The sequence below is a fragment of the Streptomyces sp. NPDC085866 genome, assembly GCF_044541035.1.
Lineage (GTDB): Bacteria > Actinomycetota > Actinomycetes > Streptomycetales > Streptomycetaceae > Streptomyces.
The window spans coordinates 705,731-761,680 of sequence record NZ_JBITSQ010000001.1; the positions used below are offsets into that span (position 1 = coordinate 705,731).

A 55,950-nucleotide genomic window follows, 5' to 3' on the forward strand; every position below is an offset into this window, starting at 1 on the left:
CGGTGCCGGAGATCTTGGCCACGCGTGGGGCCGCGTCCACGATGGTCAGCCAGTTCATCCGCTTGAAGGCGGGCTTGCGCGGGCCGTTGTAGGCCGCGAACGCCTCGAAGGTGGTGTTCGACTTCGGGTGGTGCGCGGTCTGCCGGTACGGCCCCGAGCCCACCGCGAGCCCCTTGATCGCGTCGTCCCAGGCGCCGGGCCGGGAGAACACGTGCTTGGGCATGATCTTGGCCAGCGTCAGCCGGGCGAGCCCGTCCGGGAAGGGGAACTTCAGGACCAGCTCGACGGTCTTCGCGTCGACCTTCCGGGCCTCCTGCAGCCAGCTGACGAAGAAGCCCTTGGCGAGGGTCTGGGTCTTCGGGTCCAGGATCCGGTCGAAGACGAAGACGACGTCGTCGGCGGTGACGGGTTTCCCGTCGTGGAAGGTCGCACCCGACCGCAGCGTGAACCGCCAGGTCGTGGCGTTCGGGTTCTTCGGCACCGCGGTGGCGAGCGCCGGGTACGGCACCCGGGAGATCGGGTCGGTGTCGAGCAGCCCCTCGTAGATGTGGTTGTTCGCGGCCATGGCGAACGCCGACGCCGTCTGCGTCGGATCCCAGCTGCCGTCGTTGCCGTACCCGATCACCGCGGTCAGCGTGCGGTCCTTGCCGCTGCCACCGCTCCCGGTGTCGTTCGTGGACTCGGGGCCGGAGGAGCAGCCCGCCAGCACCGGCGGAAGGGCGGCGGCCGCGCCGAGTGCCCCCGTGTACTTCAGGAACGACCGGCGGCGCGGTGCCGGCACGTCGTGGGTCACGTCGTCGCGCACGGTTCCTCCAGCGGGGTCGGGGGGAGGGGGAGGTACGACGTCCTACGTCCGATCGGTCAGCGTGACCATAAGAGCGGCTGTGGGGGCGGTCAAGAGATCGCACACGAATGGCGTAGCCGCCACAGGTCGCACCAATGGAGGGGTGAAATAGCGTCGGCAGGCGGTGAGTTGACGCAGCTCACCGGGTGGCGCGGAGCGCACTGCGCAGGACAGACTCCGGCCGAGTGTAGGCACGCTGGGCCACCAGTGGCATGCGAAGCGTGAAATTGCCGGGGGCAGGGGAGCCACCGGAGGTGGACGCGATGAAACTCCCCGTCGGCTCCTGTGCCGTCGACACCGGTACCGGACGCCTCGGCATCGTCATGGGGCACGAAGGGCCGTACGTCCAGCTGCGACCGTACGGCGGCGGGCGGGAGTGGGACGCGAGACCGGAAGCCGTCCGCCGGGCCACCCAGGCCGAGCGACTGAGCGCGGCGACGGCACATGCCAATGCGCGCAGCCGGGGCGAGGTGCCTTGAAGAGCCGCCCGCGGCCCTGGGGGGCTGCACGGGCGGGCAGAATGGAGCCATGAGTCTGTTCCGGGACGACGGCATCGTCCTGCGCACCCAGAAGCTCGGAGAAGCGGACCGCATCATCACGCTGCTCACGCGCGGTCACGGGCGGGTGCGTGCCGTGGCTCGCGGGGTGCGGCGGACCAAGTCGAAGTTCGGGGCCCGGCTGGAGCCGTTCTCCCACGTCGACGTGCAGTTCTTCGCGCGGGGCAGTGAACTGGTCGGGCGCGGGCTGCCGCTGTGCACGCAGAGCGAGACGATCGCTCCGTACGGTGGCGGGATCGTGACCGACTACGCGCGCTACACCGCCGGCACGGCCATGCTGGAGACCGCCGAGCGGTTCACGGACCACGAGGGCGAGCCGGCCGTACAGCAGTACCTGCTGCTGGTGGGCGCCCTGCGCACCCTCGCCCGGGGTGAGCACGCCCCGAACCTCGTCCTCGACGCCTTCCTGCTGCGCTCGCTGGCCGTCAACGGCTACGCGCCCAGCTTCGGCGACTGCGCCAAGTGCGGAATGCCCGGTCCCAACCGCTTCTTCTCGGTGGCCTCCGGCGGCTCCGTCTGCGTCGACTGCCGGGTGCCCGGCAGCGTCGTACCCTCGCCGCAGACCCTGGTACTCCTCGGCGCGCTGCTTACGGGAGACTGGGAGACGGCGGATGCGTGCGAGGCGCGCTACGTCCGGGAGGGCAGCGGGCTGGTGTCCGCCTACCTGCACTGGCATCTGGAGCGCGGACTGCGCTCCCTGCGGTACGTGGAACAGTGAGCAAGGGAGACGAGAAGCACATGGTCGTACGCGGGATCCTGGGCCGCCAGCGCCGCGAGTACAAGTCGCCGGAGCCGCACCCGTCCGGTGCCCGCGCGCCGAAGCTCCCGGGCGAGCTGGTACCGAACCACGTGGCGATCGTCATGGACGGCAACGGCCGCTGGGCCAAGGAGCGCGGGCTGCCCCGCACCGAGGGCCACAAGGTCGGCGCCGAGCGGGTGCTCGACGTGCTGCAGGGCTCCATCGAGATCGGCGTCCGCAACATCTCCCTGTACGCCTTCTCGACCGAGAACTGGAAGCGCTCGCCCGACGAGGTCCGCTTCCTGATGAACTTCAACCGCGACTTCATCCGCAAGACCCGCGACCAGCTGGACGAGCTGGGCATCCGGGTGCGCTGGGTGGGCCGTATGCCCAAGCTGTGGAAGTCGGTCGCCAAGGAACTGCAGGTCGCCCAGGAGCAGACCAAGGGCAACGACCTGCTCACGCTGTACTTCTGCATGAACTACGGCGGCCGTGCCGAGATCGCCGACGCCGCGAAGGCGCTGGCCGAGGACGTGAAGGCGGGCCGCCTCGACCCCTCCAAGGTCAACGAGAAGACCCTCCAGAAGTACATGTACTACCCGGACATGCCGGACGTGGACCTGTTCCTGCGCCCCAGCGGTGAGCAGCGCACCTCCAACTACCTGCTCTGGCAGAGCGCGTACGCCGAGATGGTCTTCCAGGACGTGCTGTGGCCCGACTTCGACCGGCGCGACCTGTGGCGGGCCTGCATGGAGTTCGCCTCCCGCGACCGCCGCTTCGGCGGGGCCGTCCCTAACGAGGAACTCCTCGCCATGGAAGCCGCGATGAAGGGTGACGCCACCTCCTAGCCACCGGTGGTTCATCCGGGCCGCCGAGGATGCGGGACTCATGAGACGTCTCACACCTGTCCTGGCCCTCGGCGCCCTGCTGCTCACCGCGCTGCCGGCCCACGCGTGCGACGGTCCCGCACACCGGGACTCCTACGGCACCAAGGCCCCCTACGCGCCCGGGCAGAACCCGCGCACCTACCAGCGGACCCCGGCCGGCTACACCCCCGTCTTCACCGAGAACGTCTCCCGGCACGGCTCCCGGTCCGCCACCGACAGCGAGGACGGCGACCTTGTCCTCGCCCTGTGGGACAAGGCGCAGGAGCAGGGACAACTCACCCGCAGTGGCGAGGAGTTCGGGCCGACGGTACGGGCCCTGCAGGCCGCCATGGCGCAGGTCGGCTACGGCAACCTCAGCGGACGCGGCAAGCAGGAGCTGAAGGACGCGGCCGTGCGCATGCGGCAGCGGCTGCCCGCCCTGTTCGGGAAGATCGCCGCGGACGGCGAGAAGATCGACGTGGTCAGCTCCGGCCAGGGCCGGGCCGTCGACAGCGGCACCGCCTTCACGGGCGCGCTCGCCGAGGCCGACCCGGCGCTGGGGCCGCTGATCGGGCCCACCCGCACCGACAAGGACCTGCTGTACTTCCACAAGGCGGCGGGCGGCGCGGCCTACCGCGACTACATCGCGCACGACCAGCGTCTCGCGGACACCCTGAAGTCGATCACCGACCAGCCCCGGACGCACGAGGTCGCCCGCAGTGTCCTGCGCAGGATCTTCAAGGACGACTTCGTCGACGGGATCGCCGACCAGGTCCCGGCCGCGCAGGCCGTCTACAACCTGTACGCCATCGCGCCCGCGATGAGCGAGGAGAGCCCCGACGGGCAGGGCTGGGGCATGGAGCGGTACATCTCCCGCTCCGACGCGGCCTGGTTCGGGTACCTGAGCGACGCCGAGGACTTCTACGAGAAGGGTCCCGGCTTCGCGGACAGCGACATCACCTACAAGATGGCCGACGTCCTCCTCGACGACTTCTTCAAGCAGGTGGAGGCCAAGCGGGACGGCACCAGCGACCTCGGCGCCGAACTGCGCTTCACCCACGCCGAGGAGATCATCCCGCTGGCCGCGCTGATGGGCCTGCCCGGCAGCACCGAGCCGGCGACGCCCGGGGAGCCGTACACCTACGCCGGCAACCCCTGGCGGGGTGCCTCCGTGTCTCCCCTGGGCGCCAACATCCAGTGGGACGTCTTCCGGAACGGCGACGACTACCTGGTCCGCATGCTCTACAACGAGAAGGAGACGGCCTTCAAGGCGGGCTGCCGTCCCATCGCCAAGGGCAGTGCCTTCTACGACCTGGACGAGTTGGAGCGCTGCTTCGGGCGGGACTGATCAACCTGCGCTGATCAACGCTTCGCGGCACACTCCGCACACGTACCGAAGATCTCCACGGTGTGCGCCACGTTGACGTAGCCGTGTTCCGCCGCGATGGCCTCGGCCCACTTCTCCACCGCGGGGCCCTCGACCTCGACCGCCTTGCCGCAGCCGCGGCAGACGAGGTGGTGGTGGTGTTCGCCGGAGGAGCAGCGGCGGTAGACGGACTCGCCGTCGGAGGTGCGCAGGACGTCGACCTCGCCCGCGTCGGCGAGGGACTGCAGGGTGCGGTAGACCGTGGTCAGGCCGACCGAGTCGCCCTTGTGCTTGAGCATGTCGTGCAGTTCCTGCGCGCTGCGGAACTCGTCGACCTCGTCGAGGGCCGCCGCCACGGCTGCGCGCTGCCGGGTGGAGCGGCCCTTCACGGGCGGTCCAGCGGTCGTCACCGTCGTCTCCTCACGTCTCGCGTCTGCCCGGGCCATTGTGCCAGCCCGGGCTGTGCGCGGTCAGACGCCGACCTCGTCGCCCGCCCCTCGCGTGGCCGGAATCGAGCACTCGGCGGGGTCGCCCGCGGGCTGTGCCGCGGCGGCCGCGCGGGCGCGTCGGCGGGCCAGTGGGGTGGCCAGGGCGGTGAGGACGACGAACGCTCCGATGGTCAGCAGGACGATCGTCGCACCGGGCGGAACGTCCTGGTAGAACGAGGTGACCGTGCCGCCGATCGACACGGTGACGCCGATGGCGACGGCGATCGCGAAGGTCGCGGCGAAGCTGCGGGTGAGCTGCTGCGCGGCGGCGACCGGTACGACCATGAGCGCGGAGACCAGGATCAGGCCGACCACCCGCATGGCGACGGTCACCGTGACCGCCGCCGTGACGGCGGTGAGCAGGTTCAGGGCGCGCACCGGCAGCCCGGTGACCCGCGCGAACTCCTCGTCCTGGCTGACCGCGAACAGCTGGCGGCGCAGTCCGAGGGTCACGGCGACCACGAACGCGGCGAGGATCAGGATCGCGGTCACGTCCGAGGGGGCGACCGTCGACAGCGAGCCGAACAGGTACGACATCAGGTTGGCATTGGAGCCGCCCGGAGCGATGTTCACGAACATCACGCCGCCGGCCATGCCGCCGTAGAAGAGCATCGCGAGCGCGATGTCGCCGCGGGTCCTGCCGTACCAGCGGATCAGTTCCATCAGCACCGAGCCGAGCGCGGAGACGGCCGTGGCCATCCACACCGGCGAGGCGTTCAGCAGGAAGCCGAGGCCGACGCCGGTCATCGCCACGTGCCCGATGCCGTCGCCCATCAGGGGCTGGCGGCGCTGGACGAGGTAGATGCCGATCGCGGGCGCGGTGATGCCGACCAGCACGGCCGCGATGAGCGCGCGCTGCATGAAGGCGTAGTCGAGGAGGTCCATCAGCTCAGCAGTCCCGTGCGGAGAGGTTCGGAGCCCGCGGGTGCGTGCGGGTGTACGTGGTCGTGGCCGGGCAGGGCGTGCTGGCCGACCGCCTGCGGGGGCGGGCCGTCGTGCAGCACACAGCCGTCGCGCAGGACGACCGCCCGGTCGATCAGGGGCTCCAGTGGGCCCAGTTCGTGCAGGACCAGCAGGACCGTCGTACCGGCCGCGACCTGCTCGCGGAGCGTGCGCGCGAGCACCTCCTGGCTGGCCAGGTCGACGCCCGCCATCGGCTCGTCCATGATCAGCAGCTGGGGCTCGGCGACCAGGGCGCGGGCGATCAGCACCCGCTGGTGCTGGCCGCCGGAGAGCGCGGTCGCCGAGTCCTTGGCACGGTCCGCCATGCCGACCAGCTCCAGGGCGCGCTGTACGGCCGCCCGGTCCGCCTTGCGGAAGACGCCGAAGCCGGTGCGGGCCAGGCGGCCCGAGGAGACGATCTCGGTCACCGTGGCCGGGACCCCGCCCGCGGCCGTGGTGCGCTGCGGTACGTACCCCACGCGCGCCCAGTCCCGGAAGCTGCGGCGCGGGGTGCCGAACAGCTCGATCGAGCCGCCGCTGACCGGCACCTGGCCGATGATGCTGCGCACCGCCGTCGACTTGCCGGAACCGTTCGCGCCGAGCAGCGCGACGACCTCACCGCTGCGCACGGTGAGATCGATGCCGCGCAGGACCGGGCGCGAGCCGAGTTCCGCGGTCACCCCGCGCATGGCTATGACGGGCTCGCCCATGGTGTCGTCCTCCGTGCCGGTCACTTGGCGCCCAGGGCCTGCCGGAGGGCCTTGAGGTTGGCCTCCTGGACCGAGAAGTAGTCGGTGCCCCGGGACTTCTTCGTGATGCCCTCGAGCGGGTCGAGGACGTCCGTCCTCAGGCCCGCGTCACCCGCGACGGTCTTCGCGGTCCTGTCGCTGACGAGCGTCTCGTAGAAGACGGTGGTGACGCCGTCGGCCTCGGCCATCGTCTCCAGGTCCTTCACGCGCGCGGCGCTGGGCTCCGACTCGGGGTCGAGGCCGTTGATGGCCTCCTCGGTGAGGCCGTAGCGCTCGGCGAGGTAGCCGAAGGCGGCGTGCGTGGTGATGAAGACCTTGGTCCTCGTGTTCGCGAGGCCGTCCTTGAACTGCGTGTTCAGGTCGTCCAGCTTCTTGACCAGGGCCGCGGTGTTCTTCCGGTAGTCGGCCGCGTGGTCCGGGTCGGCCTTCTCGAAGGCCTTGCCGACGCCCTCGGCGACCTGGGCGTAGCGCACCGGGTCGAGCCAGATGTGCGGGTCCTTGCCGCCGGACTCCTCGCCCTCGTGGGTGTCGTGCGCGGCCGCGTGGCCGCCGACCTCGTTGCCGTGCTCCTCCAGCGTGGTCAGGGAGGCCGCGTCGATCTTCGTCCGCACCGGGGACTGGGCCACCGCGTTGTCGACGGAGGGCTGGAGGTTCTTCAGGTAGAGGACCGCGTCGGACTCCTCGAGCCCGGCGATCTGCTGCGGGCTGATCTCCAGGTCGTGCGGCTCCTGGCCGGGGGTGGTCAGCGTGGTGACGTGGACGTGGCTGCCGCCGATCTGCTCGGCGAGGAAGCCCATCGGATAGAACGACGCGACGACGTCGAACTTGCTCGTGTTGCCCGCGGCGCTCGCGCCGGAGCAGGCGGACAGGGTGGCGAGGCCGAGGGCGGTGACCGCGGCCGTCGCCACCGCGGGTATGAGCTGTCGTCGTACGTTCATGACAGTCATTTTCAACAAACATGGAAACCGTTGTCAACAAGGCCTGCGGGGGGCCCGAGATGGGGGGCCGATTTGGCCGTGGGGGAGCCTGCGCCGGTAACCTGAATCATTCGCTGGAAGCATCTCGCTTCAACGCCCGTCGTCGTAATGAAGAGAGCACCGTGGCCGCCGACAAGATCGACACCATCGTCAGCCTGAGCAAGCGCCGTGGCTTCGTTTTCCCCTGCAGTGAGATCTATGGCGGACAGCGTGCCGCCTGGGACTACGGACCGCTGGGTGTCGAGCTCAAGGAGAACATCAAGCGCCAGTGGTGGCGCTACATGGTGACGTCGCGCGAGGACGTGGTCGGTATCGACTCGTCCGTCATCCTGGCCTCCGAGGTCTGGGTCGCCTCCGGCCACGTCGCCACCTTCACGGACCCGCTGACCGAGTGCACCTCGTGTCACAAGCGGTTCCGCGCCGACCACCTCGAGGAGGCTTACGAGGAGAAGAAGGGCCACGCCCCGGCGAACGGCCTGGCCGACATCAACTGCCCGAACTGTGGCAACAAGGGCCAGTTCACCGAGCCCAAGCAGTTCTCGGGTCTGCTCTCCACCCACCTCGGCCCGACCCAGGACTCCGGCTCCGTCGCCTACCTGCGTCCCGAGACCGCCCAGGGCATCTTCACCAACTTCGCTCAGGTGCACACCACTTCGCGCAAGAAGCCGCCGTTCGGCATCGCCCAGATGGGCAAGTCCTTCCGCAACGAGATCACGCCCGGCAACTTCATCTTCCGCACTCGCGAGTTCGAGCAGATGGAGATGGAGTTCTTCGTCAAGCCGGGCGAGGACGAGACGTGGCAGGAGTACTGGATGGAGCAGCGCTGGAACTGGTACACCGGCCTGGGCCTGCGCGAGGAGAACATGCGGTGGTACGAGCACCCGAAGGAGAAGCTCTCCCACTACTCCAAGCGCACCGCTGACATCGAGTACCGCTTCCAGTTCGGCGGCAGCGAGTGGGGCGAGCTGGAGGGTGTCGCCAACCGCACCGACTACGACCTCACCGCGCACTCCAAGGCCTCCGGCCAGGACCTCGTCTACTTCGACCAGGAGGCCGGCGAGCGCTGGACTCCGTACGTCATCGAGCCCGCGGCCGGTGTCGGCCGCACGATGCTGGCCTTCCTGCTCGACGCCTACGTCGAGGACGAGGCGCCGAACGCCAAGGGCAAGATGGAGAAGCGCACGGTGCTGCGCCTGGACCACCGCCTCGCGCCGGTGAAGGCCGCGGTGCTCCCGCTGTCCCGCAACCCCGAGCTGTCCCCGAAGGCCAAGAATCTCGCCCAGGCGCTGCGTCAGCACTGGAACATCGAGTTCGACGACGCGGGCGCCATCGGCCGCCGCTACCGTCGCCAGGACGAGATCGGTACGCCGTACTGCGTCACCGTCGACTTCGACACGCTCGAGGACAACGCGGTGACCGTGCGTGAGCGTGACTCGATGAAGCAGGAGCGCGTGTCGCTGGACCAGATCGAGGGTTACCTGGCCAGCCGCCTGATCGGCTGCTGACCCAGAGCTCGTCCCGGTGCCGGGCCCCTGTTCAAAGGGGCCCGGCACCGCGGTGTTTCAGAGGTCCAGGTCCACGAACAGCGCCGCGTGGTCCGATGCCTCGTCGGTCTTCGCCTTCACGCTCTCGAAGTGGTTCGCGTGCAGGAAGATGCCCCGCGTCTCCAGGCCCACGTTCTGCACCTTCCCCCACAGCGCGGGCGGCAGCATGACGTAGTCGAGCTTGTCGTGCGTCTCGCGGCAGGTGCCGTGGGTGCCGGGCTCACCCTGGTAGGAGGGGTGACTCATCACATCGCGCAGACCGGTGTCCAGCAGCACCCCGACCGGCTTGCTGTCCGGGAAGTCGTTGAGGTCCCCCGCGACCACCGCGTTCGGGGTGCGCTCCAGCGCGGCCCGGTAGATCTCCGCGACCCGCTCCGCCTGGGCCAGGCGCAGCTCCGGGTCGTCGCCGGACTTGCTCTTGAGGTGGTTGCCGAGGAGCACCAGGCTCGCCTGACCGAGCTGTATCTCGTACTCGGGGCAGTCGCGGCTGAACAGGGGCTTCGTCGGGTCCGTCGGATTCGGGTCGAAGAGGTGCGGCCGGACGGATGTGATCGGGAAGCGGCTGAGGATCCCGATGTCGATGCCCCGCGGGTCGTTGCCGTCGATCAGCAGATTGAACGGGTACGGCTGCCGGCCGAGGCCCAGGACGTGCTGGTTGAAGCGGTCCAGGGTGAGCCGGTCCTCGACCTCGGGTACCAGCAGGACATCGGCGTCGACTTCTCTGATCACCCGTCCGGTGTTGCTGACCGCAGTCATGTCCAGGTCGTCCTGCCCGAGTTCGGCCCAGCCGGCCCACGTCTTCCGGCCGTCGGCGAGGATCGGAAGCTCCGTCGGCTGTGCCCCCGGCGGAGGCGTGTCGAAGAGCCCGCTCTTCTTGCCGGGACGGTTCTGGTTGATGCGGATCAGCGGCGGGTTCTCGGGATCGTTGCTGTACGCCCGGTACTTCAGGATGAGCGCCGAGATCTTCTGCTTGTCCTCGTCGGTGTACGGCTCCTTGTCCAGGAGAGCGACCAACGCGTCGAACTCGTCCAGGACTTGCTTCCGCTGCGCCGCTTCCGAGAGACGGAAGACGGAGGGGCGGCGGAAGAGGTTCTCGGTGTTGAAGGTGCCGATACGGACGACCATCGCGGCCTCCTGGGGCGGCGCTGGAACACCGCACGGCCGACGGCAGGCGCCGCCTGGGGACTGCTCGTCGGCACTTCCCATTCTCCGGGCGGTGACGCACCGTGTCCAACGGAGCGGGTCTTCCGAATTGGTCCTCCATGAAGGCCCGGGATTGGCTCTGTCCGGGGATCACCCGGGTCACCAGGGTGGCCACATGAGCCTTGCCTTCCTGCTGACCACCCTGGTGGTCGTCGCCACCCCGGGTACCGGCGTCGTCTACACCCTCGCCGCCGCCCTCTCCCACGGCCGCCGCGCGAGTGTCGTCGCTGCCTTCGCCTGCACGCTCGGGATCGTCCCGCACGTTCTCGCCACCGTCACCGGGCTCGCCGCGCTGCTGAACGCGAGCGCCGCCGCCTTCCAGATCCTCAAGTACGCCGGTGTCGCCTACCTGTTGTACATGGCGTGGGCCACGCTGCGGGACAAGGAGGCGGTCACCGTGGAGCAGGACTCCGCACCCGGTTCGGCACCGCAGGTGATCGTCCGAGGTGTGCTGATCAACCTGCTCAACCCCAAGCTGACGATCTTCTTCTTCGCCTTCCTGCCCCAGTTCGTGAGCCTCGACGAGCCGCACGCCCTGCCGCGCATGCTGGGCCTGAGCGGTGTCTTCATGCTGTTGACCTTCGTCGTCTTCGCCCTGTACGGCGTCCTGGCCGCCTCCGTGCGCGACCGTGTCACCTCGCGCCCGAAGGTCATGGCCTGGCTGCGGCGGAGCTTCGCGGGTTCCTTCCTCGCCCTCGGTGCCAAGCTCGCCCTCACGGCTCGGTAGCGAGGGCCTGCCCTGCCTGCACCGCTCGCTCAGCGGCCCTGCAGCGCCTTGACGTTGTCGCCGAAGGTCCAGTTCTTCGAGCCGTCCCAGTTGATCGACCAGGTCATCAGGCCCTTGAGCGAGCTGCCGTAGTGCTTCCAGGCCTGGGAGACCAGGGACGGTGACATGTAGCCGCCGCCCGCGCCCGACTGCGCCGGCAGCCCCGGCACCTGCTTGTCGTACGGCACCTTGACGGTCGTGCCCTGCACCACCAGGCCCTTGTCGAGGCAGTCGGTCTGGGCGGTGAAGCCCGCGACGGTGCCCGCCGAGTAGGAGTCGCCCGAGCAGCCGTACATGCTGCCGTTGTAGTACTGCATGTTCAGCCACCACAGGCGGCCGTTGTCGGCGTACTTCTTGACGATCGGCAGATACGCGCCCCAGATGGAGCCGTAGGTGATGCTGCCGCCGGTGACGTAGGCGGTCTCCGGGGCCATCGTCAGGCCGAAGTTGGACGGCATCCGGGCGAGAATGCCGTCGATGATGCGGATCAGATTGGCCTGGGACGTGGACAGTTGGGAGATGTTCCCGCTGCCCACCAGGCCGGTCTCGATGTCGATGTCGATGCCGTCGAAGTTGTACTTCTTCAGGATCGGGACGATGGTCGCCACGAAGCGGTCGGCGACCGCGCTGGAGGAGAGGTCGATGCCGGCCGCCGCGCCGCCGATCGACAGCAGGATCGTCTGGCCGGAGGCCTTGGCCGCGCACATCTCGGCGGGCGTGGCCACCTTCACGCCGCTGTCCATGCCGTCCTCCCACAGGGCCGTGCCGTCCGAACGGATGACCGGGAAGGCGGCGTTGACGACGTTGTAGCCGTGCGCGGGGATGCGGGAGTCGGTGATCGGGGTCCAGCCGAAGGGCGGGTGGACGCCGTTGGCCGAGCCGTCCCAGTTCTCCCAGTAGCCCTGGAGCACCTTTCCGGCCGGGCGGGACTTCACGGCGCAGGTGTCGGCGGCCGAGGCGGTGGGGGCGGCGGCGATCGCGAGGGGGGCGAGGACGGCCGTGGTGAGCGCTGCGGTGAGCAGCCTGAGCGTGCGGCGGAGCATGCGGATCCTCCCGGTGGGGGTGCGGTGAGGTGTCGTAGGCATGACAGTGCGTCGCCCATGACAGTGCATGTGGTCCAGACCTCTCGTCAATAGGTCTGGACCAACTGTCGGCCCCAAGGGGCTGACAACTATGGACTGACAGATATTGAAATCTGTCATCTGTCATGGCAGGGTGGAGGACATGACGATGCGAACCCGAACCCTCGGAACCACCGGCCCCCAGGTCTCCGCCCTCGGCCTCGGCTGCATGGGCATGTCCGCGCTGTACGGCGACGCCGACCGCGCGGAGTCCGTCGCGACCATCCACGCCGCCCTGGAGGCCGGCGTGACGCTGCTGGACACCGGCGACTTCTACGGCATGGGCCACAACGAGATGCTGATCGGCGAGGCCCTGCGCTCCGCGCCCGCCGCCCGGCGCGAGCAGGCGCTGGTCAGCGTGAAGTTCGGCGCCCTGCGTGGCCCCGACGGCGGCTGGACCGGCTACGACGGCCGGCCCGCCGCGGTGAGGAACTTCGCCGCCTACTCCCTGCAGCGCCTCGGTGTCGACCACATCGACGTCTACCGGATCGCCCGCCTCGACCCGGACGTGCCGATCGAGGAGACCGTCGGCGCGATCGCCGAACTGATCGAGCAGGGGTACGTCCGGCACGTCGGCCTGAGCGAGGTCGGCGCCGAGACCGTCCGGCGGGCCGCCGCCACCGCGCCGATCGCGGACCTGCAGATCGAGTACTCGCTCATCTCCCGCGGTATCGAGGAGTCGATCCTGCCGGTCACCCGTGAGCTGGGCATCTCCGTCACCGCGTACGGAGTCCTCTCCCGCGGCCTGATCTCCGGCCACTTCCCCCGCGACCGGCAGCTGGCGGCGAACGACTTCCGCGCCTACTCGCCCCGCTTCCAGGGCGACAACCTCCAGCACAACCTGAACCTGGTCGACGCGCTCCGCAAGATCGCCGAGCAGAAGGGCGTGACGGTCGCGCAGATCGCCATCGCCTGGGTGCTCTCCCGCGGCGAGGACATCGTGCCGCTGATCGGCGCCCGCACCCGCGAGCGGCTGAGCGAGTCGCTGGGCGCGCTGGACGTGATCCTGGACGAGGCCGACCTGACGGCGATCGAGCAGGCCGTACCGGCGGACGCCGCGGCCGGCGACCGCTACCCGGCCGCCGCCATGGCCCACCTCGACAGCGAGCGATGACCATGGCGCCGGGTACGGTCTAGGCATGGCACCGCCCACCGAGACCCTGACCGCCGAGCGCATCCTCGAAGCGACCGAGGAGGTGCTGCGCCGCCACGGCCCGGCCAAGGCCACCGTGGTCGACGTGGCCCGCGCGCTCGGCGTCAGCCACGGGAGCGTCTACCGGCACTTCCGCACCAAGGCGGTGCTGCGCGAGGCGGTGACCAAGCGGTGGCTGGACCGGACCTCGCAGAAGCTCGCGGGCGTCGTCGCCGGGGACGGTTCTCCCGAGGACCGGCTGCGGGCCTGGCTCGCGGCCCTGTTCGAGGCCAAGCGGCACAAGGCGGGCGACGACCCGGAGCTGTTCCGGACGTACACGGTGCTGACCGAGGAGAACGTCACGGCGGTCGGCGAGCACATCACCGACCTGACCGCCCAGCTCACCCGGATCATCCAGGACGGCGTCGCCGCCGGCGCCTTCACCGCCCCCGACCCGGCCGCCACCGCCCGCGCGGTCTTCCAGGCCACGGGCCGCTTCCACGACCCGGGCTACGCACGCGAGTGGCAGCAGCCCGGAGTCGAGGAGGAGTTCACCGCGGTGGTGGACCTGTTGCTGCGCGGTCTGCTCACCTGACGGTGACCCGGAGGATCTTGTCGAGCTTGTAGCCGTTGCGGTCGGTGCCGAGCCACAGCTCGTTCGCGCCGGGGACCTTGGCGAGGGCGCGCAGCTTCCCATAGGCGCCGCTGTAGTACGCGGTCAGCTTGCCGACGCTCCGTCCGTCGGCGTTGATCGGCAGCCGCCACAGCCGCTCTCCGCGCAGCGTCGACGCGTAGACGGCGTTGTCGACGACGGCCAACTGGGCGGGCACGCCTCCGCCGCTCGGCTTCCAGACCGCCTTCGGGTTGGTCATGCCCGCGGCGGAGCAGCCGCCCTCGCAGGCGGGCCAGCCGTAGTTGGCGCCCGGCCGGATCAGGTTGAGTTCGTCCCAGGTGTCCGCGCCGATCTCGGACTCCCACAGCCTTCCCCGGGTGTCCCAGGCGAGACCCTGGGGGTTGCGGTGGCCGAGGCTGTAGACACGGTTGCCGAACGGGTTGCCGGGCGCCGCGGCGCCGGTCCTGGTGATGCGCAGGATCTTCCCGTTGAGCGAGTTCCTGTCCTGCGCGAGGGCACCTTGGCGCGCGTCGCCGGTGGTGACGTACAGGTATCCGTCGGGGCCGAAGACGATGCGGCCGCCGTTGTGGTCGCCGCCCCGGCGGATCCCGCCGAGGATGACGGTGTAGCCGCTGAGCGAGGTCCCGTCGAAGCGCATCTTCACGACCCGCGTGCCCTCGGCGGCCGTGTGGACGAAGAACACGTCCCGGTCCGTCGTCCCGTTCCAGGTCGGGGAGGGGGCGACGCCCATCAGTCCGCCGTTGCCCACACCGGCACTCGCGGTGCCGTTGACCGTGTTCGGCACCGCCCCCACCTTCTTCTTGGAGCCGTCACGCCCCTGAAGCCACACCGTGGCGCTGTGACGCTCCGTCACCAGCGCCCTCTTCCCGTCGGGCAGGAAGGAGATGCCCCAGGGCTCCGTCCATCCGGCGGACAGGGTGGCGGCGGCCGTCGGCGCACTGCCGCCGGCCGGGGCCCGTGTCGCTGCGGCTGCCGGCGTCCACTGCACGGCGCAGGCGGCGAGGACGGCGGTGGCGGTGGTGAGCGCGGCTACGCCCGAGCGGACAGGATGCGCTGAATGCGCGAAGCGTGACATTCTGTTCCCTTTTCTGACGAGGTGTAGGGAAATCGCCATTGGAGTATCAAAGGCCCGCGGACAGGCGGGCCACTTGAACTCCCCCAACCGGAGGCCCCTCGCTCCCGCGCGGACGACGGCCCTAGGCCCCCGCCGTGCACCTCCAGAAGTCCCGCATCAGCGGTGTCGGTGTCGGGTCGGCCATGCCCACCTGGGTCAGGAGCAGCGTGATCGTGCCGGTGGCGGGGACGAGGTGGGCCGTGGTCCCGGTGCCGCCGACCCAGCCGTAGCGGCCGGGCACGTTCCAGGGGGCGCCCGGAGTGACGTCGACCTGGCCGCCGTAGCCCCAGCCCTGGCCCTCCAGGAAGAGCCGGCCGATCTCCCGCTGGCGGGAGCTGAGGTGATTGCTCGTCATCCGGCTCACCGAGGTGGGCGACAGCAGCCGCCGGCCGTTCGCCTCACCGGCACCCAGCAGCATGCGGGCGAAGGCCAGGTAGTCGTCGGCCGTCGAGGCGAGACCCCCGCCGCCGGACGGGAAGGCGGGCATCCGGCTCCACTCGCCGTCGGGCGTGTCCGCGACCTCCAGGGTGCCGCCGGCGCCCCGTCGGTAGTACGTGGTGAACCGGGCCCGTTTGTCCGCGGGCACCTCGAACGACGTGTCCGTCATGCCGAGCGGCTCGAAGACCCGCTCGGCCAGGAACTCCGGGAGGCTACGGCCGGACACCCGCGCGATCAGCACACCCTGCAGATCGGAACAGGTGCCGTACAGCCAGGCCTCGCCCGGCTGGTACAGCAGCGGCACCCGGGCCAGGGCGGCCAGCCAGGCCTCCGGGGCCGGGTAGGCCTGCGGGGCGCGGCCGTCCTTCTGGACCTCGAACAGCGCCCGCACCGCCGGCAGGGCGAAGTCGGAGGGAAAGCCCCAGCCGGCCCGGGAGGAGAGCAGGTCCTCGACCGTGATCGGACGGGCCGCCGGCACCAGGTCGTCCGGCGGGCTCGCGGGCGTCCGCACCGCCATCGGCTCGGTCAGCTCCGGCAGCCACTCGTCCACCGGATCGTCGAGACCGATCCGGCCGTCCTCGACCAGCATCAGCACCGCCGCCGCGGTCACCGGCTTGGTGATCGAGGCGATCCGGAAGAGGGAGTCCCGGGCCATCGGGGCACAACCGCCGACGTCCGCGTGGCCGACGGCCACCACCTCGACCTCGTCCCCGCGGGCGACCAGGGCCACCGCGCCGGGCACGGTCCCGTCGTCCACGTACCGGCGCAGGGTGTCGTGCAGTGCGGTCATGGCCCTCGGCCCTCCGGTCAGCCGTCGTCGTCGTACGTACGACTCCTGCCGCCGCCGGAAGTCATCGCCCGTGCCCGGCCGTCAGCGGGACGGCTGCCCGCTGCCCGCCGGGTCCACCGTCGCCTGATGGGCCTCGGCCAGATGCTCCTCCGCCTTCAGCCAGGGCAGGAACTGGGCGCTCTTGCGCCAGCCACAGGTGTCGCATCTGATCGTGCGCTGCACACCCGTGCGCTGCACCCGGACCACGTGCTCCCGGCCGTGCTGGTCCCAGCGGCTGACCTTGCTCGTGCTGTTGTCCTGCGGCATGACGCCTCCCCGCGTCCGGCACACCTCGACGGCAGGAGTGTGCAGCAGGACCAACATCGACAGGGAGACGTTCACGGCGAGTTGGCCAAGCCGTGTCCCGGCTCAGCCGACCGTACGGGGCAGCCGCAGACTGAGCAGACCGGTCAGGACGATCCCGGCCAGCTGCACCAGCAGGGTGATGACCAGCGCGTCCCGCATGCCCAGGTGCGGCACGAGGGTGAGGAAGAGGGTGCCGAGGGTGGCCACGCCCAGGGCGAGCGCGGACTGCTGGGTGGTCACCATCACACCACTGCCGACGCCCGCCCGGGCCGGCGGCATCTCGGACATCACGATCCGCATCAGGTTGGGGAGTTGGAGTGCCTGCCCGGCCCCGGCGACGGCCGCGCCCGGCAGCAGCGAGCCGAAGCCCAGGTGCGGCCAGTCCCGCCGGGCGGCCAGGACGATCAGCAGCACGCCCACGCCCTGCACGACGGCGCCGGCGGTGACCACCCGGGTGCCGAACCGGGCGATGAGGCGCGGCCCGGCGAGCGAGACGAACAGGAACACCACGGCCATCGGCACGAGCGCGAGCCCCGCCTGTACCGGCCCGAGCCCGGCCCCCTGCTGCAGCGCCAGCGCGATGACGAACATGAACCCGCTGAACCCGATCGAGAACGGCAGCATCAGCACCAGCCCCCGGCGCAGCGACGCCAGTGCGAACAGGCTCGGCGGCACCAGCGGGGTCCGCCCCTGCCGGTCCGCCCGCCGCTCCACCGTGTAGAACGCGGCCGCGGCGAGCGGGAACGCGGCCAGCGACAGCCACGTCCACAGCGGCCAGCCCGCCGCCCGTCCCTCGGTGAGCGGAGCGAGCAGCGTCAGCAGGGACACCGCGAGCAGGACGGTGCCGGGCTCGTCGACGGGCTCCGGGCGCTGTGACCGGGTCTCCGGTACGAACCGCATGGCCAGCACCAGCCCCAGCAGCACCACCGGCACGTTGACGAGGAAGATCGACCGCCATCCGCTCCCGGCGATGTCCGCGGCGACCAGCACGCCACCGAGAATCTGCCCCGCCACCATCGACAGTCCGGCCGTGGCGCCGTACAGACTCATGGCCCTGGCCCGCCGGCCGCCGCTCGTGGCGGCCTGGATGGTGGCGAGCACCTGCGGCAGCATGGCCGCCGCCGACGCGCCCTGCGCGACCCGCGCCGCGACCAGGCTCCAGGCACCCGGGGCCAGTCCGCACGCCAGCGAGGTGAGCCCGAAGGCGGCCATACCGCCGAGGAACAGCCGCCGCCGCCCGAACAGGTCCCCGAGCCGACCGCCGAGCACGAGCAGCACGGCGTAGGCGACCCCGTACCCGGCCACGACCAGTTCGAGCACGGCCTCACCCGCCGCGAGATCGGCACCGATGGTGGGCAGGGCGACATTGACGATGAAGAAGTCGACCAGCGGCAGCGCCGCGGCCAGCAGAACGGTGAACAGCCCCGGCCCGCTCAGCACGGGGGATTCCGCCCGGGCACGGACGGCGGGAGTCGTGACGGTCTCTGTCATGCCTCCGAGCCTGCGCGCGCCATCAGACTGGTACCAGAGTCTTCTTGTCCTGGTACAAGAACCACCTGGAAACAGTTTCCGCGTGACGGCACCCTGGAGGTATGACCACGATGGCCCAGGAGACCGCCGCCCCGGCGACACGGGATTCGGAGATCCGCCGGCACGAGCTGGCCGCCTTTCTGCGCAGCAGGCGTGAGCGCATCGCTCCCGAGCAGGTCGGGCTGCCCCGCGGCATCCGGCGCCGCACCCCCGGCCTGCGCCGGGAGGAGGTCGCCCAGCTCTCCGCGGTCGGCGTCACCTGGTACACCTGGCTGGAGCAGGCCCGCGACATCCAGGTCTCCGTGCAGGTCCTGGACGCCCTGGCCCGCACCCTGATGCTGGACGCCAGCGAGCGCGCCCACCTCTTCCAGCTGGCCGGCGCCACCGACCCGACCCCCGCCGCGAGCTGCCCCAGCGTCACCGCGGCCCTGCGCGAGGTGCTCCGCGCCCTGGAGCCGATCCCGGCCTGCGTCCAGAACAGCCGCTACGACATCCTCGCCTACAACCGCACCTACGCCCGCCTCCTGGGCGACCTGGACGCGATTGCGCCCGAGGACCGCAACTGCATGCTCCTCGTGCACACCAACAGCGACTGGCGCGCGGCCATCGTGCACCTGGAGGACACCCAGCGCCTGATGGCCGCCCGCCTGCGCGCCGGCATGGCCGGCCACCTCGGCGAGCCCGCCTGGAAGATGCTCCTCAAGCGCCTGGAGACGGAGTCCCCCGAGTTCCGCGAGAACTGGGAGCGCTACGAGGTGGTGGGCAGCCGCACCAAGACGAAGGAGTTCCTCAACCCGTACGTGGGCCACCTGACCCTGGAACACACGGATCTGTGGCTCGGGCCTGAGGCAGGGGCCCGGATGGTCACGTACAGCCCGAAGAACGAGGAGACCCGAGAGCGGCTGGAGAAGCTGCACGCAATGGCACAGGGCAAGGTGACTTCCTGAGGGGCGCGGGGCTGGATCGATGTGCGGCCCCGCCGCGTGGGCGCGGCCGGCCACGAGTCACCCGCGGCTAGGCACGCTCAGGAGCCCCCACAACCTGTCGCACCTCGGCCGCCGACAAAGTCTCAGCCGTACGCTCAGCGGTCCGCCGAGCCCACCGCCCGCTGCTGACCAGGCCGAGCACCAGCACGGCCGATCCACAAGCCGTCAGAATCCACCAGCCAGGCCGGGCCGCCGACACGAACATGTCCTTGTACGACGACGAACCGACCCCCGCGGCGAGGACCGCTCCCACTATCGCCACACCCAGCGTCTGCCCCAACTGTCTGCTCGTGGAGGCGACCGCCGCAGCGACCCCCGCCTGCGCCCGCGGCATCCCCGACACCGCCGTGTTGGTGATCGGCGCGTTCACGAACCCGAAGCCGATGCCGAACAGCATGTACCCGGCGAACAGCGTGGTGTTGGACGTCTCCGCCTCGAACGCGGCGAACAGCACCCCGCTCGCGGTCATCGCGGCACCGGCCACCAGCAACGGCAACCGCGGCCCCCTGCTGCCCACCAGCCGTCCGGACAGCGGCGCGCACAGGAAGCACGGCGCCGCCATGGGCAGCATCCACAGACCCGCGTGCAGGGCGTCGAGGCCGCGCACGTTCTGCAGGTACAGCGTGGACAGGAACAGGAAGCCGCCCAGCGCGGCGAAGGCGCTGACCGCGATCACGGTGGCCCCGCTGAACGGAGCGGAGCGGAAGAAGCGCAGGTCGATAAGGGGTTCGGCGCGCCGGGGCTCGTACCAGAGCAGGGCCAGCAGCGCGGCACACGCCACCGCCGCGAAGGGCAGGACCGTGCCGGGCCCGGAGTCCGGGGCCTCGATGATCGCGTACGTCAGCGAGCCGAACAGGGCGATCACCAGCACCTGGCCGACCGGGTCGGGGCGGCGGGCCTTGGGCGCGCGGGACTCGGGAACGAAGCGCAGGGTGAGCAGCAGGGCCGCGAGGCCGACCGGGAGGTTGACCCAGAAGATCGAGCGCCAGCCGACCGACTCCACCAGCAGACCGCCGGCGATGGGGCCGGCCGCCATGGAGATGCCGACCACCCCGCCCCAGACGCCGATCGCGCGGGCGCGTTCGCGTGCGTCGGTGAAGGTGTTGGTGATGATCGACATGGCGACGGGGTTGAGCATCGAGCCGCCGACCGCCTGGACCATGCGGAAGGCGACCAGCAGGTCCAGGCTCGGCGCGAGCGAGCACAGCAGGGAGCCGACCGAGAAGACGACCAGGCCCGCCATGAACACCTTCCGGCGGCCGATCCGGTCGGCCGTGGAGCCCGCGAGCATCAGCAGCGAGGCCAGCACCAGCGTGTAGGCGTCGATCGTCCACTGCAGGCCGGAGGTGGGGGCGTCCAGGTCCCGCTGCAGCGAGGGCAGCGCCACGTTCAGGACCGTGTTGTCGAGGCTCACGATCAGCAGGCTCATGCAGCAGATGGCGAGTACGAGCAGGCGTCGGCGGTGGCTGAGCTCGGGCATGGGTCGCATCGTACGCCGATTTCGATAGTGCGTCTAACTAATGAGTGTTACATGATCATTGTCGGTCGGATGTCCACAGGTCGGTCGAGCACCAGTCGCCGTACGCGACAATGGAGCAATGCCCACGTCCGAGTTCCCCTTGCAGATCGGCCCCCACGCGGTGCAGCCGCCCGTCGTGCTCGCCCCCATGGCGGGGATCACCAACGCGCCCTTCCGCACGCTGTGCCGGGAGTTCAGCGGCGGCAAGGGGCTGTTCGTCAGCGAGATGATCACGACCCGGGCGCTGGTCGAACGCAACGAGAAGACCATGCAGCTGATCCACTTCGACGCGACCGAGAAGCCGCGCTCGATCCAGTTGTACGGCGTCGACCCGGCGACCGTCGGCAAGGCCGTCCGCATGATCGCGGAGGAGGACCTCGCCGACCACATCGACCTGAACTTCGGCTGCCCGGTCCCGAAGGTGACGCGCAAGGGCGGCGGCTCGGCCCTGCCCTACAAGCGCAACCTGCTGCGCGCGATCCTGCGCGAGGCGGTCTCCGGCGCGGGTGACCTTCCGGTCACGATGAAGATGCGCAAGGGCATCGACGACGACCACATCACCTACCTCGACGCCGGCCGCATCGCCGTCGAGGAGGGGGTCACGGCGATCGCGCTGCACGGGCGTACGGCCGCCCAGCACTACGGCGGCACGGCCGACTGGGACGCCATCGCCCGTCTGAAGGAGCACGTCCCGGAGATCCCGGTGCTCGGCAACGGCGACATCTGGTCGGCCCAGGACGCGCTGCGGATGGTGCGGGAGACCGGCTGCGACGGCGTGGTCGTCGGGCGGGGCTGCCTGGGCCGGCCGTGGCTCTTCTCCGACCTGGTGGCTGCGTTCGAAGGCCGTACCGAAGCCCGTGCCGGAGGCACTGATGGATACAGTGCGCGGCCCACCCTTCGCGAGGTGGCCGACATCATGGTCCGGCACGCCACCCTCCTCGGCGAGTGGATCGGCGACGAGGCGAAGGGCGTCGTCGACTTCCGCAAGCACGTGGCCTGGTACCTGAAGGGATTCGCGGTCGGCTCCGAGATGCGCGGGCGCCTCGCGATCACGTCCTCGCTGGAGGAGCTGCGGGCCGGCCTGGACGAGCTGGACCTCGACCAGCCCTGGCCGACCGGCGCGGACGGCCCCCGCGGCCGCACGTCCGGCAACAACCGAGTGGTGCTGCCGGACGGCTGGCTGAAGGACCCGTACGACTGCGCGGGCATCAGCGAGGACGCTGAGCTGGACACCTCCGGGGGCTGACCCCGGGGCTGTTCTCAGCCCTTCTTCGGATGCGGAGTCGAACCGTATGCCGTCAGGAAGCGGTCGCGGAACGCGCTCATCTTCCAGACCGGGGCGCTGTGCGCGGGACGGAGGCCGTCCGTCCAGCCCCAGCCGGCGATCTTGTCCAGGACCTTCGGGTCCTTGGCGACGATCGAGATCGGCACGTCACGGCTGGCGTGGTTGCCGCTGACCCGGGCGATCGGCTGGTGGTCGCCGAGGAAGACGAGCACGGTGTCGTCGGTGCCGTAGCGCTGCAGCCACTCGGTCAGCGCGGTCACCGAGTACTGGATCGACTTGCCGTACTCCTCGCGGGACTTGGTGGTGTCGGCGATGACGTCCGCCGGCTTGTTGCCCGCCGCCTGGATGCCCTTGAAGATCGAGCCGTCGCCCAGCTGGTCCCAGCCGACCATCTTCGGGATCGGCGCCCACGGCTGGTGGCTGGAGGTCAGGATGAGCTCCGACATCATCGGCTTGTCGTGCTTCCTGCCGTGCACCCGCTGCTGGAACTGCTCCAGCGCGTACTGGTCCGGCATGGTCGACCAGCTGAACTTCGGCCCCTTGTAGCCGAGTTCGAAGGCGTTGTAGACCTTGTCGAGGCCGTAGAAGCTCTGCTCCGGCCAGGCCTTCTGCACGCCCGGCATCACACCGACCGTGTTCCACGCGCCGGTCTTCTTGAAGGCCTTGGTGAGGCTGAGGTGGTCGCTCGCCATGACGGTGCGGTAGCGCTGCTGGTTGTTGATCCACAGCCCCGACAGCGTGGTGGAGTGGCCGAGCCAGCTGCTGCCGCCGTAGGTCGCCGAGGTCAGCCAGCCGCTCTTGGCGTGGTAGCCGGCCTTGGCGAGAGCCTTGGTGCGCGCGTCCAGGGTGCTGTCGACGCCGGGCGCCATGATCGGGTCCTCGATGGCGCTGCGGCCGTAGCTCTCGATGAACGTGAAGATCATGTCCTTGCCGCGCAGGTCGGGCACGAGCTGGGAGGCGGGGGTGTTGCCGAAGGCGTCCACCTTGGCCACCTTCTGGAACTCCGCCTCGTCCCGCAGGGTGTCCGCCACCCGGTGGGCCTGGATCTTCACGGCGGTGGCGGTGCGGTCCGAGGCGATCGGCACGCCGGAGATCTGCAGGCCGAGCGAGGAGCAGGTGATCCAGACGACGCCTGCGATGAGCGTGCCGCGGGTCGCGGTGCCGATGTGCCGGGCGAGGAGGTTGCTCAGCCGGACCGTGGACAGCGCCAGCAGCACGAACAGCAGCAGGATCACCGCGATCAGACCGGCGGTGGCGGCGAGGGTGGCCGTGCGGCCCAGCGAGTCCTCCAGGTACGACTGCGCGTCGCCGAGCAGGCTCCAGTCGAGGACGAGGTTGAAGCTGCGGCCGAGGTACTGGTTGAACCCCATGTCGAGCAGGTTCAGCACGGTCATCGCGCCGAGCGCGACCCCGGACACGGCGGCCAGCACGATCCGGGGCCGGCGCGGCAGAGCGAGCATCAGCGCGGCGCCGATGACGGCCTCTCCGGGGATGCGCAGGAACTTCTCGGGCCCGAGCCCGACGACGCTGTTGGGCATCACGAGCGCGGCGACGACGAGGAGCGCGGCCAGCACGTCGACGCTCACGGAGAGGACCTGCGCGGCGGTCGGGTGTGCCTCCCGCCAGCGCTGCGTCCGCGCGGACCAGGCTGCCCAACCGCGGCGGGTGGGGCGGGGGGTGGCTTCTTCGGCGGGCTCCTCGGGGGCTTCTTCCCGGGATTCCTCGACAGTTCGCTCGACGGTTCCCTCGGGCGCCTCCGCAGCGGGTTCCGCCAGGGTTGCCGCGGTGGGCTTCTCGACGGGTTCCTCGGGCGCCTCCGTGAGGGTTTCCGCGGTGGCTTCCCCGGACGCTTCCGTGAGGGTTTCCGCTGTGGGTTCCTCGGCGGTTTCTCCGGAGGCTTCCGCGGGCGCCTCTTCGGCTATGGAGTCCGCGACCGCGGCCGCCGGTAGGGCCTCTTCGGCTATGGAGTCCGCGACCGCGGCCGCCGGTAGGGCCTCTTCGGCCATGGAGTCCGCGACCTCGGCCGCCGGTACGGCTGCCTCGCGGCTGTTTTCCGCGGCCTCCGTGGAGCCGACGGCTTTCGCCGTCGGCGTTCGCTCCTCGTCCCGTTCGTCGAGGACAGCCTCGGCTCCCCCTGCCGTACCCGATGACTGGCGCGTGCTCGTGTGCTGAGGCAACCCGGAGGTCCTTCCGTGCGAGACCCGTGACGGAGTCGGCGAGCCACGCTGGGGAGGCTGGACAGGGCCGGAGAAAGCCCGGCCCGCCTGGCCCGCCGTCATCCGGTACGGCCCGCCCGAGTCCGCTGTTCACGGCGCTCGGCAAACACCGGGCAAACGCCCGGTCAAAGCCCCTTCTCCTGCCGCGACTAGGCCCCTCCGACCGCCGTGAGCAGCGCGAGCGGCGCCGCCGCCGAGCGCGATTCACGGATGCACGCGTGCGGGTAGGGGACGGGCTCGGGATGCGTGTCGCGGCCGTAGCCCGCCAGCACCTCGGGCAGCCGGTGTCCGGCGGCCGTCGCCGCGTCGACCAGGGCGTGCGCCACCGTACGGGCCTCGTCGTGCAGGCCGTAGCGGGCCAGGCCCAGCGTGATCAACGCGTTGTCGTGCGGCCAGACCGAGCCCCGGTGGTAGGAGAGGGGGTGGTACGCCGGCTGGCCGGAGGCAAGGGTGCGCACGCCCCAGCCCGAGAAGAAGTCCGGTTCCAGCAGCCGCCGGCCGACGACCTCGCCGTACTCCTTGTCCAGCAGCCCCGACCACAGCAGATGCCCCGCGTCCGATGCCAGCGCGTCGACCTGGTGCCCCTCCCCGTCCAGCGCCAGTGCCGGGAAGGACCGCTCCTCCATCCAGAAGTCCCGCTGGAAGCGGTCCCGGAGGTCGGCCGCCGCCTGTTCCAGCAGGGCGGCGTACGTCTCGTCGCCCCACACCGTGCGCGCCACCCACGCCGTGCGGCGCAGGGCGTCGTACGCGTAGCCCTGGGCGCCCGCCGCCATCACCGCGCCGGTGGGCCGGGTGCCGTCGGACCAGCAGATCGCGCCGGGGGAGTCCTTCCAGTTCTGGTTGGCGAGGCCGCCCTCGTCGGCGCGGTAGACGAGATAGCCGCGCGAGGTCAGCCCGCCGTGGTCCAGCATCCAGCCGATCGCCGCGCGGGCGTGCGGTTCGAGGCGGCGCGCGAGGACGGCGTCCCCGGTCTGTTCGACGTACGCCCCGAGCAGGATCAGGAACAGCGGGGTCGCGTCGACCGAGCCGTAGTACCGCCCGAACGGCACCTGCCCGAAGTGCGCCAGCTCGCCGTGCCGCACCTCGTGCACGATCTTGCCGGGCTGGGCGACCCTGGACACCCCGGTCCCGGTCGCCTGGGTGGCGGCCAGCGCGGGCAGTGTGGCCGCGGCCAGCTGAGGGCGGTACTGCAGGGTGAACAGGGCGGTGAGCAGGGCGTCCCGGCCGAGCAGGGTGAGGAACCAGGGGGCGCCCGCCGCCGGGACGCGCAGCTCCTCGCCGTCCGGGCCGGTCGCCGGGACCTGCAGTGCGGCCAGGTCGGACAGGCCGCGGGCACAGGCCGCCGCCAGCTCCGGCCAGCCGGTCGGGAAGGCCACGCCCTCCACGAATCTCTCCTCCAGCGCGAGGACCTGCTCGTTCACGGAGGCGGGGGAGCGCGGCACGCGCAGGGCCCGTTTGTCGCCGTGCGGGCGGGCCATCACGCGCAGCACCAGCTCGGTCGTGCCGTGGGGTTCCAGGTCCAGAGTCCACACCAGGCGGCGGGCGCCGGTGCCGGTCTCCTCGACGGCGTCGGGCGCGGGGTCGGCCGTGATGGTCGTACAGGACCGCCACTCGGCCCGCCGGTAGGTGAACTCGATGCCGTCGTCCAGGACGTGGCGGGAGCGTACGGCGCCGGCCTTGACGTAGGTGCGGTGGTCGGAGCGCAGCTCGAACTGGTCGGTGAAGTCGGCGTCGGCGGTGATGGCGATCCGGACGGTGGTGGGCACGGGACGGTTGCTGGTCACCCGCAGGGACTCGACGAACGAGCTGTCACCGACGGCCTGTTCACGGAAGAGGGTGTGTGCGGGCGGTTCCTGCCGGCCGCCGCGCGGCACCAGCACACACCGGGTCGTGTCGCCGTCCGCGACCGGCGTGAGCACCTCGGGCACCGCGCCGTCGACGGTGAGCTGCCAGCGGCTGAGGTGCCGGGCGTCCCGTACGAATAACCCGTCCGGGGAGCCGCCGCCCCGCACCCCGCTGATGTCGCCCCGGTCGCCCACGGCGGCGAACGTCGCCCCGTGCACGAGCAGATGATGCCGGTCCGTCATGCCCGGTCCCCTCCCTTGTCACTTCTGTCGAACGTGCCGGGGCCCGTGGGGGACACGCCGTGTCCCACGGGTTGGTGGAGCAGGTCGAGCGCGAGTGCGGCGGTCCAGCCGAAGCCGGTCGCGCCGCATGCCTCGCCGGTGTACGGGTCGACGTACTCGGCGAAGTCGGTGGCCTCCGCGAGGCTCAGCACCGCCTCCCGCAGCGCGCCGGCGCGCTCCCGTTCGCCGTGCGTGCGCAGCCCGCGCTCCAGCAGCCAGCTCGTGTTGAACCACGCCGGGCCGCGCCAGTACCGGTGCGGGTCGAAGGCCTCGCCGAGGAGGTCGTAGCTCGGCACCAGCCTGGTGTCGGTACCGAGCCCGAAGTGCGGGCCGCCGAGGGTACGGACGAGGGTCGCGACCAGGTCGCGCGGAAGGCCGGGGAGGAGGAGCGGGACGAGGCCGGAGACACTGCGCCCGGGAATCAGCCCCCCGCCCCGCAGGTCCCGGCACAGGAACATCCCGCTCGCCGGGTCCCACAGCCGGTCGACCAGGGCCGCCGTCAGCCGCTCGGCGCGCGCGTGACGGGCGGTGCCGGGCGCGCCCAGCTCCCCGGCGATCCGCGCCAGCGCGTGTTCGGAGGCGATGAGGAGGGCGTTGAACGCCGGGTCCTCCACGGCGAACTTGCCCTTCCCGTCGGCGTATCCGGCGTCCCGGTAGTCCGTGGCCAGCCGCACGTACCGCCCATAGTCCAGATCCGTCGGCCGGTCCTCGGCGGCGCCGTGGTCGAGGTCGGCGCGGCGGAAGGAGCGGGCCGGGGCCGGGGCGACGCGGGCGAGCGGGGCGTCCCAGCAGGGGCTGTTGTCCATGCCCTGTTCCCAGGGGTGCACGACGGACACCAGACCGCCGCCGCCCAGGTCCCGCCGGTGCAGCAGATACCGGTGCCAGGCGGCCAGCCGCGGGTACACCCCCGCGAGGAAGCCGCGCGCCCGCGACAGACCGGGGTCGGCGCAGTGCACCAGCCAGGCCGCCAGCGCGTGCACCGGTGGCTGCACGATGCCGGAGGTCTGTACGGTGCGCGGGGCGCCCGCAGCACGCCCCGCGGTCGAGGAGCGCCAGAAGTCGGGGCTCGGGAAGTACGCGTCGAGCGGCACGGAGGGGTTGAAGACGATGTGCGGGACGCGCCCGTCGCCCCACTGGGCCGCCAGCAGCGTCTCCAGCTCCGTCTGCGCCCGCAGCGGCGAGAGGTGCCTGAGGCCGATCGCGATGAACGCCGAGTCCCACGACCACTGGTGCGGATACAGGCTCCGGGAGGGCACGGTCGAGCTGCCCGTCCAGTTCGCCTCCAGCACCCCGGCCGCCCTGACGTGCAGGGACGTGTACGCGGCCGGCGGATCGTATGCGATCTCGCGTTCCGTGACACGGGCAGTGAGCTGGGCAGTGCGATCCACTCGGGGCTCCCCGAAGACGTCCGGACGACCGGGTTTGGTTGGTGCTACCGCAGGGTTACGTCTATTTAACACGCAAAACTCAATATGTAAGGCAAACTTGAGAAACACAAGGGGGTGTGCATGACCGGACGGCCCGGCAGAACCGGCAAGGCCACGAAGGGCAGCAGCCAGGCCAGCGCCGGCGATCTGCTCGCATTGGTGCGCAGTGGGCGAGCCGTGACCCGCGGCGCGCTCCAGCAGGCCACCGGACTCTCCCGCGCCACCGTCGGCCAGCGCCTCGACCGGCTGTTCCGGGCCGGCTGGCTGCGCGAGGGTGCCGGCGGCCCGGTCGACTCCCCGCTCGGCGGACGCCCCTCCATCACCCTGGAGTTCGACGACGCCCACGCGGTCGTGCTCGCCGCCGACCTCGACACCCGCCACGCCCGGGCGGCCGTCCTCACCCTGGCCGGCGAGATCCTCGCCGAACACTCCGGCACCCTGGTCGTCGAGGACGGACCCGAGGTCGTCCTGGGTGAACTCGGCCGATGGTTCGGCGAGTTGCTGATCAAGGCGGGGCAGCGGGCGGAGGAGGTGTGCGGCATCGGGCTCGCGGTGCCCGGGCCGGTGGACAGCGAGACCGGCCGGGTGGTGCAGCCGCCGATCATGCCGGGCTGGGACGGCTACGACATACGGGGCCGCCTCTCCCGCGCCTTCACCGAGCACACCGGAGCCCCCGCGGTGCCGGTCCTGGTGGACAACGACGCCAACCTCATGGCTTACGGCGAACAGCGCACCGGACACCCCGACTGCTCGGCGTTCGTGCTGGTCAAGGTGTCCACGGGTATCGGCGCCGGAGTAGTGGTCGACGGCTCGATCTTCCGGGGCGTCGACGGCGGGGCGGGCGACATCGGGCACATCCGGGTGGGCGCCGAGGCGCTGTGCCGGTGCGGTTCGTACGGCTGTCTCGCCGCCGTCGCCAGCGGTGGCGCCGTGGCCCGGCGGCTGGCCGAGTCCGGGGTGCCGGCCGCGTCCGGCTCGGACGTGCGGGACCTGCTGGCCTCCGGGCACCCAGAGGCCGCCGCGTTGGCCAGGGAGGCCGGGCGCCGGGTCGGGGACGTGCTGGCGACGATCGTGACCCTGCTCAATCCGGGCGTCCTGATGATCGCCGGGGATCTGGCCGGTACTCCCTTCCTCACCGGTGTCCGGGAGCTGCTCTATCAGCGGGCGCTGCCCCGCTCCACGGCCCACCTGGACGTCGTGACGTCCCGGCTGGGTGAGCGGGCCGGGCTGCTGGGGGCCGGGGCGCTGGTCGTGGAGCATCTGTACGCGCCGGACCGGGTCGAGGAGCGGCTCCTCGCACTGGGCGTGTGACGTGTGTCCGCGGCGGAGCCGCATAGGGATGCAGCCCGTCTGTTTTCGGTCTCAGAAGCCGTCCGCATGGTGAAATCTGGCTTCCTGTGGCAGCGTGATTCTCGCCACCCTTGATAAGGGTTGCGCTCAGATGAGCGGATCTTGGGCGACTGCACTTCTCCAAGGGGTGGCACTCGGTGCCACCCCTTGATCGTTCATCGATCGAAATCAGATGTGCTAGCACTACGCTCATCTGAGCGGATGAGCGGGCCTATGGACCCCGCTGCCTTCAAGAAGTGAAAACATCAGCCGCGCTCGGCTTGTCAAGCTTTGACTTTCGATCCACTGGCGGACGACTGGTTACAGGCCCATGACGCACAAGTGGACGTACCCAGACGCCTTCGATCTGGGTATGTTCCTCGCCGTCAGGGCAGCCACCGCGGCCTCAAGGAGTCGAGACCCGTGTCGGAAAACAAAGAACCCCAGGTAGCGAAGTTCGTTTACGACTTCACCGAGGGCAACAAGGACCTCAAGGACCTCCTCGGCGGCAAGGGTGCCAACCTCGCCGAGATGACCAACCTGGGCCTTCCGGTCCCTCCCGGCTTCACCATCACCACGGAGGCCTGCAAGGTCTACCTGGAGAGCGGTGAGGAGCCCGCGGCACTGCGTGACGAGGTGAGTGCGCACCTCGACGCCCTCGAGCAGAACATGGGCAAGAAGCTCGGCCAGGCCGACAACCCTCTGCTGGTCTCCGTCCGCTCCGGCGCGAAGTTCTCCATGCCCGGCATGATGGACACCGTCCTGAACATCGGCCTCTCCGACAAGTCGGTGCAGGGCCTGGCCAAGCAGGCCGGCGACGACCGGTTCGCATGGGACTCCTACCGCCGTCTCATCCAGATGTTCGGCAAGACCGTCCTCGGCGTCGACGGCGAGCTCTTCGAGGAGGCCCTCGAGGCGGCCAAGGCGGCCAAGAAGGTCACCGTGGACACGGACCTCGAAGCGGCCGACCTGAAGAAGCTGGTCACCAAGTTCAAGAAGATCGTCAAGACCGAGGCCGGCCGGGACTTCCCGCAGGACCCGCGCGAGCAGATGGACCTCGCCATCAAGGCGGTCTTCGACTCCTGGAACGGCGACCGCGCCAAGCTGTACCGCCGCCAGGAGCGCATCCCCGGTGACCTGGGCACCGCGGTGAACGTCTGCTCCATGGTCTTCGGCAACCTCGGCCCCGACTCCGGCACCGGTGTCGCCTTCACCCGCGACCCCGCCTCGGGCCACCAGGGCGTCTACGGCGACTACCTCCAGAACGCGCAGGGCGAGGACGTGGTCGCGGGCATCCGCAACACGGTCCCGCTCGCGGAGCTGGAGTCGATCGACAAGAAGTCGTACGACCAGCTCATGCAGATCATGGAGACCCTGGAGAACCACTACAAGGATCTCTGCGACATCGAGTTCACCATCGAGCGCGGCCAGCTCTGGATGCTCCAGACCCGAGTCGGCAAGCGCACCGCCGGTGCCGCCTTCCGCATCGCCACCCAGCTGGTGGACCAGGGCCTGATCGACGAGACCGAGGCGCTCCAGCGCGTCACCGGCGCCCAGCTGGCGCAGCTGATGTTCCCGCGCTTCGACGAGGACGCGAAGGTCGAGCGGGTCGGCCGGGGCATCGCGGCCTCGCCGGGTGCCGCGGTCGGCAAGGCGGTCTTCGACTCGTACACCGCCGTGAAGTGGTCCCGCTCGGGCGAGAAGGTCATCCTGGTCCGCCGGGAGACCAACCCCGACGACCTCGACGGCATGATCGCGGCCGAGGGCATCCTGACCTCCCGCGGCGGCAAGACCTCCCACGCGGCCGTCGTCGCGCGCGGCATGGGCAAGACCTGTGTCTGCGGCGCCGAGGAGCTGGAGGTCGACACCAAGCGCCGCCGGATGACGGTCCCGGGCGGTCACGTCGTCGAGGAAGGCGACGTGATCTCCATCGACGGGTCGAGCGGCAAGGTGTACCTCGGTGAGGTCCCGGTGGTCCCGTCCCCCGTGGTGGAGTACTTCGAGGGCCGGATGCACCCGGGCGCCGACGACGCCGACGAGCTGGTCGAGGCCGTGCACCGCATGATGGCCTTCGCCGACCGCAAGCGCCGCCTGCGGGTGCGCGCCAACGCGGACAACGCCGAGGACGCGCTGCGCGCCCGTCGCTTCGGCGCCCAGGGCATCGGCCTGTGCCGCACCGAGCACATGTTCCTCGGTGAGCGCCGCGAGATGGTCGAGAAGCTGATCCTCGCGGACACCGAGGAGGTGCGCGAGGCCGCCCTGCGGGAGCTGCTGCCCCTGCAGAAGAAGGACTTCGTCGAGCTGTTCGAGGCGATGGACGGCCTGCCCGTGACCATCCGCCTCCTCGACCCGCCGCTGCACGAGTTCCTGCCCGACATCACGGAGCTGTCGGTCCGTGTGGCCCTGGCCGAGTCCCGCCAGGAGCCGCACGAGAACGACCTGCGCCTGCTCCAGGCGGTCCACCGGCTGCACGAGCAGAACCCGATGCTGGGCCTGCGCGGCGTCCGCCTGGGTCTGGTCATCCCCGGCCTGTTCACGATGCAGGTCCGCGCCATCGCCGAGGCAGCGGCCGCGCGCAAGAACGGCAAGGGTGACCCGCGCGCCGAGATCATGATCCCGCTCGTCGGCACGGTCCAGGAGCTGGAGATCGTCCGCGAGGAGGCGGACCAGGTCATCGCCGAGGTCGAGGCGGCCACCGGCACCCAGCTGAAGCTGGCGATCGGCACGATGATCGAGCTGCCGCGAGCTGCCCTCACGGCCGGCCAGATCGCGGAGGCGGCGGAGTTCTTCTCCTTCGGCACGAACGACCTGACCCAGACGGTGTGGGGCTTCAGCCGCGACGACGTGGAGGCCTCGTTCTTCACGGCCTACCTGGAGAAGGGCATCTTCGGCGTCAGCCCCTTCGAGACGATCGACAAGGACGGCGTCGGTTCCCTGGTGAAGGCGGCGGCGAAGGCGGGCCGCGAGACCCGTCCCGACCTGAAGCTCGGCGTCTGCGGCGAGCACGGCGGCGACCCCGAGTCGGTCCACTTCTTCCACGAGGCCGGCCTGGACTACGTCTCCTGCTCCCCGTTCCGCATCCCGGTCGCCCGCCTCGAGGCGGGCCGCGCGGCCACCCAGTCGGAGGGCAGCGACCACCGCTGACCTCCGCCGGAGGCCCGGCCCCAGCGCCCGGCCTCCCCTGACCCCGGAGCCGCCGTCGGTCCCCGACCCTCAGACCGATCGGCGGCGGCTCCGGCGCACGAAAGAGGAGGGGCGCCACCCTGTGCGGGGGTGGCGCCCCTCCGTGCATCATCTGCGGAGACGGTCAAGCTACGTCGCTGACCGGGCAAGTCAGCGTTTGCCGGCATTGGTTGCCGTTGGACCGGTCCGAAGCCGTTGTGCCCTCCAGATGCGGCCAGCGTGTGTCGACGTCAAGTCGTGGCAGAACCACAATCTCGCCCATCGGTGGGGTATGGCGGGAGACGCGGCGGGTGCCGCTGCCGCGTTCGAGTTGTTGCTGGCCGACCGAGTCCGGGTGCAGGGTGAGGACCACCCCCACAGGGCGCCCTGCCGGTGCGTGCCGTCGTTTGGTTGGACGCGTCGCATCCCCGCCAGAACTGCGCACCAAGACGCCTCGCCGGCTCTGCTCTCATGTGCTGCGGTATGAGGTGGTCTCGCGAGGCATCCGGGAGGCGCCGGGAGAAGATCTTCTCCCGGACTTAGCGCCCTTCGACGGCCCACAGACGGCCCGTCGCCAATGGGACCGGTCGAGCCGGTGGGCCGTGCCGTGGACGGCCCAGCCTTCTCACCGGGCGGGGCAGGGTCAGTCAGTGGTCGAGGTCGATTGTGAAGCGCCTCGTGCCCGTACCGATCGTGTCGGCGTGGACCGAGCCGCGAGCCCGGTCGAATGCCCCTGTGCCGCCGGTGATCGCGTTGTCGAACGAAGGGGGAGGGCCCGGGTTGAGAATGCCGAAGACCATCCCCTGCACGGTGAGTTGGCCGCCCGGGAGGTTGTAGTTCACGACGCACTCCTCCGCTCCGCCTTTGTCGACCCGAGTGGTGGTGCAGGTGCCGCCGGTGTCGCCGACCTGGTTGCCTTGCTGGTCGAAGAGGTCCGAGCGGAAGACGGTCCGATCGCCCTGGGCGGGGCTGCCGCCGGGGTTGACGGGGAAGCGCGTCTGCTGCGCGAGATGGCCGATGAGTGTGATGGCTGGGTCTCCGCCCTTGGCGTGCGCGAAATCGGTGTCCGTCGCGGCGGCCGCGACAGGGGCGCAGGCGAGAAGGGTGGCCAGCGCAGTGGCCGTGCCGAGACAGGCTGCCCTGATGGGGCGCATCGTGTGGCTCCTGAGGTTGATGTTCATGGATGGTCAGGTGCCGCATTCATAACCTCGGCTCTGCCGCCGCCCGGGACGTCCCGGTGCGACCCACCGTCAGATCCGACCAGTCGGACCAACCCGGGACTGGGCGCCGAGCCCGGCCCGATCCCCGAACTCCGAGACACGGCCCGTCGGGCGGCACCCTGTGAGGGGTGCCGCCCTCCCGTGCTGCTCGACGGCACTGTCAGAAAGTGCCCTCGTTGTTGACCGGGCCGACCTGGAAGGTGCCGGAGCAGATGGTCCAGCGAGCCGGCACGAGGACCGCGGTGTGCGAGGCCGGCGGGTAGATGCGCAGGTAGGTGCCGGTGCGCAGGCAGGGTCCGCCGACGGGGCCGTTGGTGGTGCGGATGACGGCGAGGGTGGAGTGGGCGGGGGCGAGCGTCACCGTCGAGTAGGACTCGCCGGTGCGGGTGGCGGCGGGTCCGATCTGCCGGTGTGCGGTGTCCAGGGCGCTGACGCCCGGGTAGCCGCGCAGCGCGCACTTGGTGGTGCTGGTGTTGGTGAACCGGATGGTCCAGTAGAGAGAACCGGCCGCACCCTCCTTGCGGCCCATGGAGAGGTAGAGATCGCTCGCGGAGCAGGTACGGACCCCGGCCGACGCCTGCGCCGCGGTCGAGGTCACGCCCCAGGCGGCTCCGCCGGCCGTGAGCCCGGCGAGCGCCGCGGTCAGCAGGGCGACCGTGCCGCGACGGGACAAGTGGTGAGAGAACAGAGACATGGCGCATCCGCCTCCATCGGGCGAATGGATGGATGAAGGTCATGGTGTTGGATGCGCCCTCGCCCGAAAAAGTTGTGCCGTTCACCGGGAAAAGTCCCGCCCGGTCGGTGGTGCCGCCCGGTCGGTGGTGCCGCCCGGTCGGTGGTGCCGCCTGGTCGGTGGTGCCGCCCGGTGGGGGCTCACCACCCCTCGACGCCCTTCGCGAGACGCCGGTGCCACCAGGGTTCTGTCCGCGCCGCCAGCGGGTCGGGAAGTGTGCGGAGCAGGTAGCGGCGGTCCAGCGGTGTCACCGCGCGTCGCAGTTCGGCTCGTGCGCGGGGAGGGAGCAGGGGCAGGATCTCGGCCAGGGCGTCCCGGGCCCGGCGTACGTCGTCGAGGGCGCAGCCCGGGCAGGCGGCGCAGTAGGACTCACGGGGATAGCGAGGGCGGCGTCCCGGCGGGTGGAGAAACGCGCGGTAGCGCCGCAGGGCGGTCTCGGTCGCGCCGCGTGAGAACCAGAGGCCGGGGGAGAGGCGCTCTGCGCGATGGACGGCGAGGCTGGTGCGGTCGGACAGGCCGGGTATGCGGGCCGGAGGGGGCTCTTCCCAGATGCGGGGGCCCGGAGTGGTGCGCTGGGCGCCGCGCAGGGCGCCGGGCCGGTTACGCGGCATCGGCCTTTCGGAGTGTGGTCATGAACTCCATGATGCCTTGGGGAACTTCGTGACGTCACTGCGGATTTTTACGGGTGGTCCGAGGTGAGGTCGTCGCTGCAGAGCCGTCCGGGTCCGCAGCGGGCAGAGGAACTTCACCGACTGCCGGGCGGAGGCGGCACGGCGTCGGGCCAACCGTGGTCCTCGCACCTACGCTGGACCCGTCAGCCCAGGGCCGAGCTGTCGGTCCGTCCGACGAGTGCCGCCTGGAGGAGCCCCATGGGCTGGACCCCGCAGGACATCCCCGCCCAGAGCGGCCGCCTGGCCATCGTCACCGGCGCCAACAGCGGCCTCGGATACGTCACCGCGCGGGAGTTGGCCCGCAAGGGGGCCCGGGTGGTGCTCGCGTGCCGGAGTGAGGCGCGGGGGCGTGACGCCGGGGAGCGGATCGCGGCGGAGGTGCCGGGGGCCGAGGTCGAGGTGGAGCGGCTGGATCTCGGGGATCTTGCGTCGGTGCGGGACTTCGCGGACCGGGTGCCGTACGAGCGGATCGACCTGCTCGTCAACAACGCGGGCGTGATGGCGCCGCCGTACGGGACGACCGCGGACGGGTTCGAGACGCAGTTCGGGGTCAATCATCTCGGGCACTTCGCCCTCACCGGGCTGCTGCTGCCCGCCCTGCTCGCGACCCCGGGCGCCCGCGTCGTGACCGTCTCCAGCATGATGCACGCCCTCGCCAACATCGACATCCACGATCTCAACAGCGAGCGCCGGTACCGGCGTTGGCTCGCCTACGCCCGGTCCAAGACGGCCAACCTCCTGTTCACGCACGAGTTGGCGTGGAGGCTGACCAGACGCCACGCCGACCTCGTCGCGGCCGCCGCCCATCCGGGTTACGCCGCCACCAACCTCCAGACCGCCGGGCCGCGCGCCGAGGGGCGCAGGGGTGCCGAGCGGGCCATGGAGATCGGCAACCGGATCTTCGCCCAGCCGGCGGAGGCGGGCGCGCTGCCCACGCTGTACGCGGCGACCGCGGCCGGGGTGCGGCCGGACTCCTTCTTCGGGCCCTCGTTCGCGATGTGGCGGGGTGTGCCCGCGCCGTCCTGGCGGGCGCCCTGGACGCTCAACGACGAGGTGGCGAGCATGCTCTGGGACGCCTCGGTGCAGCTGACAGGTGTGGAGTTCGGCGCTCTCAAGATGTGACACACCACCGCAACATCCCCTTCGTAATCCCGGCGCATGGTTGATCGTTGGGCCGTGCAACGACGACCGACGTCAGGGGGCACACGATGAGGAGCATCAGCCGAAGGACGCTGCTGGCGGCGGGCGCGGGCGCCGGACTGCTCACGGCGTGCGGGTCCGACACCGGGCGCGGGGGTGGCTCGGGGCCGGCACTGTCGCAGTGGTACCACCAGTACGGCGAGGCCGGCACCCAGCAGGCCGTGCAGCGGTACGCCGCCGCGTACCGGAAGGCCGACGTCGGTGTGCAGTGGCGGCCGGGCAACTACGACCAGCAGACCGCCGCCGCCCTGCTGACCGACTCCGGGCCGGACGTCTTCGAGGGCAGCCCCACGCTCGACCAGATCCAGGGCGGCCAGGTCGTCGACCTCACCGATCTCCTCGACGGCGTCGAGGACGACTTCAACCCGGCCGTCCTCACACCCAAGACCCACGACGGGAAGATCTGGGGCGTTCCCCAGGTCATCGACACGCAGCTGCTCTACTACCGCAGGAGTCTGCTCGCCGACGCGGGAGTCGAGCCGCCCACCACCCTGGACGCCCTGGTCGACGCCGCGAGAAGACTCACCGGCAGGACGGTCAAGGGGCTGTTTCTCGGCAACGACGCAGGAGCGGGGGTGCTCGGTGGGACTCCCCTGTACGCGGCCGGACTCCGGCTCGTCACCGACGACGGCAGGGTCGGCTTCGACGAACCTTCCGCCGCGCGCACCCTCGGCAAGCTCCACCAGCTCTACGCCGACGAGTCCCTCCTCCTCGGCGCACCCGCCGACTGGTCCGACCCCTCCGCCTTCCTCCAGGGCCTGACCGCCATGCAGTGGTCCGGGCTGTGGGCGCTGCCCCAGGTGCAGAATGCGCTCGGCGACGACTTCGGGGTGCTGCCCTTCCCGAAGGACGGCAGCGCCGGCCGGCCCGCCGTTCCCGTCGGCGCGTACGGTGCCGTCGTCAGCGCGCGCAGCAGACAGCAGGCGGCCGCCAAGGCGTACGTGAAGTGGCTGTGGGTCGAACGCACCGACTTCCAGGAGGACTTCGCCCTCTCCTACGGCTTCCACATCCCCGCCCGGCTCTCCCTCGCCAGGAAGGCCGCCAAGCTGAAGTCGGGCCCGGCCGCCGAGGCCGTCCGCTTCACCACCGAGCACGGCTACGCCCAGCCCCTGCTGTGGACCCCGGCGAGCCAGACCGCCTACCAGGACGCGCTCAGCCGGATCATCAAGGGCGGCGCCGGTCCGGAGAGCGAACTGCGGGTCGCCGTACGGAAGGTGTCGGCCGAGCTCGACCGTGTGAAGAAGAATGCGAAGAAGCAGTCGTGAGCAGGCGGAACGGCCTGTGGTTCTGGGTCTTCGTCGGGCCCTTCGCCCTCGGCCTCGCCCTGTTCACGTACGTTCCGCTGCTGTGGAGCCTGGCGCTCAGCTTCTTCGACGCGCACAACACCGTCACGCCCACGCACTTCGTGGGGCTGGACAACTACACGGCGATGGCGGGGGACGACGCGTTCGTCGACAGCCTGCGGACCTTTCTCCTCTTCACCGCGTTCATCGTGCCCGTCACGTACGTGTTCTCCCTGTCCCTCGCGCTGATGGTCAATCGGCTCACGCGCGCCCGGGCCTTCTTCCGGTCCGTGTTCTTCCTGCCCGCCGCGTGCAGTTACGTGGTCGCGGCGCTCGTGTGGAAGATGTCCCTGTTCAACGGGGTGCGGTTCGGGCTCGCCAACACCGTGCTGGGGTGGTTCGGCGGCGACCCGGTCGCCTGGCTGTCCACCACCGAGCCGCCCTGGTACTGGCTGGTCGTCGTCACCGTACGGCTGTGGCTGCAAGCCGGGTTCTACATGGTTCTCTTCCTCGCCGGGCTGCAGCGGATCGACCCCGCACTGTACGAGGCGGCCGCAGTGGACGGGGCCCGGCCCGGCTGGACCGTGCTGCGGCACATCACGCTGCCCCAGCTGCGGGCCACCTCGGTCGCGGTGGTGCTGCTGCTCGTCGTGGGCGCCTTCCAGGCCTTCGACGAGTTCTACAACCTGCTGTCGGACGCCAGGGGGTATCCGCCGTACGCCCGGCCGCCGCTGGTCTACCTCTACTACACCGCCCTCGGACAGGGGCAGAACCTCGGGCTGGGCAGCGCGGGGGCGGTGATCCTCGCGCTGGTCGTCGCCGTCGTCACCGTGGGACAGGCGCGATGGCTGCGGCTGGGGAGGACGGACGCCGATGGATGACGCCCTGGTGCGGGCCGGGCGGGCACTGCGGCTGGTGCTGCTGATCGCGCTCGCCCTGCTCTTCCTGGTCCCCTTCTATCTGCTGGTCCGCAACGGCCTGTCGAGCGAGCAGGACATCACCTCGCCGGAATGGACCTTCCTCCCGGGGGAGTTGAGGTGGCGGAACGTCCGGGAGCTGTTCGCCGATCCCTCCGTGCCCTTCGCGCGCTCCCTCCTCAACTCGGCGCTGATCGCGACCGCGACGACGCTCGGCACCCTTCTCGTCGCCTCCCTCGCGGGCTACGGCCTCGCCCGTATCCCGTACCGGCACGCGAACAAGGTCTTCCACGGCGTCCTTGGCACCCTCCTGGTCCCGGCCGCCGTGACGTTCGTACCGAGCTTCGTGCTGGTGTCCTCGCTGGGCTGGATCTCCACGCTCCGAGGGCTGATCGTCCCGACGCTGTTCTCGGCCTTCGCCTGCTTCGTCTTCCGACAGTACTTCCTCGGGTTTCCCCGGGAGTTGGAGGACGCGGCACAGGTCGACGGGCTCGGGTACTGGCGCACGTACTGGCTGGTGGTCGTGCCGAACGCGCGGCCGGTGTTCGCCGCCGTCGGGACCATCGTGTTCCTCGGCGCGTGGAACTCCTTCCTGTGGCCGCTGGTCATCGGGCAGGACCAGAGCGCCTGGACCGTGCAGGTGGCACTGTCCTCCTTCACGACGTCCCAGGTGATCCGACTGCACGAGCTGTTCGTGGCCGCCGCCGTGTCGATCCTGCCGCTGCTGGCGGTGTTCCTGTGCTTCCAGCGGTGGATCGTGGCGGGGGTCGAGCGGTCGGGGATCGACTAGGGCCCGTATGGTTCCCGGCATGCGTTGCTGGATATGCGGCTCGGACCGGCTGAGTCCGGTCGGGGAACTCACCTCGGGTGAGCGATGGGACGAACGCCTTCGGCTCAGGTTCCGCCGTCCGGGAGTCCTGAAACCCCGGCCGACCTTCGACGCCGGACTCGCCCGGGCCTGCCGGGACTGCGGAGCCCTGTTCCCGTTCCTCGACGAGTACGCCCGGCAGGAGCTGGACGCGGTGGCCGATGATCTGACCGATGTCGAAGGGGCCCAGGCGCACCACTACGGGGGGTCCGACGGCTCCGGCCCGTGAATCCGGGTGCTCACAGGGAGCCGCCGCTGTCCACCACCAGGTCGGTGCCGACGACCGAGGCCGCGTCGTCCGAGGCCAGGTAGAGGACGGCTGCGGCGACCTCCGCGGTGGTGGAGATACGGCCGAGCGGGAGAGTGGCCTTCGCGCGCTCGGTGCGGTCGGCGTCCGTCTCGCCGGGGCGGAGCGACATCGAGGTGGCCGTGGCGCCCGGGCTGACCACGTTGATGCGGACGCCGTCGGCGACGTGGTCCAGGGCGGCACCCCGGCTGAGGGCGGTCACGGCGGCCTTGGTCGCCGAGTAGGCGGCGGCTCCGGGGGAGGTGGCGTGCAGGCCGAACGTGGAGGACACGTTCACGATCACGCCGCCCGACGGCTGGGTGCGCATCCGGCGGATCTGGGCCTGCAGGGCCAGGTGGACGCCGGTGACGTTGATCGCGAGCTGGGTGTGCCAGTCCTCCTCCGGCAGTTCGGCCAGAGGCTGTCCGCCCCGGAAGACGCCGGCGTTGTTGACGGCCACGTCCAGCGAGCCGAAGTTCTCGACGGCGGCCCGGACCAGCACCTCCGCCTCGCCGGCCCGGGAGACGTCGGCGGTCACCGCGAGGGCCTTGCCGCCCTGCTCCTCGATCAGCCGGACGGTCTCCTCCAGGGGCTCCCGCCTGCGCCCGGCGACGACGACGTGCGCGCCCTGCGCGGCGAGAGCGAGGGCGACGGCCCGTCCGATGCCGGAGCCGGCGCCGGTGACGAGGGCGGTCCTGCCGGTGAAACGGTTGGTGGTCATGATCTCCCCTTTTTCTTGACCGATCGGTTCAGTATGAGGGCCGGAAAGAGGCCCTCCCGTGGAGGGCGGTGCCTCAGTCCAGCAGGGTCAGCGCCTGCTCCGCCGCGTCCCGCACGCGGGCCGGGTCCGAGGACGCCTTGCCGACGACCCGCAGGCCCTGCATCAGCACCAGCAGCGTGCGGGACAGGGCGAGCGGATCGCGGTCGGACGGCAGCTCGCCCTGGGCCCGGGCGCGGACCAGCGTGGTGTGCAGGACCGCCTCCAGGTGGTCCCAGTTGCGCTCGACGCGCCGGGCGGCGGCCGGATCGTGCGGGGCCAGCTCGGCCGCCGTGTTGGTGACCAGACAGCCGCTGCGGCGCAGTTCCCCGTGGGCCGCCTCGTCCGCGTAGCGCCGTACGACCGCTCGGACGGCCGGCAGCGCCGGGCCCGGCTGGGACAGCTCGTGCACGATCCGCGCGAGTCCGGACTGCTCGTACCGGTCGAACGCCTTCAGGTACAGCTCGTGCTTGCTGCCGAACGTCGCGTACAGACTCGCCCTGCCGATGCCCAGGTGCTCGACCAGGTCGCTCATCGACGTCGCCTCGTAGCCGCGCCGCCAGAACAGCTCCAGGGCCGACTGCAGCGCGGCGTCGGGGTCGAACTCCTTGGTCCTGGCCATGTGATGCAGCCTAGGTATTTCTGGAACGATCGCTCAAGCAGTCTGGCTGCTACGAGGTCCGTACGGCAGCCCGGCCCTTGCAGAGGAGCGTGCGCAGGCGGTCCGGGAGTTCGGGGCCGTGGGCGCGGTGGGCGCACAGGAGGGGTGGGCCGGTGTGGCCGCTGCGGCCGGCGGTCGTTCCCGGTGTCGTGACGTGACCCGGGGCCGGTTTCGTGGCGCGGCCGGGCAGGGCCTGGACGCGGCCGATGGCGTTGCCGAGCAGTTCCGTGAACCACAGGTGCCGGTCGGGGCCGGTCGCGATCTGGAAGGGAACCTTGTCCACGCCGTCCGGCACCGGGAACTCGGTGATCCGGCCGTCCGGTGTCACCCGGCCGACACGGCCGGACTGCTCGGCGAACCAGAGGTTGCCGTCGGGGCCGTGGGTGATGCCGTCCGGGCCGGCGTCGGCGGACGGCAGCGGGAACTTCGTGATGTGCCCCGTGTGGTCGATCCGCCCCACCGCGTTGGCGCCGGGCGCGGTGAACCACATGGCACCGGGGCCCGCGGTGATGTCGAACGGGAAGTCGAAGTCTCCCAGCGGGAATTCGGTGACCCGGCCGTCCCTGTCGACACGCCCGATCCTGCCGCTGATCGTCTCGGTGAACCACACGGTGCCGTCCGGCCCGGCGGCGATGCGATAGGGGTCGCTGTCCGGCGTCGGGATCGGGTACTCGGTCACGGTGCCGTCGGGTGCCCTCCGCCCGATCCTGTTGGTCCCGGTCTCGGTGAACCACAGCGCGCCGTCCGGAGCGCTGGTGATCCCGGTCGGGCCGCTGTTCGCGGTCGGCAACGGGAACTCGGTCACCTGACCCCCCGTGGTGATCCGGCCGATCCTGTTGCCGAAGGACTCGGTGAACCACAGGGCGCCGTCGGGTCCCCGGGTGATGTCGAAGGGAAAGCTGTCCGGGGTCGGGACCGCGTAGTCGGTGACGGTGCCGCCGGTCGTGATGCGCCCGATCCTGGACACCCCCGACTCGGCGAACCACAGCGCCCCGTCCGGCCCCGCCGTGATGGCGGCGGGGAAGCTGTCCGCGATGGTGGTGATCGGGTACTCCGTCACCTCCCCCGTGTCGGCCCGGGCGGGGGCGGCCACCGCTGTGGCGCCGATCAGGCCGCCGACGAGCGCCGAGATCAGCCGGGGCGTACGTCGTCGGGACCTCGGACGGTCGGGCATGGGGGGCAACCCTTCTCCAGGAACACCGAATCCGGACATGCGGTCAGGAAACTGACTGTATGTCCGGATTCAGGCTAGGGTTCGCCCCCGGGCCGCACGAGTCGGCTGATCCAAGCGGCTGACCGGCTGAGGGTCAGGCGGTCCGTACCGCGCTCGTCAGGCGCTGCGCACTGCGCCAGTCAGGCGCTGCGCACTGCGCCAGTCAGGCGCTGCGCACCTCGTAAGCCGCCACCCGCACCGACTCGTCGTCCAGGCACTGCCCGGACTCCAGATCGAAGCGCTGCTTGAGCAGCGGGGACGCCACGAACGGGCGGCCCTGGTGGGTGCCGGTCAGGCCGCGGGAGAGGACCGCCGCGCCGCCGAACGGGTCACGGTTGTCGATGCCGTACAGCCGGCCGTCGCGGTCGCGGAACAGGGCGACCTGGCGGCCGTCCGGCAGCAGGGCGGCCACGCCCCGGCCGGGCAGCAGCCGGCTCAGGTCGCAGACCGTGAACCACGCGCCCTCTTGGGAGTCCAGCCGGATCTGAACCTTCAGGTCGGTCGTCTCGGGTGCCAGGGTCATCGCTGGGCGCTTCCTTCCAGGGGACGGTGGCCGATGGTCAGCAGCGGCAGGTCGGGCTTGATCTGGTCACGCTCGGGCACGAACCCGACGACCGGGTCGGGGGTGTCCGGCGCGTTGACGAAGGACACGAACCGGGCCAGCTTCTCGGGGTCGTTGATGGTGGTCGCCCACTCGTCGGCGTAGTGCGCCACGTGGTCCGCCATCAGGGACTCCAGCTCCTCGCAGATGCCGAGGGAGTCCTCCACGACCACCTCGCGCACGTGGTCCAGGCCGCCGGGGATCCGCTCCAGCCAGGTGGAGGTGCGCTCCAGCCGGTCGGCGGTACGGATGTAGAACATCAGGAACCGGTCGATCAGGCGGACCAGTTCGGCGTCGGACAGGTCCTGCGCCAGCAGGTCCGCGTGGCGCGGGGTGGCGCCGCCGTTGCCGCCGACGTACAGGTTCCAGCCGTTGGAGGTGGCGATCACACCGAAGTCCTTCGACTGGGCCTCCGCGCACTCGCGGGCGCAGCCGGAGACCGCCGACTTGAGCTTGTGCGGGGAGCGCAGGCCCCGGTAGCGCAGCTCCAGGTCGATCGCCATGCGGACCGAGTCCTGGACGCCGTAGCGGCACCAGGTCTGCCCGACACAGGACTTCACCGTGCGCAGCGCCTTGCCGTAGGCGTGGCCCGACTCGAAGCCGGCGTCCACCAGGCGGGTCCAGATCAGCGGGAGCTGCTCGACCCGCGCGCCGAACATGTCGATCCGCTGACCGCCGGTGATCTTCGTGTAGAGACCGAAGTCGCGGGCGATCTCACCGATCACGATCAGGCCCTCGGGGGTGATCTCACCGCCGGGGATACGCGGGACGACCGAGTACGAGCCGTTCTTCTGCAGGTTGGCCAGGAAGTGGTCGTTGCTGTCCTGCAGGGCCGCCTGCTCGCCGTCCAGGACGTAGCCGCTCGCGCCGATCGTCGGGGCGAGGGAGGCGATGATCGAGCCCACCGCCGGCTTGCAGACCTCGCAGCCGTCGCCGCCCCGGGCGTCCTCGCGGCCGTAGCGGTCGAGGAGGTCCTGGTAGGTGTTGATGCGCAGGGCGAGGACGATCTCGTACAGCTCCTCGCGGGTCTGGGCGAAGCAACCGCACAGGCCCTTGTCGACCTCGACGCCGGAGGCCTCCAGCTCGGCGGTGACCAGCTGGCCGAGCACCTTGACGCAACTGCCGCAGCCCGTACCGGCCTTGGTGCACTTCTTCACCTCGGGCACGGTCGTGCACCGGTGGTCCGTGACCGCGCCGCGGATCGTGCCCTTGGAGACGTTGTGGCAGGAGCAGATGATCGCCTCGTCCGGCAGTGCGGACGGGCCGAGCTGGGCCCCCGAGCCCGCTCCGGCGGGCAGGACGAGCGACTCGGGGGAGATGGGTGGGACGGAGCCGGTCAGGGCGCGCAGAGTGCCGTAGGCGTCCGCGTCGCCGACCAGGATGCCGCCCAGCAGCGTGCCGTCCCGGCCGATGACCAGCTTCTTGTAGAGGCCTGCGCGGGAGTCGGAGTAGACGACGTCCAGGCAGTCCTCGGTGGTGCCGTGGGCGTCACCGAAGGAGGCCACGTCCACGCCGAGCAGCTTCAGCTTGGTGGAGAGATCGGCGCCGGTGAACGTCAACTGCTCGGCTTCGTCGGCGGCGATCGTGGCCGCCACGGTCTCCGCCTGCTCGTAGCCCGGCGCGACCAGGCCGTACACCCGGCCGTCCGCCGCCTGCGCGCACTCGCCGATCGCGAACACGTGCGGGTCGGCGACGGTACGGCACTGCTCGTCGACCGTGATGCCGCCGCGCTCGCCGACGGTCAGGCCGCAGTCGCGGGCCAGCTGGTCGCGGGGGCGGACACCGGCGCTGAACACCACCATGTCGGTGGCCAGCTCGGAGCCGTCGGACAGCTTCATGCCGGTGACGGCACCGGCCTCGTCGACCACGATCTCCTGGGTGCCCACGCCCGTGTGGACGGTCAGGCCCATGTCCTCGATGGTGCGCAGGAGAGCCGCGCCGCCGCCCTCGTCGACCTGCACCGGCATCAGACGGGGCGCGAACTCCACGATGTGGGAGGTCAGTCCGAGACCCTTCAGCGCGCCGGCCGCCTCAAGTCCCAGCAGACCGCCGCCGACCACGGCGCCCACCTGGGCCTTCGCCTTCGCGTACGCCTCGATCGCGAGGAGGTCCTCGATGGTGCGGTAGACGAAGCAGCCCTCCGCGTCCTTGTTGGGGACCGGCGGCACGAAGGGGTAGGAGCCGGTGGCGAGGACGAGCGTGTCGTACTCGAAGACCTGGCCGGACTTCGCCGTGACCTTCCTCGCCTCGCGGTCGATCGTCTCCGCGGGGTCGCCGACGTACAGCTCGATGCCGTGCGTCTCGATGAACTCCATGTCGGTCATGGAGAGTTCCTCGGGTGTGCGGCCCGAGAAGTACGAGGTGAGGGCGACGCGGTCGTACGCGGGACGCGGCTCCTCGCACAGCACGACCACGCGGTGGGTGGCGGTCAGGCCGCGCTCGGCGAGCGCTTCGAGGAAGCGCTGGCCGACCATGCCGTGGCCGACGAGCACGATCGTGGGGGTGGCCCCCAGGGTGGCGGTCATTCAGGAGCCTCCATCGTTGGTGAGCAGGTGGAGCAGAGGGCCTTCGTCGGGGAGCGGCTCTGCTCCCTCCCAGGCGCGGGCGAGCGCGCCGACGGTGCCGAGTTCGCCGACGAGGACCCCGCCGACCAGGCGGTCGTCACGGACGACGACCTTGCGGTAGGTGCCCCGGGTGGCGTCGGCGAGCTGCACGACGTCGTCGCCGGGGCGGGGCTCGGTCTCGCCGAACGCGGCGAGGTCGAAGGGGAAGTCGGGACCGGTGAGCGTCAGCCGGGTCAGCGCGCGGGTGCCGGTGTACCGGGCGTTCGCGTCGCCCGCGAGCAGCTCGGCGAGCAGGTCGGCCTGTTCGAGGGCCGGCGCGGCGAGGCCGTAGACGGTGCCGTCGTGCTGGGCGCAGTCGCCGATGGCGTGGATGTGCGGGTCGGAGGTGCGCAGCTCGTCGTCGACGAGGACGCCCTTGCGGACGGCGAGGCCCGCCTGCTCCGCCAGACCCGCGCGCGGCCGTACCCCGCAGGTGAGGACCACCAGGTCGGCGTCGAGGGCGTACCCGTCGGCCATCTCCACCGAGCGGACCGCGCCGCCGACGCAGCGCACGTCCCGCACCCGGCACTCGGTGTGCACCTCGACGCCCAGGTCCTTCAGGTGCCGCAGCACCAGCCGGGAGGCGTTCGGGTCGAGCTGGCGTTCCATGAGCCGCTCGGCCTGCTGGGCGAGGACCACCTGTGCGCCGCGCACGGCCAGCGCACGGGCCGCGGAGACCCCGAGCAGCCCGCCGCCGATGACGACCGCCCGCACACCCGGGCGTACCGCCTTGGACAGGCCCAGGCAGTCGTCCATCGTGCGGAACGCGTGCACGCCCTCCGGGAGCTGGTGGTCGGGTGCGAACAGGCCGCGCAGCGGCGGCAGCACGGGGTTGGAGCCGGTGGCCAGCACCAGTGTGTCGTATGCGATCGACGGGCCGTCGGCGCAGTGCAGCCGCCGCGCCGTGCGGTCGATGCCGGTGACGCGGGTGCGCACCAGCTCGCCGGGTGCCGGGAGGGAGATCACCTCCGGGGCGTACCGGCCGGCCAGCACCTCGGCGAGCAGCACCCGGTTGTACGGCCGGTGCTCCTCGTCGCCGACGAGCAGTGCGGGCGTGCCCAGCTCGCCGAGCCGCCGGGCGAGCCGTACGCCCGCGAGGCCGGCGCCGATCACCACCACACGCGTATTCGAGGTCATGCAAAGGAGCGTGCGGCCCCGACGTTACCCGGCCGCATCACTCCTGTTTCCCACGAGGAACGCTGCCCTCAGCGGGGGCGGACCGGCGGTGTGAGAGTCCCGTGCGCGCGCCTCGGAGCGCTGTGAGGATCAGCGGCTGCCCGTCAGATGGGCGAAGACCACCACGTTGCCCTGGTAGCCGGTGGCCCTCGAATAGGCGCCGCCGCAGGTGATGACCCGCAGCTCGGGGCGCCCGGCCGCGCCGTACACCTTCTCGTCGGGGAAGTTCCGGGCCGCGTACACCTCCACCGCGTCCACGGTGAACACGGCGGTGCTGCCGTCCTTGCGGTCCACCTCGATGACGGCGCCCCGCTTCAGGCCGCCGAGGTTGTAGAAGACGGCGGGGCCCTCGGTGTTGTCGACGTGGCCCGCGACGATCGCGGTGCCCGTCTCGCCGGGCGTGGTGCCGGCCTCGTACCAGCCGGCGAGGTTCTTCTCCCCGGCGGGCGGGACGTCCAGGCTTCCGGCGCCGGTGAGCGCGAGGCCCATGAGCGGGGCGCTCACCTTGATCGCGGGGATGCGGATCCGGGTGGGCGGGGACGGGTCGAGCGCGGGTGCCGCGAGCCGTTCCTCGCCCGGGTCGGGGCGGCCCTCGGCGGCCGTCGGCTGCGGCGGCGCGTGCGTCGCGGCCCCCGTGCCGAGCAGCCACACCGCCGAGCCGAGGGCTACGACGGTGACCGCGGCTATGGCGGTGTCCCCGATCCTTCGCATACGAAACCCTCTCCCGGAGGCGAACCTCCCGCGAGGCGGGACTTGGGTGGAGCCCTGTAGGGGACCCCCGTCCCCCTCCGAGCCGCGAGGGGCATCGGACCCGGAGGGGGCGGGACTTGCGGTACCGGCGGACGGACAGCGGAGGGTGTCCGTCAGATCCCGTCGCCTCTCGCCCGGCGATGCAGGAGCCAGGTACCGCCCGCGGCGGCGACGGCCAGAGCCGCCACACCCGCCGTGGTATGCACGGGGTCGGAGCCGAGTGCGCCGCCGACCCCCGTCTTCACGCTTCCCCGCGGCTGCACCTGCTCGTGCGCCGTGCCCAACGCCACGACCAGGTCGCCCGTGACCTGCTTGGTGCCCTCCGCGCACTGCGCGACGATCTCGTACGTCCCCGGCTGCGCGCTCGGCGGCACCCGGAACTGTCCGATCGCCTCGCCCTCGTGCGTGCTGGGCGCCAGCGTGAAGGTGCCGGCGCCGACCGCGCCCGCGTCACCGACCGCCGTGCCCCGGTCCCCGCATGCCGCCGTGTTCACGGTGACCTGGCTGCCGGGCATGGTGGTGGACGGGTACACCTGCAGACTGCCGGCTGGAGCGCCCCGGAGACGAGCCGCCGTGCCTACTGCCTCGCCGTGGGCCGGTGCCGTGGCGAGTCCTGCCGCGGCGACGGCGAGCGCGGTACCGGTCAGCAGACGGGCGGTGCGTCGCATGGTGCTCCCCAGGGCTTGTCCGACTCGTTGATCCGACTCGTACAGGGGGTGCGGCCCCTGCCCTTCCGAGGAAAGTCGCACTCGAGCCCGTCCGCTCCCTGACAGCCCGTCAGAAATGCGGTGAACGGGTGGTGCCCGCGGCCCCCGCACGGCCTAGTCGGGGCGAATTCCGGCAGGTCATGGGCGTGTGTGAGGATCAGTATGAAAAGAACACAAATGGCGCCCTGTCCGGGTGTGAACGGGTGACCCGGTGACCTCCACAATCCGCCCCACGGATCGTCAGCCCTCCCCAACCGCCCCCGGAGCGCGGCCGCCTGACTGCGCGGGACCAGCGCGGCAGGTGCTGGGCCGGTGCGCCGAGCGTTGAGGGTCATCAGGTTGGGGCCCGGATGGGCGAGGCGCGCCTGGTTCATGACCGTGGACAGCCAGAGGTGCCGCGGGGCGGTGGCGCGGAAGGAGCGCGGTCTCGGTGGCAGCCGTCCGCCGGTCGGGTCTGCCGGCGGGCGGGACCCGGATCTCGGCGGCGACCTCGTCCACGGCCGGCCCCACCAGCGGGCCCGGCCTTCCTGCCGTCGGCCTCGCCGCCCCGGCCATCGGGCTCGGCATCGCGATCCTCGGCTCCCTGCTCTCCGGCGGCTGCGCCGACCGGATGCCCGCCGAAGCCCCCCGCCCGGGCCCGGTGATGCGGGACGCCGAGCCGGAGCTGTCCGGCGAATCCCCGTCCCAGGAGCGGTAGTTGGCCGCACGGGTGGGGCGCGCACCAGAAGGCCGGTGCCTGAACAGGCACCGGCCTCGTGGCGTTCCCGGGCTCAGTTCACGTTGACCGCGCTCCACGCCGCCGCCACCGCGTTGTACTCCGTGCTCCCCGCGCCGTAGAGGTCCTTGGCCGCGTTGAGGGTGGCCGTGCGGGCGCCCTTGTAGTTCGTGGAGGACGTCATGTAGACCGTCAGCGCCCGGTACCAGATCTTGCCGACCTTGTCCCGGCCGATGCCGGTGACCGTCGAGCCGTTGTAGGTCGGCGAGTCGTAGCTGACCCCGTTGATGGTCTTCGCGCCGCTGCCCTCCGCGAGCAGGTACGCGAAGTGGTTGGCGACGCCCGAGGAGTAGTGGACGTCGAGGTTCCCGACCGACGAACTCCAGTAGTCGGCGGAGTTCCCGTCCTTGGACGGCTTGTCCATGAAGCGCAGGGCGGGCTTGCCGAAGCCGGACTTCACGATCTTCTCGCCGATGAGGTAGTCACCGGGGTCGGACGGGTTGTTGGCGTACCACTCGACCATCGTGCCGAGGATGTCGGAGGTGGCCTCGTTGAGCCCGCCGGATTCGCCCGAGTAGGTCAGCCCGGCCGTCTTCGAGGTCACGCCGTGGGACATCTCGTGCCCGGCCACGTCCAGCGCGACGAGCGGCCCGAAGGTGCTGCCGTCACCGTCGCCGTACGTCATGCAGAAGCAGCTGTCGTCCCAGAAGGCGTTGTTGTAGTTGTTGCCGTAGTGGACGCGGTTGTACGAGCCCTTGCCGTCGCCCGCGATGCCGCTGCGGCCGTGGACGTTCTTGTAGTAGTCCCAGGTCTCGTTGGTGCCGTACTGGGCGTCGACGGCGGCCGAGGAGCGGTCGGAGTTGACGCCCGTGCCCCAGTGGTTGTCGGCGTCCGTGAACAGGGTCGCGGGCGCCCGGCTGAAGCAGATGCCGAAGAAGCACAGGTCGGTCTTGTTCTCCGCGTCGCCGGTGTAGGTGTTGCCGCGCGTCGGGTCCTTCAGCTGGTACGACGACCCGGACTGGGTCGTCTCCAGCGGCACGGTCCCGCCGTACAGCGACTTGCCGTCGCCGGTGGCCGTCTCGATGCTGTCCCAGGCGTCGATCTGGGCGCCGGTGCGGGCGTCGGTCAGCACGGTCCGGGCGACCGGGTTGCCGAGCGAGTCCTGGCCGACGGCGTTGGTGCGCCAGGCCAGCTTCGGCGCGCCGTGCAGGGCGTCGACGACCAGCTCGGGCTTGGCCTTCAGGTTCTTCAGCGTGTCACCGAGGTTGACGGCGCGCAGTGCGTTCACCGCGAGGTCGGCGGCCTTGGGGCCCGACACCTCGGGGACGATCGAGGACAGGGTGATACGGCTCCGGGTCGCCCGGTCGGCGCTGCGGAAGGCACCGCTCGGAGCGAGGTGGACCACGAAGTCGCCGCCGAGCACCGGGAGTTGGTGGTAGGTGCGCTCGTAGCGGACGTGCTGGGTGCCGTTCCGGTCGACGATCACGTCCCGGACGCTGGTGTCCTGGGCGGAGGTCAGGCCCAGACTCGCGGTGTGCGCCACGAGGGCCGAGGCCGCGTTCTCGATGGCTCCGGCGCGGGTCGGCCGGCCGTCGGCGTGGGCGGCGGGGGAGAGGGCGGCGGCCAGCAGGGTCGCGGTGGTGGCGGCGACGCCGGCGGTGGCGAGACGACGGGCTCCTCGGACGTGCAGACGTATCCGACTCATCTGTCTCCTTGGGGAGGCGCCTTCGAGGCGTGGGGGTGAGGCGTGGGGGTGGCGCTGAGTTCGACTGAGATTTAAGAGGGCATGACATGTCATGTCCATAGCGGCGTCATGGAGATGTGTGCGGAGTCGAAGGGGGTACAGAATCGTTTCCGTGATCACCCCGGACCCCCGAGACGCGCTCCCCTTCTTCGTCTACGGCACCCTCCGCCCCGGCGAGCCCAACCACGACCTGTTCCTGCGCGGCCGCACGCACACGGAGGAACCGGCCCGGCTCCCGGACGCGGTGCTCTACGACGGCCCGGGCTACCCCTACGCCGTCGAGGCCCCCGGTGAAGCGGTCAGCGGCGACCTGGTCACCGCGCTCCCGGAGGCCTACGGCCGGCTGCTCGCGGAACTGGACCGGCTGGAGGAGTACGCCCCGGCCGACCCGCGCAACCTGTACGAGCGCGTCGCCCGGGACGTCGTACGCGCCGACGGCACGGCCGTCCGGGCCTGGGTCTACGTGGCCGCGCCGCGCATCGCCGCCCGGCTGCGGGCCCGGGGACGGCTGATAGCGGGCGGGGACTGGCTCGCCCGCCGCTGACTCAGCCCAGCAGCGTGAGCCCCTCGGGCACGGCGATCCCGAACTCCTCCTCCACCACGCGCCGCGCCTCCGCCTCGTCGGCGAGCTTGCGCTCGGTCACCGTGCCGTCGGCCCGGGTCTCGACCAGCCGGTCGCCGTCGAGGGCGAGGTGCCGCTCCGGGGTGGTCCGCTGGAGGTAGGGACGCTGGGTGAAGGGGGAGCGGGGGTTGGTGCCGATGTGCCAGTTGATCACCTCGTAGTCGGGCGCGAAGAACGGCTCCAGCGTGAACGCGTACTGGCCCACCCAGTCCCGCGCGCCCCGGTCGTACGCCTGCAGCGCCCACAGCTCCAGCGGCCCGCCGTGCGGCAGATGCACGAACCGGTGCCGGCGCCCCGCACCCTCGAACTCCGCACCGACGGTCAGCGGCACCGGCGCCAGCAGCGCCCCGGCCGCCCCGAACCCCACGTCCGCGAGATACGGCTGGGGATCGCCCGGCACCTCCACGCGCAGCATCATGTGCGTACGCGGCCGGCTCTCGGGCGTCTCCGCCCCCAGGACGACCCGGCCCGCCAGTCCGGTCACGCCGAGGCCGAGCGCCTCCAGGGCCAGCCTGAGCAGGGTGTTGTGCTCGTAGCAGTAACCACCGCGCCGACCGTGGACGATCTTGGCCATCAGATCGCCCGCGGCGAGGGACGGAGCCCTGCCGGACAAGGGGTCCAGGTTCTCGAAGGTGAGGGACAGCGCGTGCGCCAGGTGCACACCCCGCAGGGTCGCGAGATCGGCCCGCCTGTCCCCCTCCCATCCGATGCGCTCCAGATAGGCGTCGAGGTCGAACTGCTCGGTGTCGGACATACCGCGAACCTACGCGAGCCCGCCCCGCCACCACCGCGTCCCGCGGACGGAACCGCACTACTCCTGTGGACCTAGGGCTCCTGTCACACAGGCCTGACGGCCTCCACCCGCACCGCACACGTCTTGAACTCCGGCATCCGCGAAGTCGGGTCCAGGGCCGGGTTGGTGAGGGTGTTCGCGCGGCCCTCGCCCGGCCAGTGGAAGGGCATGAAGACGGTGTCGGGGCGGATGGCGGTGGTGATGCGGGCGGGTGCCACGGCCCGGCCGCGCCGGGAGACCACCGCCAGCGGATCGCCCTCGGCCGCCCCGAGCCGGGCCGCCAGGCGCGGGTGCAGCTCCACGAACGGGCCGGGTGCGGCCGCGTTCAGCTCCGCGACCCGCCGCGTCTGCGCCCCCGACTGGTACTGCGACACCACCCGGCCGGTCGTCAGCAGCAGCGGATACTCCGCGTCCGGCTCCTCCGCACTCGCCCGGTGCGTCACGGGCACGAACCGCGCCCGCCCGTCCGCCGTGGCGAACCGGTCCAGGAAGAGACGCGGGGTCCCGGGATGTACGGAGGTCTCGGCGTCCTGGGCCGGATCGTCGGGGAGCACGTCGAGCACCGCGTCCTCGCCGTCCTCGGCAGCCGCGTCCGGCACCGACGGACACGGCCAGAACACCCCGTTCTCCTCCGCCAGCCGCCGGTAGCTGATCCCCGAATAGTCCGCAGGGCCGCCCGCGCTGGCCCTGCGCAGCTCCTCGAAGACCTCCTCGGGGTCGGTCGGGAAGCCCTTCTCCACGCCCAGCCGGGCAGCCAGCTCGTGCAGGACGTGCAGGTCGCTGCGGACCTCCGGCGGCGGGGCGATCGCCTGCCGGCGCAGCAGCACCCTGCCCTCCAGGCTGGTCGTCGTGCCCGTCTCCTCGGCCCACTGGGCGACCGGCAGGACGACGTCCGCCAGCTCCGCCGTCTCCGACAGCACGACGTCCGCCACGGCGAGGAAGTCCAGCGAACGAAGCCGCTCCTCGACGTGGGCCGCGCGCGGCGCCGACACCACCGGGTTGGACCCCATCAGCAGCAACGTCCGGATGTCCGTGCCGAGCGCATCCAGCAGCTCGTACGCACTGCGCCCCGGCCCGGGCAGCGAGTCGGGGTCCACGCCCCACACCCCGGCCACGTGCCGCCGCGCCGCCGGATCGTCCAGCTTGCGGTAGCCGGGCAACTGGTCGGCCTTCTGGCCGTGTTCCCGCCCGCCCTGCCCGTTGCCCTGCCCGGTCAGACAGCCGTACCCGGACAGCGGCCGGCCCGCGCGGCCGGTCGCCAGGCACAGGTTGATCCACGCGCCCACCGTGTCCGTCCCCTTGGCCTGCTGCTCCGGCCCGCGCGCCGTCAGCACCATCGCCGACTCCGGCTCGCAGAACAGCCGCACCGCCTCCCGCAGCTGTGGCACGGACACCCCCGTGATCCGCTCCACGTACTCCGGCCAGTGCGCCATCGCCGCCGCCCGCGCCTCCGCCCAGCCGGACGTGCGCTCCTGGATGTACGCCTCGTCCGTACGGCCCTCCGCCACCACCAGGTGCAACAGACCGAGCGCCAGCGCCAGATCCGTCCCCGGACGGGGCGCCAGGTGCAGGTCAGCCTGCTCGGCGGTCCGCGTGCGGCGCGGGTCCACGACGATCAGCGTGCCGCCGTTCTCCCGCAGCTCGCTGAAGAAGCGCAGCGACGGCGGCATGGTCTCGGCGAGGTTGGAACCGACGAGGATCACGCACCCGGTCTTCGGGATGTCCTCCAGCGGGAACGGAAGCCCCCGGTCCAGACCGAACGCCTTCGTACCGGCGGCCGCCGCCGACGACATGCAGAAGCGGCCGTTGTAGTCGATCTGCGAGGTGCCCAGCACCACCCGAGCGAACTTGCCGAGCGTGTACGCCTTCTCGTTCGTCAGCCCGCCCCCGCCGAACACCCCCAGCGCATCGGGCCCGTACCGCTCCCGCGCCGTCCCGAGCCGCTCGGCGATCAGGTCCAGCGCCGCCTCCCAGGACGCGGGCACCAGCCGGCCTCCGGACCGCACCAGCGGCGAGGTCAGCCGCACCGCCGACGACAGCACCGCCGGTGCCGTACGACCCTTGCCGCACAGCGCGCCCCGGTTCACCGGGAAGTCCGCGCGCTCGGTCACCTCGACGCCCCCCTGCGGCAGGGGCGTGATGTTCATCCCGCACTGCAAGGCGCAGTACGGGCAGTGGGTGGGCGTCGAGGTGGTCTCCATGCCGACCAGCGTGCTTCGGGCGTGTTACGTCCCGTGACGGCTCCCTGTTACACGGCCGGGAAGCCGACCTCCCCGCGCCCGTGCGAGCACCGTGAGGCGGCGGTCAGCGTCCCGCGGCGAGCGCCCGCGCCACCCCGGGCTCCTTCGGCCCGAGGAACGTCGGATCCGGATGGAACACCGCGTCCAGCGCCGCCTTGCCCGCCGCGAACACCTCGCGCGTGCCGCCGTAGTACCAGGTCGCATCGTGTTTGGCCGCCACCCCGATCCCGTACGAGTCCACCCCCGCGGCCTCGCACAGCGCCACCGCCCGCCGGATGTGGAACCCCTGGCTGATCAGCACCGCCCGGTCCACCCCGAAGATCTTCTTGGCCCGCACACAGGAGTCCCAGGTGTCGAACCCCGCGTAGTCGCTGACGATCCGGTCGTCCGGCACCCCGTGCTTCCTGAGGTACGTGCGCATGGCGTCCGGCTCGTCGTAGTCCTTGCGGCTGTTGTCCCCGGTGACCAGCACGACCTTGATCCGGCCCGCCCGGTACAGCTTCGCCGCCGCGTCGAGCCGGTGCGCGAGGTACGGCGACGGCTCCCCGTCCCACAGCCCGGCCCCGAACACCACGGCGACGTCGGTGCGCGGCACGTCCGCCGTCGTCCGCAGCCGGTCCGCCGTCGACACGTACAGCCAGGTGGCCGGCAGCAGCGCAAGCACACACACGGCCATCACGGCCCGCACCAGCCGCCGCTGCCCCCTGCGCGTGCGCGGCAGCCGCGGTCGACGGATCTTCATGCGGTCCCCCAGTGATCGGTTCCGAACTTGGAGGACGCACGGGACACCGGTCCGGTTCGCCTCACATCGTGCATTCGTACGAAGTGAACGCACGGAAAATACCCGTGACGGCCCGGCAACGGCGGCGCAACCTCCCGGCGCCAGGATCCTTCCATGACGGCGTCGAACCCTTCTCGCGACGAGCCCCGCATCCACCTCGACAGCACGGCGCACCTCATGAACAGCATCAGCAGCCAGCTCGCCGGCCGGCTCCGGCTCGTCTCGCCGATCGGCCGCCGCCCGGCCCGGCCCGCCCTGGTCCTGGTCGCCCACGGCAGCCGCGACCCGCGCGCGCTCGACACCGTACGGGCCCTGCTGGACCGGGTACGCGAACTTCGCCCCGCCCTTCCCCTCCACCTGGGCCACATCGAGCTGAACGAGCCCTTGCTCCCCGACACCCTCGCCGCCCTCGGCGACACCCCCGCCGTCCTCGTCCCGCTGCTCCTCGGCCGCGGCTACCACGTCAAGCAGGACATCCCCGAGATGGCCGCCGCCGCACCCGCCCGCACCCGCGTGGCCGCCCCCCTCGGCCCCCACCCGCTCCTGGTCGACGCCCTGCACACCCGCCTGACCGAGGCCGGCTGGCCCACCACCATGGACGCCACCACGCGCCGCGCGACCGCGGTCGTCCTCGCGGCTGCGGGCTCCCGCGACCCCGACTCGGCGACCGACACCCGCCGCACGGCCCGCCTCCTCGCCGACCGCCTCGGCGTCCCGGTGGTCCCCGCGTACGCCTCGGCGGCGGCCCCCACGGTCGAGACGGCCCTGCGCGCACTGGCGGCGAGGGGCCGCCACAGAGTGGCGATCGCGTCGTACTTCACGGCGCCGGGGCGTTTTGCGACGCAGTGCGCAACCCAGGCTCCCTGGCTGGCCTCCGCCCCTCTCGGAGCCCAGGACTCGATGGCGCACCTGATCCTGCACCGCTACGACCAGGCACAGGCGACGAAGGAGGCGGAACTGGCCTCAGCTTGAAACAGGCGTCGGCGCAAACCCCCTAAGGGGCGCGGGGAACTGCGCGACCAGCCACAACGCACCCGCACCCGCCACACGACCCGACCCGGCAGATGATCAGGCGCACGGCACCACCCAATTGTCACTGCCGCCCCTTACTGTCGAATCATGGAAGGCACCGCACCCCTCGACAGCTACGACCCGACGTCAGTCGAACGCTGGGCCCCCGAGCCCGACAAACGCCCAGGCCGCACCGCCTTCCA

At 71.2% G+C, this 55,950-nt stretch carries 51 protein-coding genes (2 of these 51 only partly in view); 21 read left to right on the top strand and 30 right to left on the bottom strand.

The features are described from left to right. Window positions 1-805 carry the start of an ABC transporter substrate-binding protein gene (locus ACIF83_RS03090; protein ID WP_399723030.1) on the bottom strand. 830 nt of this gene lie to the left of the window's left edge, so the window shows 805 of its 1,635 coding nt (coding positions 1-805); it begins with the start codon at window positions 803-805; its stop codon lies off the left edge, out of view. 302 nt (window positions 806-1,107) lie between these two features. On the opposite strand from ACIF83_RS03090, the gene ACIF83_RS03095 reads away from it, so the two are divergent. Genes ACIF83_RS03095 through ACIF83_RS03110 form a run of 4 tightly spaced genes read left to right on the top strand, consistent with a single transcriptional unit; the run spans window position 1,108 to window position 4,354 of the window. Then, complete coding sequence (locus tag ACIF83_RS03095) at window positions 1,108-1,323, top strand: hypothetical protein (protein WP_393465289.1); 216 nt, start codon at window positions 1,108-1,110, stop codon at window positions 1,321-1,323. Between the two features lie 49 nt (window positions 1,324-1,372). After that, window positions 1,373-2,119: a DNA repair protein RecO gene (gene recO, locus ACIF83_RS03100; protein ID WP_386571960.1), complete on the top strand. Its 747-nt coding sequence runs from the start codon at window positions 1,373-1,375 to the stop codon at window positions 2,117-2,119. A 20-nt stretch (window positions 2,120-2,139) separates the two neighbouring features. After that, window positions 2,140-2,988, top strand: a complete 849-nt coding sequence (locus ACIF83_RS03105; RefSeq protein WP_399723166.1) for an isoprenyl transferase — start codon at window positions 2,140-2,142, stop codon at window positions 2,986-2,988. A 40-nt stretch (window positions 2,989-3,028) separates the two neighbouring features. After that, on the top strand, window positions 3,029-4,354 hold the full coding sequence (locus ACIF83_RS03110; RefSeq protein ID WP_399723032.1) for a histidine-type phosphatase: 1,326 nt from the start codon (window positions 3,029-3,031) through the stop codon (window positions 4,352-4,354). A gap of 14 nt (window positions 4,355-4,368) precedes the next feature. On the opposite strand, the gene ACIF83_RS03115 is transcribed toward ACIF83_RS03110, so the two are convergent. The 4 genes from ACIF83_RS03115 to ACIF83_RS03130 are packed head-to-tail and all read right to left on the bottom strand — an operon-like array spanning window position 4,369 to window position 7,489. Next, window positions 4,369-4,782 (bottom strand): Fur family transcriptional regulator, encoded by a 414-nt coding sequence (locus ACIF83_RS03115; RefSeq protein WP_386571962.1) that lies wholly within the window; start codon window positions 4,780-4,782, stop codon window positions 4,369-4,371. A gap of 60 nt (window positions 4,783-4,842) precedes the next feature. Further along, on the bottom strand, window positions 4,843-5,745 hold the full coding sequence (locus tag ACIF83_RS03120) for a metal ABC transporter permease (RefSeq protein WP_399723035.1): 903 nt from the start codon (window positions 5,743-5,745) through the stop codon (window positions 4,843-4,845). Continuing rightward, window positions 5,745-6,512 (bottom strand): metal ABC transporter ATP-binding protein, encoded by a 768-nt coding sequence (locus ACIF83_RS03125; protein ID WP_399723037.1) that lies wholly within the window; start codon window positions 6,510-6,512, stop codon window positions 5,745-5,747. Before ACIF83_RS03125 ends, ACIF83_RS03120 begins: the two co-directional genes overlap by 1 nt. Before the next feature lie 20 nt (window positions 6,513-6,532). Continuing rightward, window positions 6,533-7,489: a metal ABC transporter substrate-binding protein gene (locus ACIF83_RS03130; protein ID WP_399723039.1), complete on the bottom strand. Its 957-nt coding sequence runs from the start codon at window positions 7,487-7,489 to the stop codon at window positions 6,533-6,535. 161 nt (window positions 7,490-7,650) lie between these two features. On the opposite strand from ACIF83_RS03130, the gene ACIF83_RS03135 reads away from it, so the two are divergent. Beyond that, window positions 7,651-9,033 (top strand): glycine--tRNA ligase, encoded by a 1,383-nt coding sequence (locus tag ACIF83_RS03135; protein WP_399723041.1) that lies wholly within the window; start codon window positions 7,651-7,653, stop codon window positions 9,031-9,033. 57 nt (window positions 9,034-9,090) lie between these two features. Here ACIF83_RS03135 and ACIF83_RS03140 read toward each other — a convergent pair whose 3' ends face one another. Then, the gene (locus ACIF83_RS03140; RefSeq protein WP_399723043.1) at window positions 9,091-10,197 is read right to left on the bottom strand and encodes an endonuclease/exonuclease/phosphatase family protein; all 1,107 of its coding nucleotides are present in this window, start codon (window positions 10,195-10,197) and stop codon (window positions 9,091-9,093) included. 193 nt (window positions 10,198-10,390) lie between these two features. Here ACIF83_RS03140 and ACIF83_RS03145 point away from each other — a divergent pair, with 193 nt between their 5' ends. Next, window positions 10,391-11,002 carry a LysE family translocator gene (locus ACIF83_RS03145; protein ID WP_399723045.1) on the top strand — a complete coding sequence of 204 codons (612 nt, stop codon included), beginning with the start codon at window positions 10,391-10,393 and terminating at the stop codon, window positions 11,000-11,002. 29 nt (window positions 11,003-11,031) lie between these two features. On the opposite strand, the gene ACIF83_RS03150 is transcribed toward ACIF83_RS03145, so the two are convergent. Beyond that, window positions 11,032-12,084 (bottom strand): chitinase, encoded by a 1,053-nt coding sequence (locus ACIF83_RS03150; RefSeq protein ID WP_393465313.1) that lies wholly within the window; start codon window positions 12,082-12,084, stop codon window positions 11,032-11,034. 181 nt (window positions 12,085-12,265) lie between these two features. On the opposite strand from ACIF83_RS03150, the gene ACIF83_RS03155 reads away from it, so the two are divergent. Both ACIF83_RS03155 and ACIF83_RS03160 read left to right on the top strand, forming a co-directional pair. After that, the gene (locus ACIF83_RS03155) at window positions 12,266-13,276 is read left to right on the top strand and encodes an aldo/keto reductase (RefSeq protein WP_393465315.1); all 1,011 of its coding nucleotides are present in this window, start codon (window positions 12,266-12,268) and stop codon (window positions 13,274-13,276) included. A gap of 25 nt (window positions 13,277-13,301) precedes the next feature. Then, the gene (locus tag ACIF83_RS03160; protein ID WP_393465318.1) at window positions 13,302-13,889 is read left to right on the top strand and encodes a TetR family transcriptional regulator; all 588 of its coding nucleotides are present in this window, start codon (window positions 13,302-13,304) and stop codon (window positions 13,887-13,889) included. Here the strand turns inward: ACIF83_RS03160 and ACIF83_RS03165 are convergent. From ACIF83_RS03165 to ACIF83_RS03180, 4 genes are all read right to left on the bottom strand, one after another. Continuing rightward, window positions 13,882-15,003, bottom strand: a complete 1,122-nt coding sequence (locus ACIF83_RS03165) for a PQQ-dependent sugar dehydrogenase (RefSeq protein ID WP_399723047.1) — start codon at window positions 15,001-15,003, stop codon at window positions 13,882-13,884. The two genes, ACIF83_RS03160 and ACIF83_RS03165, sit on opposite strands and share 8 nt — an antisense overlap. Before the next feature lie 121 nt (window positions 15,004-15,124). After that, window positions 15,125-16,270: a serine hydrolase domain-containing protein gene (locus tag ACIF83_RS03170; protein ID WP_393465323.1), complete on the bottom strand. Its 1,146-nt coding sequence runs from the start codon at window positions 16,268-16,270 to the stop codon at window positions 15,125-15,127. Window positions 16,271-16,351: 81 nt separating this feature from the next. After that, entirely contained in the window at window positions 16,352-16,576 is a 225-nt protein-coding gene (locus ACIF83_RS03175) for a hypothetical protein (protein WP_386571974.1), read from the bottom strand. Between the two features lie 102 nt (window positions 16,577-16,678). Beyond that, window positions 16,679-18,106, bottom strand: a complete 1,428-nt coding sequence (locus ACIF83_RS03180; RefSeq protein WP_399723050.1) for an MFS transporter — start codon at window positions 18,104-18,106, stop codon at window positions 16,679-16,681. 101 nt (window positions 18,107-18,207) lie between these two features. On the opposite strand from ACIF83_RS03180, the gene ACIF83_RS03185 reads away from it, so the two are divergent. Beyond that, window positions 18,208-19,092 (top strand): helix-turn-helix transcriptional regulator, encoded by an 885-nt coding sequence (locus ACIF83_RS03185; protein WP_399723052.1) that lies wholly within the window; start codon window positions 18,208-18,210, stop codon window positions 19,090-19,092. Window positions 19,093-19,159: 67 nt separating this feature from the next. Here ACIF83_RS03185 and ACIF83_RS03190 read toward each other — a convergent pair whose 3' ends face one another. Beyond that, complete coding sequence (locus ACIF83_RS03190) at window positions 19,160-20,611, bottom strand: MFS transporter (protein ID WP_399723054.1); 1,452 nt, start codon at window positions 20,609-20,611, stop codon at window positions 19,160-19,162. 118 nt (window positions 20,612-20,729) lie between these two features. On the opposite strand from ACIF83_RS03190, the gene dusB reads away from it, so the two are divergent. After that, window positions 20,730-21,896: a tRNA dihydrouridine synthase DusB gene (dusB, locus tag ACIF83_RS03195; protein WP_393465333.1), complete on the top strand. Its 1,167-nt coding sequence runs from the start codon at window positions 20,730-20,732 to the stop codon at window positions 21,894-21,896. 14 nt (window positions 21,897-21,910) lie between these two features. Here dusB and ACIF83_RS03200 read toward each other — a convergent pair whose 3' ends face one another. The 3 genes from ACIF83_RS03200 to ACIF83_RS03210 form a co-directional block, all read right to left on the bottom strand. After that, on the bottom strand, window positions 21,911-24,112 hold the full coding sequence (locus tag ACIF83_RS03200) for a sulfatase-like hydrolase/transferase (RefSeq protein ID WP_399723056.1): 2,202 nt from the start codon (window positions 24,110-24,112) through the stop codon (window positions 21,911-21,913). A gap of 188 nt (window positions 24,113-24,300) precedes the next feature. Further along, a complete protein-coding gene (locus ACIF83_RS03205; protein WP_393465334.1) occupies window positions 24,301-26,238 on the bottom strand; it encodes a glycogen debranching N-terminal domain-containing protein in 1,938 nt (645 codons plus the stop codon). After that, window positions 26,235-27,665, bottom strand: a complete 1,431-nt coding sequence (locus ACIF83_RS03210; protein ID WP_393465336.1) for an MGH1-like glycoside hydrolase domain-containing protein — start codon at window positions 27,663-27,665, stop codon at window positions 26,235-26,237. The genes ACIF83_RS03205 and ACIF83_RS03210 overlap by 4 nt, the downstream gene beginning before the upstream one ends. Before the next feature lie 120 nt (window positions 27,666-27,785). Here ACIF83_RS03210 and ACIF83_RS03215 point away from each other — a divergent pair, with 120 nt between their 5' ends. Next, a complete protein-coding gene (locus ACIF83_RS03215) occupies window positions 27,786-29,015 on the top strand; it encodes an ROK family protein (RefSeq protein ID WP_399723059.1) in 1,230 nt (409 codons plus the stop codon). 441 nt (window positions 29,016-29,456) lie between these two features. Beyond that, window positions 29,457-32,177: a pyruvate, phosphate dikinase gene (gene ppdK / locus ACIF83_RS03220; protein WP_398137392.1), complete on the top strand. Its 2,721-nt coding sequence runs from the start codon at window positions 29,457-29,459 to the stop codon at window positions 32,175-32,177. A gap of 665 nt (window positions 32,178-32,842) precedes the next feature. Here the strand turns inward: ppdK and ACIF83_RS03225 are convergent. From ACIF83_RS03225 to ACIF83_RS03235, 3 genes are all read right to left on the bottom strand, one after another. Then, entirely contained in the window at window positions 32,843-33,349 is a 507-nt protein-coding gene (locus ACIF83_RS03225; protein WP_399723061.1) for a hypothetical protein, read from the bottom strand. 226 nt (window positions 33,350-33,575) lie between these two features. Beyond that, on the bottom strand, window positions 33,576-34,109 hold the full coding sequence (locus ACIF83_RS03230; protein ID WP_393465346.1) for a DUF4232 domain-containing protein: 534 nt from the start codon (window positions 34,107-34,109) through the stop codon (window positions 33,576-33,578). A 179-nt stretch (window positions 34,110-34,288) separates the two neighbouring features. Further along, window positions 34,289-34,759 carry a hypothetical protein gene (locus tag ACIF83_RS03235; protein ID WP_399723063.1) on the bottom strand — a complete coding sequence of 157 codons (471 nt, stop codon included), beginning with the start codon at window positions 34,757-34,759 and terminating at the stop codon, window positions 34,289-34,291. A 258-nt stretch (window positions 34,760-35,017) separates the two neighbouring features. Between ACIF83_RS03235 and ACIF83_RS03240 the strand changes: the two genes are divergently transcribed. The 5 genes from ACIF83_RS03240 (at window position 35,018) to ACIF83_RS03260 (ending at window position 39,316) form a co-directional block, all read left to right on the top strand. Next, on the top strand, window positions 35,018-35,941 hold the full coding sequence (locus ACIF83_RS03240) for an oxidoreductase (RefSeq protein ID WP_399723065.1): 924 nt from the start codon (window positions 35,018-35,020) through the stop codon (window positions 35,939-35,941). Between the two features lie 86 nt (window positions 35,942-36,027). Next, entirely contained in the window at window positions 36,028-37,284 is a 1,257-nt protein-coding gene (locus ACIF83_RS03245; protein ID WP_399723067.1) for an ABC transporter substrate-binding protein, read from the top strand. After that, window positions 37,281-38,183, top strand: a complete 903-nt coding sequence (locus tag ACIF83_RS03250) for a carbohydrate ABC transporter permease (RefSeq protein WP_399723069.1) — start codon at window positions 37,281-37,283, stop codon at window positions 38,181-38,183. The genes ACIF83_RS03245 and ACIF83_RS03250 overlap by 4 nt, the downstream gene beginning before the upstream one ends. Further along, window positions 38,176-39,009: a carbohydrate ABC transporter permease gene (locus ACIF83_RS03255; protein ID WP_393465360.1), complete on the top strand. Its 834-nt coding sequence runs from the start codon at window positions 38,176-38,178 to the stop codon at window positions 39,007-39,009. The genes ACIF83_RS03250 and ACIF83_RS03255 overlap by 8 nt, the downstream gene beginning before the upstream one ends. Window positions 39,010-39,028: 19 nt before the next feature. Then, on the top strand, window positions 39,029-39,316 hold the full coding sequence (locus ACIF83_RS03260) for a hypothetical protein (RefSeq protein WP_393465362.1): 288 nt from the start codon (window positions 39,029-39,031) through the stop codon (window positions 39,314-39,316). A gap of 10 nt (window positions 39,317-39,326) precedes the next feature. On the opposite strand, the gene ACIF83_RS03265 is transcribed toward ACIF83_RS03260, so the two are convergent. The 8 genes from ACIF83_RS03265 to ACIF83_RS03300 form a co-directional block, all read right to left on the bottom strand. Further along, window positions 39,327-40,094: an SDR family NAD(P)-dependent oxidoreductase gene (locus ACIF83_RS03265; RefSeq protein ID WP_399723072.1), complete on the bottom strand. Its 768-nt coding sequence runs from the start codon at window positions 40,092-40,094 to the stop codon at window positions 39,327-39,329. 73 nt (window positions 40,095-40,167) lie between these two features. Then, window positions 40,168-40,752, bottom strand: a complete 585-nt coding sequence (locus ACIF83_RS03270; RefSeq protein WP_393465368.1) for a TetR/AcrR family transcriptional regulator — start codon at window positions 40,750-40,752, stop codon at window positions 40,168-40,170. Between the two features lie 49 nt (window positions 40,753-40,801). Further along, entirely contained in the window at window positions 40,802-41,965 is a 1,164-nt protein-coding gene (locus ACIF83_RS03275; RefSeq protein ID WP_399723074.1) for a hypothetical protein, read from the bottom strand. 202 nt (window positions 41,966-42,167) lie between these two features. Continuing rightward, a complete protein-coding gene (nirD, locus tag ACIF83_RS03280; protein ID WP_393465374.1) occupies window positions 42,168-42,527 on the bottom strand; it encodes a nitrite reductase small subunit NirD in 360 nt (119 codons plus the stop codon). Beyond that, on the bottom strand, window positions 42,524-45,130 hold the full coding sequence (gene nirB, locus ACIF83_RS03285; RefSeq protein WP_393465377.1) for a nitrite reductase large subunit NirB: 2,607 nt from the start codon (window positions 45,128-45,130) through the stop codon (window positions 42,524-42,526). Before nirB ends, nirD begins: the two co-directional genes overlap by 4 nt. After that, a complete protein-coding gene (locus tag ACIF83_RS03290; protein ID WP_399723076.1) occupies window positions 45,131-46,345 on the bottom strand; it encodes an NAD(P)/FAD-dependent oxidoreductase in 1,215 nt (404 codons plus the stop codon). Window positions 46,346-46,474: 129 nt separating this feature from the next. Further along, window positions 46,475-47,095, bottom strand: a complete 621-nt coding sequence (locus tag ACIF83_RS03295) for a class F sortase (RefSeq protein ID WP_393465382.1) — start codon at window positions 47,093-47,095, stop codon at window positions 46,475-46,477. A gap of 152 nt (window positions 47,096-47,247) precedes the next feature. Then, complete coding sequence (locus ACIF83_RS03300) at window positions 47,248-47,802, bottom strand: hypothetical protein (RefSeq protein ID WP_399723078.1); 555 nt, start codon at window positions 47,800-47,802, stop codon at window positions 47,248-47,250. A gap of 469 nt (window positions 47,803-48,271) precedes the next feature. Here ACIF83_RS03300 and ACIF83_RS03305 point away from each other — a divergent pair, with 469 nt between their 5' ends. After that, window positions 48,272-48,538 (top strand): hypothetical protein, encoded by a 267-nt coding sequence (locus ACIF83_RS03305; protein ID WP_399723080.1) that lies wholly within the window; start codon window positions 48,272-48,274, stop codon window positions 48,536-48,538. Between the two features lie 73 nt (window positions 48,539-48,611). Here the strand turns inward: ACIF83_RS03305 and ACIF83_RS03310 are convergent, their stop codons facing one another. After that, a complete protein-coding gene (locus ACIF83_RS03310) occupies window positions 48,612-50,261 on the bottom strand; it encodes a M4 family metallopeptidase (RefSeq protein ID WP_399723082.1) in 1,650 nt (549 codons plus the stop codon). A 151-nt stretch (window positions 50,262-50,412) separates the two neighbouring features. Between ACIF83_RS03310 and ACIF83_RS03315 the strand changes: the two genes are divergently transcribed. Beyond that, the gene (locus ACIF83_RS03315; RefSeq protein ID WP_393465393.1) at window positions 50,413-50,844 is read left to right on the top strand and encodes a gamma-glutamylcyclotransferase family protein; all 432 of its coding nucleotides are present in this window, start codon (window positions 50,413-50,415) and stop codon (window positions 50,842-50,844) included. Window position 50,845: 1 nt separating this feature from the next. Here ACIF83_RS03315 and ACIF83_RS03320 read toward each other — a convergent pair whose 3' ends face one another. From ACIF83_RS03320 to ACIF83_RS03330, 3 genes are all read right to left on the bottom strand, one after another. Next, window positions 50,846-51,676, bottom strand: coding sequence for an arylamine N-acetyltransferase (locus ACIF83_RS03320; protein WP_393465396.1), 831 nt, complete (start codon window positions 51,674-51,676; stop codon window positions 50,846-50,848). 83 nt (window positions 51,677-51,759) lie between these two features. Then, complete coding sequence (locus ACIF83_RS03325; protein WP_393465398.1) at window positions 51,760-53,916, bottom strand: molybdopterin oxidoreductase family protein; 2,157 nt, start codon at window positions 53,914-53,916, stop codon at window positions 51,760-51,762. Window positions 53,917-54,019: 103 nt separating this feature from the next. Continuing rightward, window positions 54,020-54,697 carry a vancomycin high temperature exclusion protein gene (locus ACIF83_RS03330; protein ID WP_399723085.1) on the bottom strand — a complete coding sequence of 226 codons (678 nt, stop codon included), beginning with the start codon at window positions 54,695-54,697 and terminating at the stop codon, window positions 54,020-54,022. A 153-nt stretch (window positions 54,698-54,850) separates the two neighbouring features. Here ACIF83_RS03330 and ACIF83_RS03335 point away from each other — a divergent pair, with 153 nt between their 5' ends. Beyond that, window positions 54,851-55,708: a sirohydrochlorin chelatase gene (locus ACIF83_RS03335; protein WP_393465403.1), complete on the top strand. Its 858-nt coding sequence runs from the start codon at window positions 54,851-54,853 to the stop codon at window positions 55,706-55,708. Window positions 55,709-55,855: 147 nt separating this feature from the next. Then, window positions 55,856-55,950, top strand: the 5' end (the start) of a protein-coding gene (locus tag ACIF83_RS03340) for a deoxyguanosinetriphosphate triphosphohydrolase (protein ID WP_399723088.1). It continues 1,180 nt past the right edge of the window; the window shows 95 of its 1,275 coding nt (coding positions 1-95); the start codon lies at window positions 55,856-55,858; its stop codon lies off the right edge, out of view.

Bases quoted from the DNA above. Each gene is read 5' to 3' on its own strand.
- ACIF83_RS03095 (WP_393465289.1), top strand. From the start codon at position 1,108: ATGAAACTCCCCGTCGGCTCCTGTGCCGTCGACACCGGTACCGGACGC.
- recO (WP_386571960.1), top strand. From the start codon at position 1,373: ATGAGTCTGTTCCGGGACGACGGCATCGTCCTGCGCACCCAGAAGCTC.
- ACIF83_RS03105 (WP_399723166.1), top strand. From the start codon at position 2,140: ATGGTCGTACGCGGGATCCTGGGCCGCCAGCGCCGCGAGTACAAGTCG.
- ACIF83_RS03110 (WP_399723032.1), top strand. From the start codon at position 3,029: ATGAGACGTCTCACACCTGTCCTGGCCCTCGGCGCCCTGCTGCTCACC.
- ACIF83_RS03120 (WP_399723035.1), bottom strand. From the start codon at position 5,745: ATGGACCTCCTCGACTACGCCTTCATGCAGCGCGCGCTCATCGCGGCC.
- ACIF83_RS03125 (WP_399723037.1), bottom strand. From the start codon at position 6,512: ATGGGCGAGCCCGTCATAGCCATGCGCGGGGTGACCGCGGAACTCGGC.
- ACIF83_RS03130 (WP_399723039.1), bottom strand. From the start codon at position 7,489: ATGAACGTACGACGACAGCTCATACCCGCGGTGGCGACGGCCGCGGTC.
- ACIF83_RS03140 (WP_399723043.1), bottom strand. From the start codon at position 10,197: ATGGTCGTCCGTATCGGCACCTTCAACACCGAGAACCTCTTCCGCCGC.
- ACIF83_RS03145 (WP_399723045.1), top strand. From the start codon at position 10,391: ATGAGCCTTGCCTTCCTGCTGACCACCCTGGTGGTCGTCGCCACCCCG.
- ACIF83_RS03150 (WP_393465313.1), bottom strand. From the start codon at position 12,084: ATGCTCCGCCGCACGCTCAGGCTGCTCACCGCAGCGCTCACCACGGCC.
- ACIF83_RS03155 (WP_393465315.1), top strand. From the start codon at position 12,266: ATGACGATGCGAACCCGAACCCTCGGAACCACCGGCCCCCAGGTCTCC.
- ACIF83_RS03160 (WP_393465318.1), top strand. From the start codon at position 13,302: ATGGCACCGCCCACCGAGACCCTGACCGCCGAGCGCATCCTCGAAGCG.
- ACIF83_RS03165 (WP_399723047.1), bottom strand. From the start codon at position 15,003: ATGTCACGCTTCGCGCATTCAGCGCATCCTGTCCGCTCGGGCGTAGCC.
- ACIF83_RS03170 (WP_393465323.1), bottom strand. From the start codon at position 16,270: ATGACCGCACTGCACGACACCCTGCGCCGGTACGTGGACGACGGGACC.
- ACIF83_RS03175 (WP_386571974.1), bottom strand. From the start codon at position 16,576: ATGCCGCAGGACAACAGCACGAGCAAGGTCAGCCGCTGGGACCAGCAC.
- ACIF83_RS03180 (WP_399723050.1), bottom strand. From the start codon at position 18,106: ATGACAGAGACCGTCACGACTCCCGCCGTCCGTGCCCGGGCGGAATCC.
- ACIF83_RS03185 (WP_399723052.1), top strand. From the start codon at position 18,208: ATGACCACGATGGCCCAGGAGACCGCCGCCCCGGCGACACGGGATTCG.
- ACIF83_RS03190 (WP_399723054.1), bottom strand. From the start codon at position 20,611: ATGCCCGAGCTCAGCCACCGCCGACGCCTGCTCGTACTCGCCATCTGC.
- dusB (WP_393465333.1), top strand. From the start codon at position 20,730: ATGCCCACGTCCGAGTTCCCCTTGCAGATCGGCCCCCACGCGGTGCAG.
- ACIF83_RS03205 (WP_393465334.1), bottom strand. From the start codon at position 26,238: ATGACGGACCGGCATCATCTGCTCGTGCACGGGGCGACGTTCGCCGCC.
- ACIF83_RS03215 (WP_399723059.1), top strand. From the start codon at position 27,786: ATGACCGGACGGCCCGGCAGAACCGGCAAGGCCACGAAGGGCAGCAGC.
- ACIF83_RS03225 (WP_399723061.1), bottom strand. From the start codon at position 33,349: ATGCGCCCCATCAGGGCAGCCTGTCTCGGCACGGCCACTGCGCTGGCC.
- ACIF83_RS03230 (WP_393465346.1), bottom strand. From the start codon at position 34,109: ATGTCTCTGTTCTCTCACCACTTGTCCCGTCGCGGCACGGTCGCCCTG.
- ACIF83_RS03235 (WP_399723063.1), bottom strand. From the start codon at position 34,759: ATGCCGCGTAACCGGCCCGGCGCCCTGCGCGGCGCCCAGCGCACCACT.
- ACIF83_RS03240 (WP_399723065.1), top strand. From the start codon at position 35,018: ATGGGCTGGACCCCGCAGGACATCCCCGCCCAGAGCGGCCGCCTGGCC.
- ACIF83_RS03245 (WP_399723067.1), top strand. From the start codon at position 36,028: ATGAGGAGCATCAGCCGAAGGACGCTGCTGGCGGCGGGCGCGGGCGCC.
- ACIF83_RS03255 (WP_393465360.1), top strand. From the start codon at position 38,176: ATGGATGACGCCCTGGTGCGGGCCGGGCGGGCACTGCGGCTGGTGCTG.
- ACIF83_RS03260 (WP_393465362.1), top strand. From the start codon at position 39,029: ATGCGTTGCTGGATATGCGGCTCGGACCGGCTGAGTCCGGTCGGGGAA.
- ACIF83_RS03265 (WP_399723072.1), bottom strand. From the start codon at position 40,094: ATGACCACCAACCGTTTCACCGGCAGGACCGCCCTCGTCACCGGCGCC.
- ACIF83_RS03270 (WP_393465368.1), bottom strand. From the start codon at position 40,752: ATGGCCAGGACCAAGGAGTTCGACCCCGACGCCGCGCTGCAGTCGGCC.
- ACIF83_RS03275 (WP_399723074.1), bottom strand. From the start codon at position 41,965: ATGCCCGACCGTCCGAGGTCCCGACGACGTACGCCCCGGCTGATCTCG.
- nirD (WP_393465374.1), bottom strand. From the start codon at position 42,527: ATGACCCTGGCACCCGAGACGACCGACCTGAAGGTTCAGATCCGGCTG.
- nirB (WP_393465377.1), bottom strand. From the start codon at position 45,130: ATGACCGCCACCCTGGGGGCCACCCCCACGATCGTGCTCGTCGGCCAC.
- ACIF83_RS03290 (WP_399723076.1), bottom strand. From the start codon at position 46,345: ATGACCTCGAATACGCGTGTGGTGGTGATCGGCGCCGGCCTCGCGGGC.
- ACIF83_RS03295 (WP_393465382.1), bottom strand. From the start codon at position 47,095: ATGCGAAGGATCGGGGACACCGCCATAGCCGCGGTCACCGTCGTAGCC.
- ACIF83_RS03300 (WP_399723078.1), bottom strand. From the start codon at position 47,802: ATGCGACGCACCGCCCGTCTGCTGACCGGTACCGCGCTCGCCGTCGCC.
- ACIF83_RS03310 (WP_399723082.1), bottom strand. From the start codon at position 50,261: ATGAGTCGGATACGTCTGCACGTCCGAGGAGCCCGTCGTCTCGCCACC.
- ACIF83_RS03320 (WP_393465396.1), bottom strand. From the start codon at position 51,676: ATGTCCGACACCGAGCAGTTCGACCTCGACGCCTATCTGGAGCGCATC.
- ACIF83_RS03325 (WP_393465398.1), bottom strand. From the start codon at position 53,916: ATGGAGACCACCTCGACGCCCACCCACTGCCCGTACTGCGCCTTGCAG.
- ACIF83_RS03330 (WP_399723085.1), bottom strand. From the start codon at position 54,697: ATGAAGATCCGTCGACCGCGGCTGCCGCGCACGCGCAGGGGGCAGCGG.
- ACIF83_RS03335 (WP_393465403.1), top strand. From the start codon at position 54,851: ATGACGGCGTCGAACCCTTCTCGCGACGAGCCCCGCATCCACCTCGAC.